The 47,252-nt window shown below is 72.3% G+C and carries 47 protein-coding genes and 1 rRNA gene; 16 read left to right on the forward strand and 32 right to left on the reverse strand.

What is annotated here, in order from left to right; genetic code table 11:
• Positions 1-31: 31 nt before the first annotated feature.
• Both ACFUK0_RS22475 and ACFUK0_RS22480 read right to left on the reverse strand, forming a co-directional pair.
• Positions 32-1,672: an HtaA domain-containing protein gene (locus tag ACFUK0_RS22475; protein WP_380252904.1), complete on the reverse strand. Its 1,641-nt coding sequence runs from the start codon at positions 1,670-1,672 to the stop codon at positions 32-34.
• Between the two features lie 41 nt (positions 1,673-1,713).
• Complete coding sequence (locus ACFUK0_RS22480) at positions 1,714-3,216, reverse strand: HtaA domain-containing protein (protein ID WP_380252906.1); 1,503 nt, start codon at positions 3,214-3,216, stop codon at positions 1,714-1,716.
• 182 nt (positions 3,217-3,398) lie between these two features.
• Between ACFUK0_RS22480 and ACFUK0_RS22485 the strand changes: the two genes are divergently transcribed.
• Genes ACFUK0_RS22485 through ACFUK0_RS22495 form a run of 3 tightly spaced genes read left to right on the forward strand, consistent with a single transcriptional unit; the run spans position 3,399 to position 6,348 of the window.
• The gene (locus ACFUK0_RS22485; RefSeq protein ID WP_380252908.1) at positions 3,399-4,412 is read left to right on the forward strand and encodes a hemin ABC transporter substrate-binding protein; all 1,014 of its coding nucleotides are present in this window, start codon (positions 3,399-3,401) and stop codon (positions 4,410-4,412) included.
• Positions 4,409-5,536, forward strand: a complete 1,128-nt coding sequence (locus ACFUK0_RS22490) for a FecCD family ABC transporter permease (RefSeq protein ID WP_380252910.1) — start codon at positions 4,409-4,411, stop codon at positions 5,534-5,536. The genes ACFUK0_RS22485 and ACFUK0_RS22490 overlap by 4 nt, the downstream gene beginning before the upstream one ends.
• Positions 5,533-6,348, forward strand: a complete 816-nt coding sequence (locus ACFUK0_RS22495; protein WP_380252912.1) for a heme ABC transporter ATP-binding protein — start codon at positions 5,533-5,535, stop codon at positions 6,346-6,348. The genes ACFUK0_RS22490 and ACFUK0_RS22495 overlap by 4 nt, the downstream gene beginning before the upstream one ends.
• 16 nt (positions 6,349-6,364) lie before the next feature.
• Here ACFUK0_RS22495 and ACFUK0_RS22500 read toward each other — a convergent pair whose 3' ends face one another.
• The 3 genes from ACFUK0_RS22500 to ACFUK0_RS22510 form a co-directional block, all read right to left on the reverse strand.
• The gene (locus ACFUK0_RS22500) at positions 6,365-6,580 is read right to left on the reverse strand and encodes a dodecin (RefSeq protein ID WP_380252914.1); all 216 of its coding nucleotides are present in this window, start codon (positions 6,578-6,580) and stop codon (positions 6,365-6,367) included.
• A gap of 112 nt (positions 6,581-6,692) precedes the next feature.
• Positions 6,693-7,652, reverse strand: a complete 960-nt coding sequence (locus ACFUK0_RS22505; protein WP_380252916.1) for an asparaginase — start codon at positions 7,650-7,652, stop codon at positions 6,693-6,695.
• Between the two features lie 62 nt (positions 7,653-7,714).
• On the reverse strand, positions 7,715-8,383 hold the full coding sequence (locus ACFUK0_RS22510) for an ABC transporter substrate-binding protein (protein WP_380252918.1): 669 nt from the start codon (positions 8,381-8,383) through the stop codon (positions 7,715-7,717).
• A gap of 476 nt (positions 8,384-8,859) precedes the next feature.
• On the opposite strand from ACFUK0_RS22510, the gene dtd reads away from it, so the two are divergent.
• Positions 8,860-9,300: a D-aminoacyl-tRNA deacylase gene (dtd, locus tag ACFUK0_RS22515; protein WP_380252920.1), complete on the forward strand. Its 441-nt coding sequence runs from the start codon at positions 8,860-8,862 to the stop codon at positions 9,298-9,300.
• Between the two features lie 25 nt (positions 9,301-9,325).
• Here the strand turns inward: dtd and ACFUK0_RS22520 are convergent, their stop codons facing one another.
• The 3 genes from ACFUK0_RS22520 to ACFUK0_RS22530 all read right to left on the reverse strand — a co-directional run bounded on the left by ACFUK0_RS22520 (position 9,326) and on the right by ACFUK0_RS22530 (position 11,519).
• Entirely contained in the window at positions 9,326-10,288 is a 963-nt protein-coding gene (locus ACFUK0_RS22520; RefSeq protein WP_380252922.1) for a YgfZ/GcvT domain-containing protein, read from the reverse strand.
• Between the two features lie 10 nt (positions 10,289-10,298).
• A complete protein-coding gene (locus ACFUK0_RS22525; protein WP_380252924.1) occupies positions 10,299-10,763 on the reverse strand; it encodes a Fur family transcriptional regulator in 465 nt (154 codons plus the stop codon).
• Positions 10,764-10,934: 171 nt separating this feature from the next.
• Entirely contained in the window at positions 10,935-11,519 is a 585-nt protein-coding gene (locus ACFUK0_RS22530) for an FABP family protein (protein WP_380252926.1), read from the reverse strand.
• Between the two features lie 302 nt (positions 11,520-11,821).
• Between ACFUK0_RS22530 and ACFUK0_RS22535 the strand changes: the two genes are divergently transcribed.
• A complete protein-coding gene (locus ACFUK0_RS22535) occupies positions 11,822-12,184 on the forward strand; it encodes a DsrE family protein (RefSeq protein WP_380252928.1) in 363 nt (120 codons plus the stop codon).
• Positions 12,185-12,212: 28 nt separating this feature from the next.
• Here ACFUK0_RS22535 and ACFUK0_RS22540 read toward each other — a convergent pair whose 3' ends face one another.
• From ACFUK0_RS22540 to ACFUK0_RS22570, 7 genes are all read right to left on the reverse strand, one after another.
• Positions 12,213-12,488, reverse strand: coding sequence for a DUF3099 domain-containing protein (locus ACFUK0_RS22540; RefSeq protein WP_380252930.1), 276 nt, complete (start codon positions 12,486-12,488; stop codon positions 12,213-12,215).
• Between the two features lie 177 nt (positions 12,489-12,665).
• Positions 12,666-12,956: a DUF1416 domain-containing protein gene (locus tag ACFUK0_RS22545; protein WP_380252932.1), complete on the reverse strand. Its 291-nt coding sequence runs from the start codon at positions 12,954-12,956 to the stop codon at positions 12,666-12,668.
• Positions 12,957-13,010: 54 nt separating this feature from the next.
• A complete protein-coding gene (locus ACFUK0_RS22550) occupies positions 13,011-13,844 on the reverse strand; it encodes a sulfurtransferase (RefSeq protein ID WP_380252933.1) in 834 nt (277 codons plus the stop codon).
• A gap of 216 nt (positions 13,845-14,060) precedes the next feature.
• Positions 14,061-14,141, reverse strand: a complete 81-nt coding sequence (locus tag ACFUK0_RS22555; RefSeq protein WP_353652343.1) for an Ms5788A family Cys-rich leader peptide — start codon at positions 14,139-14,141, stop codon at positions 14,061-14,063.
• A gap of 254 nt (positions 14,142-14,395) precedes the next feature.
• Positions 14,396-15,073, reverse strand: coding sequence for a DUF2993 domain-containing protein (locus ACFUK0_RS22560; RefSeq protein ID WP_380252935.1), 678 nt, complete (start codon positions 15,071-15,073; stop codon positions 14,396-14,398).
• 93 nt (positions 15,074-15,166) lie between these two features.
• On the reverse strand, positions 15,167-16,294 hold the full coding sequence (locus ACFUK0_RS22565; protein ID WP_380252937.1) for a hypothetical protein: 1,128 nt from the start codon (positions 16,292-16,294) through the stop codon (positions 15,167-15,169).
• Between the two features lie 5 nt (positions 16,295-16,299).
• Positions 16,300-16,608, reverse strand: a complete 309-nt coding sequence (locus ACFUK0_RS22570) for a MoaD/ThiS family protein (protein WP_380252939.1) — start codon at positions 16,606-16,608, stop codon at positions 16,300-16,302.
• 682 nt (positions 16,609-17,290) lie between these two features.
• Between ACFUK0_RS22570 and ACFUK0_RS22575 the strand changes: the two genes are divergently transcribed.
• From ACFUK0_RS22575 to ACFUK0_RS22595, 5 genes are all read left to right on the forward strand, one after another.
• Positions 17,291-18,022 (forward strand): response regulator transcription factor, encoded by a 732-nt coding sequence (locus ACFUK0_RS22575; RefSeq protein ID WP_266321920.1) that lies wholly within the window; start codon positions 17,291-17,293, stop codon positions 18,020-18,022.
• Positions 18,023-18,160: 138 nt separating this feature from the next.
• Positions 18,161-19,204: a LacI family DNA-binding transcriptional regulator gene (locus ACFUK0_RS22580; RefSeq protein ID WP_380252940.1), complete on the forward strand. Its 1,044-nt coding sequence runs from the start codon at positions 18,161-18,163 to the stop codon at positions 19,202-19,204.
• Between the two features lie 134 nt (positions 19,205-19,338).
• Complete coding sequence (locus ACFUK0_RS22585) at positions 19,339-20,544, forward strand: S1C family serine protease (protein ID WP_380252941.1); 1,206 nt, start codon at positions 19,339-19,341, stop codon at positions 20,542-20,544.
• A 94-nt stretch (positions 20,545-20,638) separates the two neighbouring features.
• Positions 20,639-21,403 (forward strand): response regulator transcription factor, encoded by a 765-nt coding sequence (locus ACFUK0_RS22590; RefSeq protein ID WP_380252943.1) that lies wholly within the window; start codon positions 20,639-20,641, stop codon positions 21,401-21,403.
• Positions 21,400-22,941 (forward strand): ATP-binding protein, encoded by a 1,542-nt coding sequence (locus ACFUK0_RS22595; protein WP_380252945.1) that lies wholly within the window; start codon positions 21,400-21,402, stop codon positions 22,939-22,941. The genes ACFUK0_RS22590 and ACFUK0_RS22595 overlap by 4 nt, the downstream gene beginning before the upstream one ends.
• Before the next feature lie 56 nt (positions 22,942-22,997).
• Here the strand turns inward: ACFUK0_RS22595 and ACFUK0_RS22600 are convergent, their stop codons facing one another.
• The 6 genes from ACFUK0_RS22600 to ACFUK0_RS22625 form a co-directional block, all read right to left on the reverse strand.
• Positions 22,998-24,788: a bifunctional metallophosphatase/5'-nucleotidase gene (locus ACFUK0_RS22600; RefSeq protein WP_380252947.1), complete on the reverse strand. Its 1,791-nt coding sequence runs from the start codon at positions 24,786-24,788 to the stop codon at positions 22,998-23,000.
• Positions 24,789-24,984: 196 nt separating this feature from the next.
• The gene (locus tag ACFUK0_RS22605; RefSeq protein WP_380252949.1) at positions 24,985-26,334 is read right to left on the reverse strand and encodes an ATP-binding protein; all 1,350 of its coding nucleotides are present in this window, start codon (positions 26,332-26,334) and stop codon (positions 24,985-24,987) included.
• A gap of 33 nt (positions 26,335-26,367) precedes the next feature.
• Positions 26,368-27,942 (reverse strand): SCO6880 family protein, encoded by a 1,575-nt coding sequence (locus ACFUK0_RS22610; protein ID WP_380252951.1) that lies wholly within the window; start codon positions 27,940-27,942, stop codon positions 26,368-26,370.
• Between the two features lie 7 nt (positions 27,943-27,949).
• On the reverse strand, positions 27,950-29,224 hold the full coding sequence (locus ACFUK0_RS22615; protein ID WP_380252953.1) for a hypothetical protein: 1,275 nt from the start codon (positions 29,222-29,224) through the stop codon (positions 27,950-27,952).
• Positions 29,214-30,047 carry a hypothetical protein gene (locus ACFUK0_RS22620; protein WP_380252955.1) on the reverse strand — a complete coding sequence of 278 codons (834 nt, stop codon included), beginning with the start codon at positions 30,045-30,047 and terminating at the stop codon, positions 29,214-29,216. Before ACFUK0_RS22620 ends, ACFUK0_RS22615 begins: the two co-directional genes overlap by 11 nt.
• A gap of 239 nt (positions 30,048-30,286) precedes the next feature.
• Positions 30,287-30,637 (reverse strand): hypothetical protein, encoded by a 351-nt coding sequence (locus tag ACFUK0_RS22625; RefSeq protein ID WP_380252957.1) that lies wholly within the window; start codon positions 30,635-30,637, stop codon positions 30,287-30,289.
• Positions 30,638-30,885: 248 nt separating this feature from the next.
• Here ACFUK0_RS22625 and ACFUK0_RS22630 point away from each other — a divergent pair, with 248 nt between their 5' ends.
• Together ACFUK0_RS22630 and ACFUK0_RS22635 are read left to right on the forward strand one after the other, a co-directional pair.
• Positions 30,886-32,016: an NlpC/P60 family protein gene (locus tag ACFUK0_RS22630; protein ID WP_380252959.1), complete on the forward strand. Its 1,131-nt coding sequence runs from the start codon at positions 30,886-30,888 to the stop codon at positions 32,014-32,016.
• A 211-nt stretch (positions 32,017-32,227) separates the two neighbouring features.
• The gene (locus tag ACFUK0_RS22635) at positions 32,228-32,947 is read left to right on the forward strand and encodes a phosphatase PAP2 family protein (RefSeq protein ID WP_380252961.1); all 720 of its coding nucleotides are present in this window, start codon (positions 32,228-32,230) and stop codon (positions 32,945-32,947) included.
• 75 nt (positions 32,948-33,022) lie between these two features.
• Here the strand turns inward: ACFUK0_RS22635 and ACFUK0_RS22640 are convergent, their stop codons facing one another.
• On the reverse strand, positions 33,023-33,217 hold the full coding sequence (locus ACFUK0_RS22640; RefSeq protein ID WP_380252963.1) for a hypothetical protein: 195 nt from the start codon (positions 33,215-33,217) through the stop codon (positions 33,023-33,025).
• Between the two features lie 157 nt (positions 33,218-33,374).
• Here ACFUK0_RS22640 and ACFUK0_RS22645 point away from each other — a divergent pair, with 157 nt between their 5' ends.
• Positions 33,375-34,250: a hypothetical protein gene (locus ACFUK0_RS22645; protein WP_380252965.1), complete on the forward strand. Its 876-nt coding sequence runs from the start codon at positions 33,375-33,377 to the stop codon at positions 34,248-34,250.
• Positions 34,251-34,429: 179 nt separating this feature from the next.
• The gene (locus ACFUK0_RS22650; RefSeq protein ID WP_380252967.1) at positions 34,430-34,648 is read left to right on the forward strand and encodes a hypothetical protein; all 219 of its coding nucleotides are present in this window, start codon (positions 34,430-34,432) and stop codon (positions 34,646-34,648) included.
• Between the two features lie 13 nt (positions 34,649-34,661).
• Here ACFUK0_RS22650 and ACFUK0_RS22655 read toward each other — a convergent pair whose 3' ends face one another.
• A complete protein-coding gene (locus ACFUK0_RS22655; RefSeq protein ID WP_380252969.1) occupies positions 34,662-35,009 on the reverse strand; it encodes a metal-sensitive transcriptional regulator in 348 nt (115 codons plus the stop codon).
• Positions 35,010-35,466: 457 nt separating this feature from the next.
• On the opposite strand from ACFUK0_RS22655, the gene ACFUK0_RS22660 reads away from it, so the two are divergent.
• Positions 35,467-36,087: a DUF47 domain-containing protein gene (locus ACFUK0_RS22660; protein WP_380252971.1), complete on the forward strand. Its 621-nt coding sequence runs from the start codon at positions 35,467-35,469 to the stop codon at positions 36,085-36,087.
• A 5-nt stretch (positions 36,088-36,092) separates the two neighbouring features.
• A complete protein-coding gene (locus ACFUK0_RS22665) occupies positions 36,093-37,088 on the forward strand; it encodes an anion permease (protein ID WP_380252973.1) in 996 nt (331 codons plus the stop codon).
• A gap of 138 nt (positions 37,089-37,226) precedes the next feature.
• Here the strand turns inward: ACFUK0_RS22665 and pstB are convergent, their stop codons facing one another.
• From pstB to rrf, 9 genes are all read right to left on the reverse strand, one after another.
• A complete protein-coding gene (gene pstB, locus ACFUK0_RS22670) occupies positions 37,227-38,003 on the reverse strand; it encodes a phosphate ABC transporter ATP-binding protein PstB (protein ID WP_380252975.1) in 777 nt (258 codons plus the stop codon).
• A 64-nt stretch (positions 38,004-38,067) separates the two neighbouring features.
• A complete protein-coding gene (pstA, locus tag ACFUK0_RS22675) occupies positions 38,068-39,144 on the reverse strand; it encodes a phosphate ABC transporter permease PstA (protein WP_380252977.1) in 1,077 nt (358 codons plus the stop codon).
• Positions 39,141-40,121: a phosphate ABC transporter permease subunit PstC gene (gene pstC, locus ACFUK0_RS22680; RefSeq protein ID WP_380252979.1), complete on the reverse strand. Its 981-nt coding sequence runs from the start codon at positions 40,119-40,121 to the stop codon at positions 39,141-39,143. The genes pstA and pstC overlap by 4 nt, the downstream gene beginning before the upstream one ends.
• A gap of 149 nt (positions 40,122-40,270) precedes the next feature.
• Positions 40,271-41,404, reverse strand: a complete 1,134-nt coding sequence (gene pstS, locus ACFUK0_RS22685; protein ID WP_380252981.1) for a phosphate ABC transporter substrate-binding protein PstS — start codon at positions 41,402-41,404, stop codon at positions 40,271-40,273.
• Between the two features lie 305 nt (positions 41,405-41,709).
• On the reverse strand, positions 41,710-42,132 hold the full coding sequence (locus ACFUK0_RS22690; RefSeq protein WP_380252989.1) for an NUDIX hydrolase: 423 nt from the start codon (positions 42,130-42,132) through the stop codon (positions 41,710-41,712).
• A gap of 258 nt (positions 42,133-42,390) precedes the next feature.
• Positions 42,391-43,437: a CHAD domain-containing protein gene (locus tag ACFUK0_RS22695; RefSeq protein ID WP_380252983.1), complete on the reverse strand. Its 1,047-nt coding sequence runs from the start codon at positions 43,435-43,437 to the stop codon at positions 42,391-42,393.
• Between the two features lie 68 nt (positions 43,438-43,505).
• Complete coding sequence (locus ACFUK0_RS22700) at positions 43,506-45,686, reverse strand: RNA degradosome polyphosphate kinase (protein WP_380252985.1); 2,181 nt, start codon at positions 45,684-45,686, stop codon at positions 43,506-43,508.
• Positions 45,687-45,945: 259 nt separating this feature from the next.
• Complete coding sequence (gene mshD / locus ACFUK0_RS22705) at positions 45,946-46,911, reverse strand: mycothiol synthase (RefSeq protein WP_380252987.1); 966 nt, start codon at positions 46,909-46,911, stop codon at positions 45,946-45,948.
• Between the two features lie 83 nt (positions 46,912-46,994).
• Positions 46,995-47,111, reverse strand: a 5S ribosomal RNA gene (rrf, locus tag ACFUK0_RS22710).
• Positions 47,112-47,252 lie beyond the last annotated feature (141 nt).

Consider the following 47,252-nt stretch of genomic DNA (forward strand, 5'->3'; position numbering starts at 1 on the left):
CGCCGGGGCCGGGGCTTCTCGCGGCTCCGGGTCAGACCTGCGCCGCACCCTTGCGGCGGCGGACCAGCACCGTGGTGCTGCCGCCCAGCAGGACCAGACCGGCCGCCGTGGCGAGCAGCGGCACCACCGGGGTGCCCGCACCGGTCGACGCCAGCGCCGCGCCGCCGCCGGCTCCGGTGGTGGTCAGCGTGGCACCGGTGCCGCCGCCCGTGCTCCCGGCCTGGACGGCCGCGGGGGTGGTGCTGCCGCCCTGCGCGCCCGCCGGGGCCGACGGGAGCGGCGCGTCCGCGTCGAAGGCCAGCGAGAGGGACACCGGGTCGAGCGCCTCGCCCGCCGGGTAGTTGCCGAAGGCCGGCACGCCGTCGGCCGTCAGCTTGGCGGGCACGCCGGTCAGCGTGACCACGCCGCCGACCGGCGCGAAGCTCGCACCGGAGAGGTCCAGTTCGGCGATCCGCACCGCCGGGAGAACGGAGTTCGTGCCGTCCTGCGCCTTGGCGGTGACGTCGGCGACCAGGAACGCGCCGCCCTGGTCGATCCGCACGCCGAGCCCGGACAGGGTGGTGTCGAGCGCGTAGCCGCCGCCCGCGGCCGGGTGGCCGAGGAACCGGACGGAGCCGTTGAAGCCGGCCGTCACCGCGTGGGTCGCGGTGTCGTAGCTGCCGGTGGCGCCGCCGAAGCGGTAGCCGGCCGCGCCGCCGCCGAACTCCACCTTGCCGTCGGCCACCGGGCTGGCCAGGTACTTGCGGAAGCTCTCCTTGACCGTCCAGTCCAGGGTGCCGTTCACGATGGCGAGCGCGCCGCCGGCCGGGGTGGTCGCGGTGGGTGAGGCGGTCGGCGAGGCGGAGCCGGTCGCCGTGGCGGTGGCCGACGGGGACGCGGAGGCGGTGGGCGAGCCGGTCGAGGTCGCCGACGGCGAGGCGCTCGTCGTGGCGGTCTCGGTGGCGGTCGCCGTCGCCGTCGCCGTGGTGGTGGCGGTGGCGGTCGCCGACGGGGAGGCCGGGTCGGAGGGGGACGCGGTCGCCGTGGGGGACGGCGAGGGCGTGACCGGGGTCTGCGCCAGCACGACCGACAGCGGGTCCAGGTCGGAGCCCTCCGCGTAGAAGCCGGCGAAGACCTTGGCGCCCTCCGCCGTCAGCCTGGCCGGGGTGGCGCCCCCCGTGGTGGTGTCGCGGGCCACCGTGAAGGTGGCCAGCGGCACGTCCTGGCGCTCGGTCAGCGCTCCGCCGATCTGCTCCTTGGACGCGGTGTCGGCCGTCAGCGTCCCCACGGTGCCCGCGGTGGTGAGCTTCAGGTCGGCCAGCGCGACGTCCAACTGGCCCGCGTGGGCGGTGAAGCGCACACCACCGGTGAATCCGGCGGACAGCGCGTGGGTGCCGAGGTCGTACCGCGCACCGGACAGGCCGAAGTGGAAGGTGCCGTCGGCGTTGCGGGTGGCCCCGCCGGTCACCTCGACCGTGCCCTGGCCGATCGGGCCGGTCACGTAGGTGCGGAAGCTCTGCTTCACACCCCAGTCGAGCGAGCCGGTGTCGTAGACGACCTCGGTCGGGCCCGCGCCGAAGGCCACCGCGGGTGCGCCGAACGCGGTCAGCCCGAGGCCGATCGTCGCGGCGGCGAGCGCGGCCAGGGAGGTGCGGTTGCGCCGACCGGGGCGCTGGGCGGTGGTACGGGACATGGACTCGAACTCCTTTTGAGGAAAAACGGGATGACGGATCGTCAGGACTGCGGGGAGGCGCTCTCGCCGGTGGCGCGCCGGCGCCGCCGGACGAGCAGTGCGCCGACCGCCACGAGGGCGGCGAGGAGCACCGCGCCGCCCAGCGCCACCATCGGCGCCGCGCTGCCCGAGGAGGCTGCGGAAGCGACGGGAGCGGCGGACGGGGCCGCGGTGGTGGTGGGTGCGGGCGGCGCGGCCGGCGCGCTGCCGATGTCCGGGAGCGGCGGGAGGACGGCGGCCGGGTCCAGGGCGACGGCGAAGCTCAGCGGGTCCATCTGGGTCCCGGCGGGGTAGAGGCCGCCGAAGGCCTTCGCGCCCGACTCGGTGAGCAGCAGGGGCAGTTCGACCGCCTTGAGCAGGCCGTCGGCCGGCTTGAGCGAGCCGGCGTCGAAGGTGGCCAGTCCGACGCGGGCCGGCTGCTGGACGGCGCCGTCCGCCGTCCGGCCGGAGACCTCGGCGGTGAGGGTGCCGCGGCCGTCGGCGATGCTGACGGCGGCGTCGGCGAGCGCCAGGTCGAGGCCGTACCCGGCGCTGCCCTGGGCGTCCGTGCTCTGCATGCCCGTGAAGTGCACCGTCCCGGCGAAGGAGGCGGTCAGGGCTCCGGTGGCGGCGTCGTAGCTGCCGGCGGCCGGCGTCCAGCGGAAGAACGCCCCGCCGTCGGCCGCGCCGTCGGCGAGCTCCCAACGGCCCTTGGCGATCGACCCGGTGACGTAGTCGCGGAAGGTCCGCCGGACACCCCAGTCGAGCGAGCCGGCCGTGAACCCGGCGGGGGCGGCCGCGGTGGCCGTCGGTGCGGGCGCCACCGTCGCCGTGGGTGTCTCGGTGGGCGTCGGCGCGGCCGGGCTCGCCGCAGCGGGCGCCGGGGTCGTCGGCGCCGGGAGGTTGACCGACAGCGTGAGCGGGTCGAGCGCGGTGCCGGCGGTGTAGAAGTTGCCGAAGGCGCTCGCCCCGGCGGCGGTGAGGGTCGCGGGCACGCTGCTCAGCGTCAGGGTGCCCGCCGCGCCCCGCAGGTCGAGACCCGCGAGCGAGAGGTCGGCGAGCCGGGCCTGGCCGGCGGTGGTGACCTTGCCGGTGTCCTTCGCCTTGCTGGTGACGTCCGCGTAGAGCCCGGCGCCGCCGCTGCCGCCGGCCCGGAGGGTGAACCGGCCGATGGTCATGTCGAGCGCGTTGACGCCGTTCTCCTGGTGTCCGGTGAAGTGGACGCCGCCGGAGAAGGCCGCGGTCAGTGCGCCGGTCTCCGGGTCGTAGGTGCCGGTCGCCGAGTGGAAGCGGAAGGTGCTCCCGCCGACGGTGGCGGCTCCGCCGGTCAGGCCCCAGCTGCCCTTGGCGATCGGCCCGGTGACGTACGTGAGGAAGGACTGCTTGATCCCCCAGTCCAGCCGGCCGCCGGCCACCTTCCCCTCGGCCGCGGCCGCCTGGACGGGCAGCAGGGCCACCAGCAGGAGGGCGGCGAGAGCGGCCACCAGGGTGGCGGCGAGGCGGCGGAGCCGTCGCGGCAGGGGCATGGCAGGTCGCTCCTCGGCAGGACTGGGACGTGGCTGGAAGACATGGTTCGACGAGGGGTGGCCGAAAACCGACCCCCTTGCGAAAGCTAGGTAAGGCTAACCTAATATATGAGTCAAGAGCACCGCTGCCCCACCTCCCACCTCGGGAGCGGAGGCGGCAACACCCATCGAAGGGGCGGCAGTTGAGCAGCACCATCCGACACCGGGCAGCCCGGCGGCCCGCCGGGCTGCTGACCGCCGTGGGCCTGCTGTTCGCCGCCGTCGGCTGCGCCGCACCCGCCGGCCCGCAGCCGGCCCCCGCGGCCGCGAGCGCCCCGGACACCGTCGAACCACTGGCCGCGCCCCCGACGCCGGCCCTGCCCGCCACCACCGCCTCGGCCGACGGCCGGCCGGTCACCGTCACCAGCGCGGAGCGGATCATCCCGCTGAGCGGCAGCCTCGCCGAGATCGTCTTCAGCCTCGGCCTCGGCGCGAAGGTCGTCGCCCGGGACGTCTCCACCACCTTCGAGCAGGCCGCCGCACTACCGGTGATCACCCAGGCGCACGACGTCTCGGCCGAGGGCGTGCTCTCCCTGCACCCCACCGTCGTCCTCGCCGACCGCTCCACCGGCCCGGCCGAGGCGGTCGCGCAGATCCGCGCCGCCGGGGTGCCGCTGATCGTCCTCGACGACGCCAAGCAGCTCACCGACATCGACAGCCGGATCGACACCGTCGCCGGGGCCCTCGGAGTGCCCGGCGCCGGTGCGGAGCTGAAGCAGCGCACCGACCAGCAGCTCCAGCAGGCCCGGGCCGCGCTCACCCCCGCCGGCCGCAAGCCGAAGGTCGCCTTCCTCTACCTGCGCGGCAGCGCCTCCGTCTTCCTCCTCGGCGGCGCGGCCTCCGGCGCCGGCTCGCTGATCGAGGCCGTCGGCGGCGAGGACGCGGGCACCGCCGCCGGCCTCACCGCCGACTTCACGCCACTCACCAGCGAGGCACTGGTGAAGGCCGCCCCGGACGCGATCCTGGTGATGACCAAGGGCCTCGAATCGGTCGGCGGCGTCGACGGCCTGCTGAAACTCCCCGGCGTCGCCCAGACCCCGGCGGGCCTCGACCGCCGGATCGTCTCCGTCGAGGACGGCAAGCTGCTCAGCTACGGCCCGCGCACCCCCGAGGTGCTGCGCACCATCGCCGCCCAGCTGTACGGCGCTGCGCAGTGACCACCACCGAGGCGACCAGCAGCGAAGCGACCACCACCGAGGCGGCCGGCACGCCCGGCGGACCGGCCGCCGTGGCCCCACCCGTACCCCGTACGGCCCGCAGCCGCACCGCCCTGGTCACCGCCGCGCTCGCCGCCGCCCTCGTCCTCTGCGCCCTGTTCGCGGCCGGCATCGGCGCGTACCGGATCCCGCTCGGCGACATCCTGGCCTCCTTCGGCCACCGCCTGGGCCTCGGCGGCCACGCCCTGGACCGGGTCCCCGAATCCGTCCTGTGGAACGTCCGGCTGCCACGGGTGGTACTGGCCCTGCTGGTCGGCGGCTCGCTGGGCTGCGCTGGAGCGCTGATGCAGGGCATGTTCGGCAACCCGCTGGCCGAGCCCGGGGTGATCGGCGTGTCCTCCGGCGGCGCGGTCGGCGCGGTGGCCTGCATCGTCCTCGGCCTGGACGGGCTGGGCAGCTGGACGGTGACGGTGTCCGCCTTCGGCACCGGCCTGCTGACGGTCTTCGCCGTCTACGCGATGTCACGCTCGAACGGCCGGACGGAGGTCGTCACACTCGTCCTGACCGGCGTCGCCGTCAACGCCTTCTGCGGCGCGCTGATCGGCATCTTCCTGTTCACCGCCGACAGCGCCGCGATCAGCCAGGTCACCTTCTGGCAGCTCGGCTCGCTCTCCCAGGCTAGCTGGGGCAAGGTACTGGCGATCCTGCCGTTCGCCGCCGTCGGCCTCGCCGTGGCACCGCTGTACGCCCGCAAGCTCGACCTGCTGGCCCTCGGCGAACGCCCGGCCCGCCACCTCGGCGTGGACGTGGAGCGGATGCGGCTCGTCCTGATCACCGTGGTCGCGCTGCTGACGGCGGCGGCCGTCGCGGTCAGCGGCATCATCGGCTTCGTCGGCCTGGTCGTCCCGCACCTGCTGCGGATGGTGGCCGGCCCCGGCCACCGCTTCCTGCTGCCCGGCAGCGCCCTCGGCGGCGCCCTGGTGCTGGTGGCCGGCGACCTGGCGGCCCGTACCGTCGCCCAGCCCGCCGAGCTGCCGCTGGGCGTGCTCACCGCGCTGATCGGCAGCCCCTTCTTCTTCTGGCTGCTGCGCCGGACCCGGACCAAGCAGGGTGGCTGGGCATGAGACTGCGAAGCCGACAGATCCCCGAACGACCCTCCCCCGGAGCCGAGTTGCTGGCCGCCGAGGCCGTCCGGCTGACCCTGGGCGGGCGCGAGCTGCTGGCCGGGGTGGACGTCCGCGTCCGCGCGGGCGAGGTGCTGGCGCTGCTCGGGCCGAACGGGGCGGGCAAGTCCACCCTGCTGTCCGTACTGGCCGGCGACCTGCCGCCGTCCTCGGGCGCCGTCCGGCTGCTCGGGCGCCCGCTCGGCTCCTACCCCGCCGCCGAACTCGCCCTGCACCGGGCGCTGTTGCCGCAGTCCTCCGGACTGTCGTTCCCGTTCACGGCGGGCGAGGTGGTCCGGATGGGACGCGCCCCGTGGGCCGGCACCCCGGCAGCCGCCCAGGACGAACAGGTCGTCGCGCACGCGATGGCCGCGACCGAGTCGGCGCGCTTCGCCGAACGGCCGTACACGGCGCTGTCGGGCGGCGAGCGGGCCCGCGTCTCGCTGGCCCGGGTGCTCGCCCAGCGCGCACCGCTGCTGCTGCTGGACGAGCCGACGGCCGCGCTCGACCTGCGCCACCAGGAACTGGTGCTCAAGGTGGCCCGGGAGCGGGCGGCCGACGGGGACGCCGTGGTCGTCGTGCTGCACGACCTGTCGCTGGCGGCCGCCTACGCGGACCGCGTGCTGCTGCTCGCGGACGGCGCCACCGTGGCGGACGGCCCGGTGGCCGAGGTGCTGCGCGCCCCGCTGCTCAGCCAGGTCTACGGCCACCCGGTGGAGGTGCTGGCGCACCCGCGTACGGGCAGCCCGCTGGTGCTGCCCGTACGCGGCTGAGAGCGGCCGACCCGGCTCAGTCCTCGTCGTCGAGCCGGAACCCGACCTTCAGGCCTACCTGGTAGTGCGCGACGTGCCCGTCCGCGATGTGCCCCCGTACCTGCACCACCTCGAACCAGTCGAGGTTGCGCAGCGTCCGGCCGGCGCGGTCGACGCCGTTGCGGATCGCCGCGTCGATCCCCTCGCTCGACGATCCGACGATCTCGGTGACCCGGTAGATGTGGTCGCTCATGACGGCCTCCGTGAGGTGTGGGACGGGGCGTGCGACAGCCCCGTCCACCACCGTGCACCCTGGACGGACCGCCCGCACGCCCGGACCGCCGGTCAGCGGACGGCGCCGCGGGTCAGAGGGCGGCGCGGACCTCGCCCACCTGCACACCGCCGCCGAACAGCGGGGCCGCGCCGATCCGCTCCACCGTGCCGTCCGGCGTGCTCACACCCAGCCGGCGCAGCGCCGCCGCCAGGACGGGCCCGCGGGCCCGCTCGGCACCGTCCTCGATCTTGAACGCCAGGGCCCGGCCGTCCGCCAGCGCGACCACCTGGACGGCCTCGGCGCCCATCTTCGACAGCGCCCCCGGCACCGCCCGCATCAGCCAGGTGTCGGCGCGCCGGGTGCCCGCGACGTACTCCGGGTGGGCCCGCATCGCGTCCGCCACCCGGCGCTGCGCGCTGCCGGGCCCGGCGAGCAGCAGCGAGCGGTAGCCGCGGGCCAGGCCGGTGAGCGAGACGGCGAGCAGCGGCGCACCGCAGCCGTCCACGCCCTCGGCCGCGGGCCGCTCGCCGGTGGCCTCCTCCAGGGCCTCGTGGGCCAGCCGCTGGATCGGGTGGGCGGGGGCGAGGTAGGAGCCGGTGTCCCAGCCGTTGGCGACGCAGGCGGCCAGCCAGCCCGCGTGCTTGCCGGAGCAGTCCATCAGGATCGGCGCCCGCTCGCCGCCGGCCCGCAGGTGGAGCTCCGCCTCGGTCTCGTCCAGCGGCAGGTCGGCCGGGGTGCGCAGGGCGCTCTCGTCCAGGCCGGCCGAGGCCAGGATCTTCCGGACGCCGTCGCGGTGGAACTCCTCGGCGGAGTGGCTGGAGGCGGCCAGTGCCAGCAGCTCGCCGTCGATCTCCAGACCGGCCCGCAGGGTGGCCACCGCTTGGAAGGGCTTCGCGCAGGAACGCGGGAAGACCGGGGCGTCGGGAGCGCCGAGGGAGTACTCCACCGAGCCGTCGGCGGCGAGCAGCACCAGGGAGCCGTGGTGGCGGCCCTCGGTGAAACCGGAGCGTATGACTTCGGCGAGAACGGTCGGGGCAGCGGACTGCGGCATGGGGGTGGTGCCTTCCGGGGTGAGGGTGGGTGCCCGGGCGCCGCCCCCGCCCCGGGCTCCGGTTACTCCGCCAGGGAACCGCCCGCCAGCAGGTCGTCGACCCGTGCTTCCCCTTCACGGTACCTGCGGGCGATCTCCGCGCTGCAGTCGTCCGTGGTGCGCTGCAGGATCTGCCGCCGGCCGGACACCTCGCGCTCGTGCGCGCGGAGCCGCTCCAGCGCCGCCAGCAGGTCCTCGGCCGGGTGCGCGGCGAGGTCCGCCAGCCGGACGTCGCCCATCAGGGCGTCCGCCTGCACCTGGTACTGCTCGCCGCGCGGCGGGCCGAGCGTGACGTGGCGGGCCGAGCTGCGGACGGTGGAGGGCGCGTCCGTCAGGATGGCCGGCAGCCGGTCGAGCAGGGCGCGGGCGTCACCGCCCGCCGCGCCGGCCGGACCGGTGGCGCCGGCCAGGAGTTCGGCCGCCGGGCGGCGCTCCAGTTCGGCCCGCAGGATGTCCATCCGGCCGTGCAGCAGGCGGCGCAGGTAGGAGAGGTCCGCCTCCTGCTCCTGGGCGTCCCGGCGCAGGGTCCGCAACTGCGCCAGGCCGAGCTGTCCGATGGCCGGCGGCTCCGGGGCCGCGGCCCCGGCCGGGACGGCCCCGGGGACGGCCGGATCGGCGGCCGCCGGGCCCCCGCCCCGCGCGCCGCCCGGAGCCTTGCCGGACCGACCGTGCACCGCGCTGCTCGCGTCCATCAACCAACCACCTGCCGTTGTCCTGATCCCGCCCGCTCGCGCCACTTCTCGTGTGCCACGTGTCCGGTCCCGTCCTTGGCGTGCCGTGTGCAAGCACGTCCGGGCGCCCCCGGGAGTTCCCGCCGGGCGCCGATGCCACTCCCGGGGGCGACACCGGCAGAACGTTCGTCCGGTCGTTCGATCACATGACCGAACCGGCCCGTCGCGGCGGGCCATGGCGCCCCGGACCGTCCTACCGTCCACCAGCGTGCCACCCCGCCCGCCGCCCGCGCACCGCCCGGCCACCCGAACGGCCCCCTGGCGAACGGGGGTGGCTGATACGACCAGCAGGTTCTGCCGAGAGATCGATTGCGCCAGGGGCGTGCGCGCACACCACCCGGCGCGCGCCAGGGCGAAATACGCCCCTCAATGCATCCGTACGCCTCTGGTCGGCCACCGCCGACCGTGCAGCCGGGAGGCTCCGGCAGAATGAGCCCATGCGAGCAGTGGTTCAGCGAGTGACCGAGGCCAGGGTGACGGTGGCCGGCGAGAGCGTCGGCGCGATCGAGGGCCCGGGCCTGTGCGTCCTGGTCGGCGTCACCCACGACGACACCCCCGCCAAGGCGGCCCAGCTGGCCCGCAAGCTCTGGAGCCTGCGGATCTTCGACGGGGGCGAGCCGGGCGGTGAGAAGTCCTGCTCGGACCTCGGGGCGCCGCTGCTGGTGATCAGCCAGTTCACCCTGTACGGCGACGCCCGCAAGGGGCGCCGCCCCACCTGGAACGCGGCCGCGCCCGGCCCGGTCGCCGAACCGCTGGTCGACGAGGTCGTCACCCAGCTGCGCGCCCTCGGCGCCAAGGTCGAGACCGGCCGGTTCGGCGCCGACATGCAGGTCTCCCTGGTCAACGACGGCCCGTTCACCGTCGTCGTGGAGATCTGAGCCCCCGGCCACCGCCGCCGCGGCACTACTGCGGGACGACGACCTCCTGGCCGGCCGCCACCGTGCCCGCCAGCAGCACCGCGTCCACCGGCACGTTGCGCTTGACCACGGCCAGCGCGATCGGCCCCAGCTCGTGGTGACGCGCCGAGGACGTCACGATGCCCAGCGGGCGGCCCTGCGGGTCCGAGGCCAGGTGCACCTCGGCGCCGTGCGGCGGCAGCGACTCCTCGGTCCCGTCCAGGTGCAGGAACACCAGCCGGCGCGGCGGCCGGCCCAGGTTGTGCACCCGGGCGACCGTCTCCTGCCCCCGGTAGCAGCCCTTGTTCAGGTGCACGGCGGTGGCCAGCCAGTCGACCTCGTGCGGGATGGTCCGGTGGTCGGTCTCGAAGCCCAGCCGCGGCCGGTGCTGCTCGATCCGCAGCGCCTCGTACGCCCACATCCCGGCCGCCGGGCCGTACGCCTTCGTCAGCGCGGCCAGCTCGGCGCGCGGCAGGAACAGATCGCGCCCGTAGGCGAGTTCGCGGACGGCGGCGGCGCCCTCGGCGGAGGCGGTGGACCCGGCCGGGACGTGCACCACCGCGTAGTCGGCGGTCGCGTCCGCGACCTCCACCCGGTAGAAGAACTTCATGCTCTCCAGGTAGCCGACCAGCGCCTGCTGGGTGCCCGGCTCGACGTGCGCCCAGGTGGTCGAGCCGTCGTCCACCAGGTACAGCGCGTGCTCGACGTGCCCGTTCGGGGAGAGCACCAGCGCCTCGGTGGCCTGCTGCGGCGCCAGCGCGCTCACGTGCTGGGTCAGCAGCAGGTGCAGCCAGGTCAGCCGGTCGTCACCGGTGACGGTGACGACGCCCCGGTGCGAGAGGTCGACGAAGCCCCGGCCCTCGGCCAGGTGCCGTTGCTCACGGAAGATGTCGCCGTAGTGGGCGGCCACGCCCTCGTCGGCTCCCTCGGACGGGACGGCACCGGGCAGGGCAAGCAGCGGGCTCTTCATACCGGTCAGCTTACGACTCGCGCTGCCCGGCCTTGGCGGTGCAGTCGGCGCAGCGGCCGAAGATGGCGAAGTGCTTCAGGTCGGTGTCGAAGCCGTGCTGCTCGCGCAGGCTGCCGATGAGCGGCTCGGCGATCGCGGTGTCCGTCTCGGTGACCTTCTCGCAGTCCCGGCAGACCAGGTGCAGGTGGTGGTGCCGGCCCGCCAGGTGGTACGTCGGCGCGCCGTGGCCCAGGTGGGCGTGCGAGACCAGCCCGAGCTCCTCCAGCAGCTCCAGCGTCCGGTAGACGGTGGAGATGTTGACGCCGCTGGCCGTCAGCCTGACCTGCGCGAGGATCGCGTCCGGCGTCGCGTGGTCGAGGACGTCGACGGCCTCCAGCACCAACTGGCGCTGCGGGGTGAGGCGGTATCCGCGTTCGCGCAGGTCCGCCTTCCAGTCGCCGGAGAGGTGCCTGTCGGTGGTGCCGGTGTCCGCCACAGTGCTGTCCCTGCCGAGTAGAGGTCGTGGAACAAGTGTAGGGACCGACCACGGGTCGGTCCCTACGTGTGCGCGCGGGCGTGCGCCGAGGCGTGCGGTCGAGCGGTGCGGCCGGGCACGCGGCCGGGCATGCGCCCGGGCGGGCGGTCAGGCGTGCGGTCAGGCGTGCGGTCAGCGGAAGAACGCGATGCCGTCGTCCGGCAGGTCGTTGATGTCCTTGATCAGCTGCGCCGGGCTCAGCACCCGCTTGAGCTGCGCGGACATGTACGGGCGCAGCGGCACCTCGGGGGCGGCCTTCTCGCCGACCCACAGCAGCTCCTCGGCGACGAAGCCGTACAGGCGCTTGCCGCCCGAGTACGGCGCCGAGCCCTCGATGCGGGCGACCGCGTCGGTGCTCACCTCGATCTGCGGCTTCCCGTCGGCCAGCTCGCCGTACCAGATCTCGACGGTGCCGTCGTCGCGGACGGAGGAGATCTCGATCCCGCGGGCGCCCTTGGTGCCGTGCGGGTTGCTGGTGATCCGCCAGAACGAGTGCTCGTTCTCCAGCGGACGGACCTTCTCGCCCTCGTTGTCCAGCACCCAGCTGCGGGAGCGGAATTCGAGGAACGCCCGGCCGTCGTGCCGGATGACGATCTCCTGGCCGAAGTTGCACTTCTCGGCACCGGGGAAGTCGTAGACGCCCGCGCCCTCCCAGGTACCGAGGAGGAAGGCGAGCGGGATGACGTCCTTGTGGAGGTCAGAGGGGATCTCGATCATGTTCCTGGTCACTGTCGGCGGTGTGGGACGCAATCAACCGTACGGCAGCGAGGGTCAGCGCTGGCCCTGGTACAGCTTCATCACGGAGAAGATGGCGAACCAGGTGATCAGCACGGCCATGAGGGCCAGCAGACCGTCGAAGAACCATTCCAGAGCGGACACGGTGACTCCCATTGCGGCGACAGGGGCAATAAGCGGGCGGATACGACCCCGCGAGTCTATCCGCCGCCCATCGGCCGGTCTCGGTGAGGCCCACCACGTCGCGGCCGTGTCTGCCCCGGGGGTGTCCTAGGGTGTCGCCCATGGCGAAGAAGCTGGTCATCAAGGTCACGGCAGGCGCGGACGCACCGGAGCGGTGCTCGCAGGCGTTCACGGTGGCGGCGGTCGCCGTCGCGAGCGGGGTGGAGGTGTCGCTCTGGCTGACCGGGGAGTCGTCCTGGTTCGCGCTGCCCGGCCGCGCGGCGGAGTTCGAGCTGCCGCACGCGGCCCCGCTGCCGGACCTGCTGGACTCGGTCCTGGTGGCCGGCTCCGTCACCCTGTGCACCCAGTGCGCGGCGCGGCGCGGCATCGGGCAGAAGGACACCGTGGACGGCGTGCGGATCGCCGGCGCCCAGGTCTTCGTCGCCGAGATCATGGCCGACGGCGTGCAGGCCCTCGTCTACTGAGCCCCGCCGAGTGGGCCCCGCCGAGCCGCTACCGGGGCTTCTCCTCGTGGTCGGGCCGGTCGCGGTCGTGCCCCGGCTCGTCCCACTTCGGGCTGTCCCAGCGCGGGTCGTTCCACCAGTCGTCCTCGGGGTCGCGCTTGTTCGCGAAGACGGCCGCGAGCGGCGGGATCACCATCGCGACCACGCACATCCCGATCGCCGCCGGCACCGACACGAAGCGCACCACGCCCCAGGCCAGGACGAACAGCCCCAGGCAGACGCCCATCATCACGAAGTAGCGGACATGCCGCTGGTGTGCCTGCACACCTCCACGGTACGACCGGGCGCCCCGGTCGGGCAGCCCCCCCGGCAGTCGCGGCGGCACGGCGGCCCCGAAGGGCCGTCAGGCCGCCCGCTCCGCAGGCTCCCCGAGCCCGGAACCGCCCGAGGGCCCTCCCCCCGACCGGCGTCGGGGGGAGGGCCCTCGGGGTGGATCGATCGATCAGACCGCGATCGCGACCTCGGTGGAGGCACCCTTGGAGGCCACCACCTCGCGGTCGACGGTCGCGCCGGGGATGAGGGCGCGCAGCGTCCACTTGCCCGGGCGGGCGAAGAACCGGAACTGGCCGGTGGCCGAGGTCGGGACCTCGGCGGTGAACTCGCCGCTCTCGTCGAGCAGACGGACGTAGCCGTTGACCGGCTCGCCGTCGCGGGTCACCGAGCCCTGGATGATCGTCTCCTTCTGCACGTCAACTCCTGCCAGGTCCGGACCGCCGGCCTTCGCACCACACATGTCGATCTCTCCTTAACAGCCCCGCGAGGGGCAATGCCTGACTTGGGCCGGTGCTCAGTTACCGAGCGCGATCGGCACGCCGACGAGGCTGCCGTACTCGGTCCAGGAACCGTCGTAGTTCTTGACGTTCTTCTGGCCGAGCAGCTGGTGCAGCACGAACCAGGTGAGCGCGGAGCGCTCGCCGATGCGGCAGTACGCGATGGTGTCCTTCTCCAGGTCGACGCCCTCGGCCTGGTACAGGTCGCGCAGCTCGTCGTCGCTCTTGAAGGTGCCGTCGTCGTTGGCGTTCTTCGCCCACGGGATGTTGGCGGCGGTCGGGACGTGGCCCGGACGCTGCGACTGCTCCTGCGGGAGGTGGGCCGGGGCGAGCAGGCGGCCGGAGAACTCGTCGGGCGAACGGACGTCGACGAGGTTCAGCTTGCCGATGGCGTTGAGGACGTCGTCGCGGTAGGCGCGGATCGACGGGTCCTGCGGCTGGGCCTTGTACTCGGTGGCCTTGCGCTCGGGCACCTCGGCGACGAGCTCGCGGGAGTCGAGCTCCCACTTCTTGCGGCCGCCGTCGAGCAGGCGGGCGTCCTGGTGGCCGTAGAGCTTGAAGTACCAGAAGGCGTACGACGCGAACCAGTTGTTGTTGCCACCGTAGAAGACGACGGTGTCGTCGTTGCCGATGCCCTTGGCCGAGAGGAGCTTCTCGAAGGCCTCCTGGTCGACGAAGTCACGACGGACCGGGTCCTGGAGGTCCTGGGTCCAGTCGATCCGCACGGCGTTGCGGATGTGGTTGGTCTCGTACGCCGTGGTGTCCTCGTCGACCTCGACGATGACGACCTTCGGGTCGTCCAGGTGTGCCTGGACCCAGTCGGCGTCGACCAGGACGTCACTGCGGCTCATGGTGATGTTCTCCATCCGAGGGCGGTTTGCGGAAGGTACTTCGGGAGACCCGGGCCGACCGGTCCGAATTTCTGTCCGAATATTGGGACGGAACGGGGTGCGGGTCGTACCGGATCGTGGACTGCGAGGTACGGGGGCGACGGCCGGCGTCAACTGCCGGGCCAGGTCACCGGAGAAGGGGGCGGCGAGCAGGAACTGCGCGCCAGAGCCACCCGGTTAGCGCATTCGACACAGACAGGCGGACACGCGGCACAGGTCTACCGCCCGCCGCTTCGTGAGGTCCGTCTGTCGCTTCATGCTGACGATGCTAGGGACACCGGGCGCCCCCTGTCATTAGCGTACCGAATAATGAGACGAATTGGTTCGCATCGTGAGATTTGTGCTCTTCATGCCCAGCCAGGGGCGACCGGAGGGGCTTCGGAGGTACGTACAGGCGTGGAACGACGACGCTCCGCGGTCCGCGCTGGACAGCGCGTCTCGCGGAGCGGAACGTCGGAGGAGGCGGGGACGGGACGGGGACGGGACGGGACGGGCGGGAAGGGCGGGACGGCTCAGCCGGTCAGCTTCAACCCGGTGCCCCGGAAGGTCAGCCGCACGCCGTCGGGCTGCGGCTGCGCGTCGGCCAGGTCCAGCCCGGCCGGGAGGTTCTTCAGGGAGAGGGCGAACGGGCCGAGCTTCTGGTTGGCCACCCCGTTGAGCATCGCGGCGACACCCGTGAGCTGGAAGCCGTCCGCGGTCACGGTGTTCCCCTTGGCGTGCACCGTGCCCTCGCCGACCGGCACCGAGCCCAGCGAGGCCTTCACCTTGCCGGGCCCGCCGTACGACAGCGCGAACCGGGCGCCGGACACCTCCGGCAGGATCCGGGAGAGGTCCGCGTAGGTGACCAGGCCCTCGCCGGTGCCGCTCGCCACGGTGGCACTGTTGAAGCTGTCACTCACCGCGACACCCGAGAGCCGGGCCGTGAACGCGTGCAGCGCGACCTGCTGGCGGCCGTCGCCGACCATCAGGCCGTCCGCCGAGAGCCGGACGTCGTCCAGCTTCATCGACAGCGCCTGGGTGAGGAACGGGAACCCCTCGATGGAGACCTGCGGGCGCTGGCTCAGCACGCCGTGCTGCACCAGCTGGTCGGCCACCTCCCCCTCGGCCACGCCCACGGCGATCCGGTCGGCGCCCACCAGCAGCCCCGAGAGCACCGCCAGCCCGACCGTCACCTTCAGCCAACCCCGCATCGTTCCCCCTCACCCGTCACCGCCCCACCCGAACACACGGACGTACGACGCCCGGCCCCGGGCCATGGTTCCGCGCCCGGGGCCGGCCCGCCGTCAGCCCGCGAGCAGCCGGCTGCCGATCCACACCAGCGGCGAGGCCACCGCCAGCGGCAGCGCCACCCCGGCCGTCATGTGCACGAACCGGGACGGGAAGTCGTACGCCGCGACCCGGCGCCCGACCAGCGCGCCGACGCCCGCGAGCGCCCCCAGCGCCGCCGGAGCCCCGACCAGCAGGCCGAAACCGGCCGCCAGCAGCAGCCCCAGCACCGGCGCCAACCCCTTCGGGCCGGGCAGCGGCGCAGCCGCCACCACGGTCGCCAGCGCCACCGCGGCCACCGCGGCCGGCACCCACTGCGCGATCAGCAGCGCGCTGCACAGCACCGTGACCACGCTCGCCGAGCCGAGCACGGTCAGCGCGTAGAAACGCTCCGCCGGGTCGGACGGGCGGAACGTCTGCAGCACCAGCACCAGCAGGAAGAACCCGCCGAGCGTGCCCACCACCGCGGCCGCCCCGCCGTCGGTGCCCGCCAGCAGCACCGCCGCGTCGGCCGTGAACCCCGCCAGCACGGCCAGCGCGATGCCCTGCCGGGCCGGCCACATCCCGTTCAGCCGGAACCAGCCGGCCGCCGTCAGCACCTGGAGCAGCGCCACCGCGAGGGCCAGGCCGAAGCTGCCGAGCGCGGCGCCGCCCGCCAGCAGAGCGGCCGCACCGGCGGTGATCAGCGCGGGCTGCAACCCGGGCTCGATGATCGGCGACCCCGTCCGCGGAGCGGCCGCGGGCGCCTGCGCGGCAGGAGCCGCGACGGGCACCTGCTGCGGCGGCGGCCCCGGCGCGAACGCGGGCTGCGGGGCGTAGGACTGCTGCTGGTACGCCTGCTCGTACGGGAGCTGCGGTGCGTGGGGGAGCTGCTGGCCGTACGGCTGCTGGTGCTCGTACGACTGCTGCTGTGCGTACGGCTGCTGCTGGTACGCCTGGTCCTGGTAGGCCGGGTCCTGGTGGAGCGGCTGCTGGTGGAGCGGCTGCTGGTGATGCGGCTGCTGGTACGCCTGCTGCTGCTGGTCAGGCCCGGCGTACTGCTGCTCCTGCGGCTGCGCGTAGGGCTGCTGCCCGTACGGCCACTCGGGCTGCTGCTGCGGCTGGGCCCAGCCGTCGGCGGGCGGGGGCGGGTATCCGTTGCTCATGCCGCTCACCCTCCCGCGAACGGAGGGAGCACCTCGACGGTGCCGCCCTCGGTGAGGGCGACGGCCGAGTGGTCGCGGCCGCCGACCGGGGAGCTGTCGACCAGGAAGGAGCTGTGGCCGAGCACCTGGAGGAAGCGGGGCCGGTCCGCGTGCCGCTGCCGGGCGCCCGCCAGCGCCTCGGCGAGGGTGGCGGCGAGGTAGGGCTCCTCGGCCAGGCCGGCCTCGGACTTCGCGGCCGCCCAGTAGCGGATCGTCCCCCCGACCGGTGCCCCGGTCGGGACCTCGCCCCTGGTGGGCTCGGTGGTCGCAGCCATGGCAACCCCTCTTCTCGTGGTGCTCGAACGTACGGCCGTTCCGGCTCCCGGTCCCCGTCGGGGCCGGTCGGTCACCCACTCGAAAGAGGTACGCCTGCGGTGCGGCCGATGTGCCCCCCATGATGGCCTGCCGGGCCGCCCCGGCGGCAACCGCCCTGGCCAGTCGCACCCCGTACCGGGGAGCAGGTTGTGGCCGGAGTCACCCGCGGATGGCGCGATCCGGCGGAAGAGTCCCTTCCGGGGCCTCCCCGTGCGGGGCGTGGTCGGCTATTCTCGGCGGGTAAGGGATCCGGGCAGAGTCGCCCCCGGGTCCTTTTGTGCTTTCAGGACGCCAATACGGACGTTCGCACGAGCGCCGGCGGTCCACCCCCGCCGGCGCTCGCGGGAACCGCCCTCGCCACCGCCTCACAACGACGTGCAGGCAGCCGGCCGGGGCGTCGGAACCGGTACCGGGCCGCCGCCCGGTACTCGGAGCAGACCGGAAGGTTCGCGGGATGAGCAGAGCAGCAACGGAGCACCAGGGGTTGCGGGACTCCTGGCGCACGCCCCGTACTGCCGTGCGCGCCGGCGAATCCTCCGGAACTCTGCCGGCGTACACCCCTCCCACCTCAGCACCTGCGCCATCCGGCTGTGGCGGCAGCCGTAACGCGACCGCGACGACCCGGAAAGGGGACTACCGGGTATGAGTTCACTCCTTCTGCTCACCAACGCACTGCAGCCGTCAGCGGAGGTACTGCCCGCGCTCGGCCTGCTCCTGCACACCGTACGAGTGGCACCGGCCGAGGGCTCCGCCCTCGTCGACACACCGAACGCCGACGTCATCCTCGTCGACGGCAGGCGTGACCTGCCGCAGATCCGCAGCCTCTGCCAGCTCCTGCGCTCCACCGGTATCGGCAGCCCGCTGATCCTGGTCGTCACCGAGGGCGGGCTGGCCGCCGTCACCGCCGAATGGGGCATCGACGACGTCCTGCTCGACACGGCCGGCCCGGCCGAGGTCGAGGCCCGCCTGCGGCTCGCCATGGGCCGGCTCCAGGTGGTCTCCGACGACAGCCCGATGGAGATCCGCAACGGCGACCTCTCGGTCGACGAGGCGACCTACTCCGCCAAGCTGAAGGGCCGGGTCCTCGACCTCACCTTCAAGGAGTTCGAGCTGCTCAAGTACCTCGCCCAGCACCCCGGCCGGGTCTTCACCCGGGCGCAGCTGCTGCAGGAGGTCTGGGGCTACGACTACTTCGGCGGCACCCGTACGGTCGACGTCCACGTGCGGCGCCTGCGCGCCAAACTCGGCGTCGAGCACGAGCAGCTGATCGGCACCGTCCGCAACGTCGGCTACCGCTTCGTGGTGCCCGAGAAGCCGGACAAGGGCGAGCGCCCCGGCCTGGAACAGCGCAGCACGGCCGCACTGGAGGCCTGACCGGCCCGAGCCGGGCGGGATCATCCCGCCCGGCTTGTCCGGATACCGCCCGGACCGCCCCGGAAAAGGGCGCGACAGTACCCGCCGGTAGGGGCCCTGCCCCGTGCCCGCACCGCGCGACCCGCGTAGACTCCGCACGTGGCCAAAGTGACGCGCGACGATGTAGCCCGACTGGCTGGGACCTCGACCGCGGTCGTCAGCTACGTCATCAACAACGGGCCGCGACCGGTCGCGCCCGCGACCAAGGAGAAGGTGCTCGCGGCGATCGAGCAGCTCGGCTACCGGCCGAACAGCGTCGCCCAGGCGATGGCCTCCCGTCGCACCAACCTGATCGGCATGGTCGTCCCCGACGCCCGCCAGCCGTTCTTCGCCGAGATGGCGCACGCCGTCGAACGGGCCGCCTCCGACCGCGGCAAGCTCGTGCTGATCGGCAACTCCGACTACGTCGACGACCGCGAGGTCCACTACGTCCGCGCCTTCCTCGGCATGCGGGTCTCCGGCCTGATCCTGGTCAGCCAGGGCCCCTCGCAGCGCGCGGCGGAGGAGTTCGCCGCCATGGAGGGCGCCAAGGTCGTCCTGCTGCACCGCCGCCCCGAGGCGATCGACGACGTCGCGGTGGTCACCGACGACGTCGGCGGCGCCGAACTGGCCGTCCGCCACCTGCTGGAGGTGCACAAGCTCCCCTACGTCGCCTGCTTCGGCGGCCCGGTGGAGTCCCCCGCCCCCGGCGACCCGGTCATCGACCACGTCGAGGGCTGGCAGCGGGCCATGGACGCCGCCGGCCTGCCCACCGCCCCGCACCTGATCGACGCGCCCTTCCACCGCTACGGCGCCTTCCAGGTCGCCGTCGACCTGCTGCGCTCCCCCGGGCGGCCGCCCGCCATCTTCTGCTCCACCGACGACCAGGCGATCGGCGTCCTGCGGGCCGCCCGCGAGGTCGGCCTGCGGGTGCCGGAGGACCTCGCCGTGGTCGGCTTCGACGACGTCCCCGAGGCCGCCCTCGCCGACCCGCCGCTGACCACCGTCGCCTCCGACCGCGACGCGATGGCCCGGGCCGCCGTCGACCTCGTCCTCGACGACTCCCTGATGGTGCCCGGCTCCGACACCGAGCGGGTGCGCAAGTTCCCGTCCCGCCTGGTGGTCCGCCGCTCCTGCGGCTGCGGAGCGGCCGGCCAGGCGTAGCCCCTGGCCACGGTCGCGGGCGCCCCTGCCCACGTTCGTGGGCTGACCAGCCTTTATGAGAAGTCAACGGGCTTCTCTCGCCCTTCTGAGCCGTCTCTCATCAAACCTTCATCCGGCAGGCGGACGTTGGTCACATGAGCGAGCAGCAGCGCAACCCCGAGTCCGGCGACACCCCCTCGTACGGCTACGCGGGCTGGGCCCCGCCGCTGCCGGCCGGACCGCCCGCCGCACCCGTCGTCGAGGGCACCGTGGTCTCCCACGGCGCCGCCCCGCACCGCTACGTCGAGGACCACTCCGGCGGGGCGTTCCAGGACGGTGCGTTCGGCAGTGACCGGGCGGCCGAGGGCGGCGCGTTCACGGGCGGGGCGTTCGACGGACCTCCGCCGCCGCCCGTCCTGCCCGCCGCCGCAGCGGCACCGGCCGGCGGACACGCCCGCCGCGGCTTCCTGCGCGGCCGGCTCGCCCTGGTCACCGCCGTGGCCGCCGTCGCCGCCGTGCTCGGCGGAGTGGCCGGCGGTGCACTCGCCGTCGGCGAGCGCGGCGGCTCCACCACCGCGTCGAGCACCATCGCCAGCCCCGTCTCCGCCCGCTCCGACGGCAGCGCGGACGTCGCCGCGATAGCCTCCGCCGTCTCCCCGAGCGTCGTCCAGATCACCGTCAAGACCAACAGCGGCACCGCCACCGGCACCGGCGTCGTCCTCACCACCGGCGGCCAGATCCTCACCAACTACCACGTCGTCTCCGGCGCGGCCTCCGGCGGCACCGTCACCGTCACCTTCAAGGACGGCTCCACCGCCGGCGCCACCCTCACCGGCACCGACAAGGCCCTCGACGTCGCCGTGATCACCGCCTCCGGCGCCGAGAACCTCACCCCCGCCACCCTCGGCGACTCCGGCCAGGTCCAGGTCGGCGACTCCGTCGTCGCCATCGGCAACCCCGAAGGCCTCACCGGCACCGTCACCTCCGGCATCATCAGCGCCGAGAACCGCCAGGTCACCGTCCAGGTCGACGAAGGCTCCACCAGCGGCAACGGCGGCTTCGGCTTCCCCACCCTGCCCGGCCAGCGCGGCAGCAACGGAAACTCCAACAGCACCGCCGGGGACACCGCCACCTACAAGGCGTTCCAGACCGACGCCGCCCTCAACCCCGGCAACTCCGGCGGCCCGCTGATCAACACCGCCGGCCAGGTGATCGGCGTCAACTCCGCCATGTACTCGGCCGGCGGCTCCAGCTCCACCGCCGACTCCAGCAGCGCCGGCAGCGTCGGACTCGGCTTCGCCATCCCCGTCAACGACATCAAGAAGGTCCTGCCCGAGCTGCAGGCGGGCCACAACGTCTAGACGGACAATTGCAGTACCCCGGCCGGCCCACCTGGCCCGGCTCTCCGGCGCAACCGACGACACCACCACCGACGCAGAGAGGGCGACCAAGCCCATGACTCCCCCCGCCGACGACCGCACCGCCGCCGAGGGCACCACCGCCCGCCTTCTCGTGGTCGACGACGAGCCGGCCCTGCGCGACGCCCTGGAGAGCAGCCTCGCCTTCGAGGGCTACGACGTCACCACCGCCACCGACGGCTACGAAGCCCTCGACGCCGTCGAACGCGACAAGCCCGACCTCGTCCTGCTCGACATCATGATGCCCCGCATGGACGGCCTCACCGCCGTCCGCCGGATGCGCTCGCGCGGCGACACCGCCCCCGTCCTCATGCTCACCGCCCGCGACGCCGTCGGCGACCGCGTCACCGGCCTCGACGTCGGCGCCGACGACTACCTCGCCAAGCCCTTCGAGCTCGACGAACTGCTCGCCCGCGTCCGCGCCCTGCTCCGCCGCAACGCCCTCGCCACCGAAGCCGCCCGCGCCGTCGCCACCGAGGACGACAGCGAGGTGATGGCCTTCGCCGACCTCCGGATGAACACCGCCACCCGCGAGGTCACCCGCGACGGCAAGCCCGTCGAGCTGACCCGCACCGAGTTCATGCTGCTGGAGATGTTCCTCTCCCACCCCCGCCAGGTCCTCACCCGCGAACAGATCCTCAAGGCCGTCTGGGGCTTCGACTTCGAACCCTCCTCCAACTCGCTCGACGTCTACGTGATGTACCTGCGCCGCAAGACCGAGAACGGCGGCATGCCCCGGCTCATCCAGACCGTCCGCGGCGTCGGCTACGCCCTGCGGCCCGCCGCGGGCGCCGCTGCGTGAGCGACGCCCTGGTCCCCGCGACACCGCCGATGCCGCCCGCCCCGCCGTTCGTCCACCCGCCGCGCAGGTCGCTCCGCCGCCGGCTGGCGGAGTGGTACCGGGGGCGCTCGCTGCGCAGCCGGCTGGCGGCGCTGACGGCACTGGCGGTGGCGGTGGCGATCGCGCTGTCGGCGCTGGCCTGCTGGTTCATCGTGGAACAGCGGCTGTACGACCTGGTGCGGCAGAACCTGGCCGCCGGGGGGAAGCTGCAGCCCCGCTTCGACCCCAACAGCATGGCCTGCGAGAGCACACCTCAGGCCGCGCTCGACACCGCCAAGCAGAGCCAGGCCGCCGCCGGCGCCGCCCAGTACAACCTGCCACCGCAACGGGACACCCAGCTGCTCTCCCTCAACGGCGAGGTCGTGTGTCTGCCCCTCAACGCGACGACAGCCATCACCGTCAACGCGGACGACCTCAAGGGGGCTGCCCTGAAGCCGGGAGAGTCCACGGAACGAACCGGAAGCTACACGGACGGCACCTCCGCCATCGTCCGGGTCGCCCCCTGGTACCCGGACCCCCGCCTGCCCGCCAAGGGCATCGTCATGACCGCCGTCTCGACCGAGCCGGTCAAGGAGTCGCTGCAGCAACTCGCCCTGATCCTCGGTGGCGTGGCAGCCCTCGGCGTCGTCGGCGCCGGCCTCACCGGCCGGCTGATCGCCCGCTCCGCGCTCAAGCCCGTCGACCACCTCACGGACGTGGTGGAGCACATCGCCCGTACCGAGGAGGTCGGCACCACCATCCCGGTCAGCGGGAACGACGAGATCGCCCGGCTCTCGACCTCCTTCAACTCGATGAGTACGGCGCTCGCCAACTCCCGTGAGCGGCAGACCCGTCTGATCGCCGATGCCGGGCACGAGCTTCGGACGCCGCTGACCTCGCTGCGGACCAACGTCGACCTGCTCATCCGCAGTGACGACACCGGCCGGCCGCTGCCGCCGGCGACCCGTACCAAGCTGCTCGGCAACATGAAGGCGCAGATGCAGGAACTCACCCTGCTGATCGGCGACCTGCTCCAGCTGTCCCGTCCGGACTCGCCGAAGCCCGGCCAGAACATGACCGTGGTGGCCCTGCACGAGATCGCCGGGCGGGCGGTCGAACGGGCCCGGCTGCGCGGGCCGGGGCTGGTCTTCGAGCTGGGCATCGAGCCCTGGTACGTGCACGGGGACGGCGCTGCGCTGGAGCGGGCCGTGATCAACCTGCTGGACAACGCCGTCAAGTACAGCCCGCCGGGCGGCAAGGTCGAAGTGCGCCTGCACGAGGGCCTGTTGACCGTCCGCGACCACGGACCGGGGATCGAGCCGGACGAACTGCCGTACGTCTTCGACCGGTTCTGGCGTTCGCCGTCGTCCCGGCAGCTGCCGGGCTCGGGGCTCGGGCTGTCGATCGTCGCGCAGTCCGTCCGGGACTCGGGCGGCGAGGTCTCGCTCGGGCCGGCCAGGGACGGCGGGCCGGGGGCGCAGGCCACCGTCCGGCTGCCGGGGTCGCCGGTCGCCGGGTGACGAGGACGGGCGGGGCGCCCGGAGGCACCCCGCCCGTCCCGTACGCCGGTGGCCGGTCAGTCGAGGTCGACGTCCGGGCCGATGACGGTGATGCGGTCCTGGGCCGGGATCGCCAGCGGCGCGGCCGCCGAGCTGTTGGCGCCGAGGTACGCGGCGAAGAGGTCCAGGTCGGACGCGCCGACCAGCTTGTCCGTGCCGGCCGCGAAGGCCGGGAAGCCGTCGCCGCCGCCGGCCAGGAACTCGTTGGCCGCGACGCGGTAGCTCGCCGCCGGGTCGACCGGTGCGCCGTTCAGCTTCACCGAGTCCAGCACGATCCGGGCGGCGCCGGCCTTGCGCAGGTCCAGGGTGTACGTGAGGCCCCTGGAGCTCTGCAGGATCTTCGGCGAGACCTCGTTGAGGCCGCTGACCTGCTGCTGGAGCAGCTGGATCAGCTGGGCCCCGGTCAGCGTCTTGACCTGCATCATGTTGGTGAACGGCTGGACGGTGAACGCCTCGCCGTAGGTGACCACCCCGTCGCCCTCGGCCGCCGACGCCTTGTAGACCAGGTCGGAGCGGATGCCGCCGGGGTTCATGAAGGCAACCTGCGCGCCGCCCTTGTCGGCGGGCGCGAGACCGGCCAGCTGGGCGTCGGCGATCACGTCACCGAGCGGCTTCTCCAGGGCGCTGCTGCCACGGCCGTTGACGTCCGCCGGGATGTAGCCGAGCGGGCGGTTGGCGATCGGGGCCGCCAGCGCCGAGTAGTGCGCGATCAGCGCGGTCATGTCCGGGGCCTTGGCCAGGGTGCGGCGCACCACGTGGTTCTCGGCCTTCACGGACGGACGCACGATGGTGCCCGTGGTCTTGTCGAGCTGCAGGTCGATCTCGGTGTAGAGCCGGCCGAAGGAGGCCGCGCTGGTCACCGAGCGCGGCACACCCTGCGGGTCCGGGATGGTGCAGGCGTACGCGTTGTGGGTGTGGCCGGTGACGATGGCGCCGATCGCCGGGTCGAGCTGCTTGGCGATGTCGACGATCGGGCCGGAGATGCCCTGGCCGGACGCGCCGCAGTCGTAGTTGTACGTGCTGCTCGCCGCGAGACCGCCCTCGTGGATCAGCGCGACGATCGAGTTGACGCCCTGCTTCTTCAGCTCGGCGGCGTACTTGTTGATCGTCTCGACCTCGTCGCCGAACTTCAGGCCCTTGACGCCCTCGGCGGTGACGATGTTCGGCGTGCCCTCCAGCGTCGCACCGATGAAGCCGACCTTGACACCCTGCGACTTGGTCACCCAGTACGGGGCCAGGACCGGCTTGCCGGACTTCTCGTCGGTGACGTTGGCGGCCAGGTAGTTGAAGTTGGCCCCCTTGAACTTGCGGCCGTCCTCGTAGCAGCCGTCCACCGGGTGGCAGCCGCCGTTCTGGAGGCGCAGCAGCTCCTTCGCACCCTCGTCGAACTCGTGGTTGCCGACCGCGGTGACGTCCAGGCCGAGCTTGTCCATCGCCTCGATGGTCGGCTCGTCGTGGAACAGGGCGGAGGTCAGCGGGCTGGCCCCGACGATGTCGCCGGCCGCGACGGTGATCGAGTCGTCGGCGGGGATCCGGGCCTGACGGAGCGCCGTGGCCAGGTACTCGATGCCGCCGGCGGGGGTGGCGACCACCTTGCCGGTGGCCGGGTCGATCTCGTTGATGTTCCCGGAGGAGCCCGCCGGGGGCTCCAGGTTCCCGTGGAAGTCGTTGATCGCCAGCAGCTGGAGGTTGGCGATCTTGTGCTTCGCATCGGCGGCCTGGGCAGCGACCGGCGCGGCGACCGAACCGATGAGGCCGGCGACGGCGACGGCGACGAGCGCCGACCGTCGGGATCTGGCGGTGAGCATGAGGGTCCCCTGAACCTGGAGCGCCCGGCCGTGGTCGGATCCGAGCGGGGTGGCAACGTCGTGTGTGACCAGTGCAGCCTAGGGTCAACGCGCGTAGCTGTCAGGACCCGCGACGTAACGAGAGGGTTACCGGTAGCTGACCGGACGTCGAGCTGCCGGGGGCTCAGAACCGCTCCCCGGCAACCCCGGCCGCCGCCTAGACCTGCGGCTCGGCCGCCAGATGCCGCTCGGCACGGTCCCGCTCGGCGACCGCGTCCTCGGTCATCGCCCGGTCGGTGTACACCAGCGGGCGCTCGGCCTCGGTGATGATGTGCTTCACCACCTGCACGTTGCCGTTCACGTCCCAGACGGCGATACCCGGCGACAGCGTCGGGATGATCTCCACCGCCCAGCGCGGCAGCCCGAGCACCCGGCCGGTGGCTCTCGCCTCGTCGGCCTTCTGCATGTAGATCGTCCGGGTCGAGGCCATCTTGAGGATCGCCGAGGCCTCCTTGGCCGCCGCGCCGTCCACCACGTCCGACAGGTGGTGGACCACCGCCACGAACGACAGGCCGAGCCGGCGCCCGAACTTCAGCAGCCGCTGGAACAGCTGCGCCACGAACGGGCTGTTGATGATGTGCCAGGCCTCCTCGACCAGGAAGATCCGCTTCTTCCGGTCGGGACGGATCCAGGTGTGCTCCAGCCACACCCCGACGATCGCCATCAGGATCGGCATCGCGATCGAGTTCCGGTCGATGTGCGAGAGGTCGAAGACGATCAGCGGCGCGTCCAGGTCGATGCCGTCCGTGGTCGACCCGTCGAACATGCCGCGCAGGTCACCGTCCACCAGCCGGTCCAGCACCAGCGCCACGTCCAGGCCCCAGGCCTGCACCTCGTGGACGGCCACCCCCAGCGACTCCACCGAGGACAGGTCGGGGCTGCGCAGCGTGGTGATGATGTCGTCGAGGACGGGCTGGCGGTCCGTCACCGTCGCGATCACGTGCGCGTGCGCCGCCTTCAGCGCGAAGCCCGCCCGCTCCTCCAGGCCGCGCCCCATCGCCACCTCGATGATGGTGCGCAGCAGCGACAGCTGCCCGGTGGTGGTGATCGCCGGATCCAGCGGGTTCAGCTTCACACCGCCGTCCCGGGCCGCCATCGGGTCCAGCCGGATGGACTTTATGCCCAGCGCGTTGGCGATCAGGTTCCACTCGCCGACGCCGTCCTCGCCCTGCGCGTCCAGCACCACGACCTGCCGGTCGCGGAACCTCAACTGGCGCAGCACGTACGTCTTCTCCAGCGCGGACTTGCCGTTGCCGGACTCGCCGAGCACCAGCCAGTGCGGCGCCGGGAGCTGCTGCCCGTACAGCTGGAACGGGTCGTAGACGTACCCCTTCCCGCTGTAGACCTCCCGGCCGATGATCACGCCCGAGTCGCCCAACCCCGGTGCGGCGGTGGGCAGGTAGACGGCCTGCGCCTGGCCCGTGGAGGTACGCACGGGCAGCCGGGCGGTCTCCACCTTGCCGAACATCAGACTGGTGAACGCGTCGGTGAGGTTGCCGATTGCCATGGCGGGCCTGCCTCCGGAGAGTCGGTACGTGGGTCAGCGGCGGATGCCCGTGGCGAACGGGAGGGTGTTGACGAACGCCCGGTGGTGCTCGCGGTCGCACCACTCCAGCTTGAGGTAACTCTTGCCCGCCGACGCCCGGATGGTCCGCTTGTCGCGGGCCAGCGCCTCGGGGCTCCGCGAGGACACCGTGATGTAGCCGACCAGGTTCACCCCGGCCGCGCCCGACGCCAGGTCGTCACCGCGCTGGTCGACCCGGCCCGTGTGGGCGAGGTCGCGCGGGTCGACCGTACGGTTCATCTTGGCCGCCCGGCTGGCCTCGGCGTCGTCGTTGGTCTTCTCGGTGAGCATCCGCTCGATCGCCACGTCGGTGGGCTCAAGGTCCATCGTGACGGCGACCGTACGGATCACGTCCGGCGTGTGGACCAGCAGCGGCGCGAGGAAGTTGACACCCACCGGCGTCAACGGCCACTCCTTGATCCAGGCCGTGGCGTGGCACCACGGCTGCCTGGTCGCCGACTCGCGGGTCTTCGCCTGCAGGAACTGCGGGTGGGTCGCGTCCAGTTCGGCCGGCCACGCGTTGCGGCGCGACATCGCCTGGATGTGGTCGATCGGGTGGTCCGGGTCGTACATCGAGTGCAGCAGCGAGGACAGCCGGGCCTGCCCCAGCGGCTGGCGCACCCGGATGTCGGCCTCGGCCAGCCGCGCGCAGATGTCGGTCAGCTCGCGCGCCATCACCGCCGCCAGCCCGTCGTCGTCCCGGGCCCGCTTGCCGTTCGCCGTCCGCCCCATCGCGTGCGCCTCGGCCGCGAGGTCCCGGGTGTAGTGCATGCAGGCGACCAGGTAGGCGCGGTGCTGCTCGGAGGAGGTCGAGACCATCGACTGCAGCTGGTCGTACGAGTCCTGGAGCCAGCGCGGCGCGTCGTGGTCACCACGCCGCTCGACGTCCTTGGCGTGTGCGTCGGGGTCGGCCGGCAGGGTGCGGGCCAGGATCTGCAGTCGGGTCACGAAGCCGTCGCCGTTCGCCACGTGCTTGAGCAGGGTGCCGAACCGGTCGACCAGCGCCTCCTGGTCCTCCGAGTCGCGCAGCCCGACTCCCGGACCCTCGATCTCGATCGCCGCCGTCACCGTCCGCCGCTCCAGGTGCATCAGCACCCCGACCTCGTCCGGCCCGAACGGCGCCGACAGCCAGCGCAGCCGCCCCACGCCGGGCGGCGGCCCGACCTCGACCTCCCGGCCGTCCAGCCGCACGCCCGCGTCGACCACGTCCGACCGCCACAGGCCGCGCCCGGGGCGGGCCGTCCGGCGGTAGGTGCGGTTGATCTCCACCCACTTGTAGAACGTCCGGCGCCGGTAGGGCACGTACACCGCCATGATGGCCAGCAGCGGCAGGCCGACCAGACCCGCGATCCGCAGCGGCAGGATCGGCATCAGCAGACCCCAGAGCATGCCGAGGAAGGCCCCGAAGATGATCAGCACGATCTCGCCGGACTCCCGGTTGCGGCCGATCGGCGCGTTCGGGCGGGCCTTGCCGATCAGATAGGTGCGGCGCTGGTGCACATACGGCTGCGCGTACTGGCCGCCGTACTGGCCGAGCTGGTCGCTGCTCACTTACCCGTCACCCTCCCTTCGCTGGATTGCTGTCGCGGCTCGGAGCCGGCGGCCCCGCCTGCTGCGGCGGAGCCGCGTTGCGAGAACCATGGGCGGCGATACCGGGCGCGATGCCCCCGCCGCCGGCCCCGGAGGCGTTGGCCGCCTGCGGGCCGCCCCGGGAGCCGTGGGCGCTGATGCCCTGCTTCACCAGGTTGGCCGGGCCGTTGATCATCGCCGAACCGGCCGAGACGGCGCTCGCGCGGGCACCGCGCATGTTCACCATCTCGTCGCCGAAGCCGGGCACGAACCGGTACACGGCCGCACTCGCGAAGATCGACAGGAAGAGGATCGCCAGGCCCGACAGCACCCGGGCGAAGTCGTCCGTCGCACCGGCCCCGCTCGCCACCGCGCCGGCCAGGCCCAGAATGATCACGATGATCGGCTTCGCCAGGTCCACCGCGACCATCATCCCGGCCCAGCGGCGCACGTGCTTCCACAGCTGCTTGTCGACCAGGCCCGCGTACACCGCCGTACCGAGCAGCGCCCCGACGTACAGCATCGCGGCGCGGATCAGCAGCTCGACCCAGAGCACCGCCGCCGCCAGCACCGCCACCAGCGACACGATGATCAGGATCAGCGGACCGCCGCCCATGTCGCCCTTCTCCAGCGTGTCCGCGAACCCGCCCAGGTACGTGCCGGTGTCCGACTTCGTGCCGACCGCGATCGCCTTCGTCAGCCCGTCCGTCGCACTGACCACCGTGAACAGGATCAGCGGCGTGAACGCGGAGGCCACCACCGTCAGCCACAGGAACCCGATCGCCTCGGTGATCGCCGTCCCCAGCGGCGCACCCCGGACGGCGCGCTTGGTGACCGCGAGCAGCCACAGGATCAGCGTGATGATCGTCGAACCGGCGAAGACCACGGCGTACTGCTGCAGGAACGACGCGTTGGTGAAGTCCACCTGCGTCGTGCCGTCGATCGCACCCGACAGCTTGCGCACCACCCACGCGGCGGCCTGGGCGCAGCCCTTGGCGAGCGAGCCGAGCGGGTCGGTGACGCTGCCGACGGTGCCGCTGCCGGGAAGGGAGCTGCCTCCCCCCTGCGAGGCGCAGTACACATCGCTTCCGGGCAGGGGCAGCACGTCGCAGCTGTTCGCGCTCGGTGACGCACTCGGCGTGGGGGACGGCTCCGCGAAGACGGCAGGGGCGAGGACGGCCGCCGTCCCCTGGAGGGCCACGAGCAGTCCGACCAGTAGCCCGAACGTGCCACGCCTCGGTCGGCGCCTCCCGTCAACGGGCATAGCGGAAGCCCCCGAACTGCTGGACGGCACCAGTGATCTCCTCGGCTGTAGCGGCCTGCTGGTCAGCGGGTACAGGAGCAGGGCCTTGTGCGCGCGCAAAGTCGGTGAGCTTCCAGTCCCCGCCCGTCCAGCGCAGGCTGAGCGTGAGGGTGAACCAGTTCTCGGTGACCGGCTGGGTGGAGCGTTCCCCGGCGATGCCGGTCAGGCCGGTGCACCAGACCTCGACCTTGGCGTCGCTCTCGGTGTAGCCCACCGGCTTGGCGCCGACGGGGACGGTGCGGCTGACGAAGGTGAGGCCCTTGGGCGCCTTGCCCTGGGCGTCGAGCCCGTAGCGGGCGGCGGTGTCGCCGCCGAAGCCCTGGTCGAGGCGGGCCTGGAGGGCGGCGACGACGGCCGGGTCGGCGACGGTGGCCACGATGGCGTGCCGGGCGTCGGTGCGGAACATGTCGGCGGAGCCGATCGCCACGGCGTAGTTGGTGGCGGCGGACTGGGCGCCCTGGTCGGTGTGCGGGAACCCGTTGGCGATGCCGTTGCCGGTGGTGGTGACGGGTTGCTGGCCGCTGGGTGCGGTTCCACCCGTGCTGCTGCCGCCGGTGCCGCCGGCGGCCGGCGCGGAGGCGCTGTCGCCGGAGGAGGTCGCGGCGCCGTTCGGGTCGGCCTTGCCGCGGTTCGCGAAGGAGATCGCGAGGACGAGCAGGGTGACGACGACGAGGACGGTCATCAGGGTCCGCACCGGGCGGCTCTGACGTGCGCTCGGGTAGGAGGACTGTTCGGCGACCGGTAGCCGCGTACGGGTGTGCGGCTGGTCGTCGGACAACGGCACGGCGGCCCCTCCTGGTGCGGGGAGCCGGGTGTCGGCTCCGTTGGGCCTCTCCGGCGCGGGCGGCCCGCGGCCCGTTGGCGGGGCGGTGGGCGTGGGCGGGGAGAGCGGGATGGATTCCTGGCGGAGCTCCTGGCGGGGCTCCGTCCCGGGCTACTGGTTGTCTGCTGCCGGCCTGCGGGTGCGGCCGGACGGCATGCCCCGTGGCCGGCGGGCCGGCCGCCGGGGTGCCTGTCCGATCGTCAGATCGCCATGCCGTAGACAATGGTGAACAGGGTGCCCAGTGATCCAATGATGAACACGCCGGTCAGCCCGGCGATGATCAGCCCCTTGCCCTGTTCGGCGCTGAAGGTGTCGCGCATCGCCGTGGCGCCGATCCGCTGTTTGGCCGCGCCCCAGACGGCGATGGCGAGGCAGCCGAGGATGGCCACGGCCATGACGACCTCCACCATCACCCGGGCTTCGGACCCGAGGGTGGCGAACGGCCCCCAGTCCGGGGCGATCCCTCCGATGATGGTGTCGATATTGGCCTTTTTGGGTGGGTCCTCGGCCAGGTGGCCGATCGCGATACTGTCCACGCTGCTCAGGTTCATTTCCATCTCACCGCCCGATCAGGCAAATTCAAGGCCCTCGGGCCCACCCGCGCGAAGGGCCCGGACCTATTCTTGGCCAGATCTGATGTCGACTTGGCTTCTTCTCGCGGATTGGTCGTGAGGCATGGGACACGTACGCCAGGATGTCCACCGTACGAAGGATAGCGCTCACTCTTTGTATCTCTGATGATTGCGCTGAGCAACGCCTTCCGGGACACTTCGACTGACGACTCGTCGGGATGGTGCTGATGGTACTCCGGAAGGCCGGTACGGCCGCCGCTGCTACGGGAGTTGTCGTGGCCGGCTTCCTCGGGCTGATCACTGTCGGCACATACGCCGCCAGTGGCACCACGCAGCATCAGGCGTCCCGCGCGGAGCTCTCGCCGGGCACGGTCCCGGCCGCCTACCAGGGGCTGATCCAGCAGTGGGGCACGCTGTGCCCGGAGATCTCGCCGCCGATGCTGGCGGCGCAGCTCTATCAGGAGAGCGGTTTCGATCCGTCAGCCCGTAGTCCGGCCAAGGCCTATGGCATGGCGCAATTCCTGGAGAGCACCTGGGCGACGTACGGGGTGGATGCGAACAAGGACGGCAAGAAGGACATCTGGGACCCTGCGGACGCAATCGCCTCCGCCGCGACCTACGACTGCGCGCTGGCGGGCGACGTCTCCCGGGTTCCCGGGGACAAGCAGTCCAATCTGCTCGCGGCCTACAACGCGGGCCCGTACGCCGTGGTGAAGGCCGGCGGGATCCCCCCGTACAAGGAGACCCAGGGGTACGTCCGCAACATCAAGGCGCTGGCCCGCAGCTTCTCCGCGCCGGTCGGGGCGGTGGAGGTCTCCGCCCAGGCCGCCGGGGCGATCTACTTCGCGCAGAACGTGCTCGGCACGCCGTACCTGTGGGGCGGCGAGGGGCTGCCCTCGCAGAACGGGCGCTTCGACTGCTCGGGGCTCACCCGGGCCGCGTACGAGACGGTGGGCATCACGCTGCCCCGGGTCGCCAACGACCAGTGGTACGCCGGGCCGCACCCCTCCCGGGACGAGTTGCGGCCGGGTGACCTGGTGTTCTTCGCCAACGACCTGACCGACCCGCGCAGCATCCACCACGTCGGGATCTACGTCGGCGGCGGGTACATGATCAACGCTCCGCACACCGGCGCGGTGATCCGCTACGACAAGATCGACACCAGCGAGTACATCGGCGCGACCCGGGTCACCGCGGACGGCGCCGAGGCGCTCCCGGTGCGCGGCGCGGACGGCAGCATCACCGGCACCGGCGGCCCCGGGGCCGATCCGGCCGCCGCGACGGCCTCCCCCGCGCCCGCGGCCCCGCCCGCAGCGGCGGCCGCGCCGGCCCCGGGTCAAACGCCCGCAAAGGCCTGACCTCGCCGACGGTCCGGCTGTGAGTACGAGGTGGACGGCGAGTCAAGTTTCCATAACTGTGCGTTCCCGTGGAACCCTGTGCCCCGGCGGTGACGTTGTGTCCGGTGGTTCTGTGTCAGCTCCCTGACCGACCTGCCGCCGGCTGTCCGCAGCCATCGAACCACCGGCCCGGGCACTGGCGCAGGTGCAGCAGACCAGAAGGAGGTGCGGCGTGGCGACGCCACTCGCCGACACCGGCAATCCCGACCTCGGGCTGCTCTACGCGGTCAACGGCCTCGCGAAGTCGTCGCCCCCCTGGCTGGACTCCCTGGTCTCCTGGATCGGCGAGTACGGCATCCTGCTCGGCCTGGCCGCCCTCGGCCTCACCGGCTGGCTGCAGGCCCGCCGCCGCCCGGACGCCCCGGTGGCCGTCGCCGGGCTGCTCTGGGCCCCGCTGGCAGTCGCGCTCGCCGAACTGGCCAACCTCCCGATCTCCTCGATCGTGGACCGGCCGCGGCCCTTCGTGGACCACACCGGGCTGGATGTCCTGGTGGCCGGCAAGGAGGGCACCCACTCGTTCGTCAGCGACCACTCGACGATGTCGATGGGGATCGCGGTCGCGCTGTTCCTGGTGAACCGGCGGCTCGGCTGGATCGCCGGGGGCCTGGCCCTGCTGCAGGGCTTCTGCCGGATGTTCATGGGCGTGCACTACCCGACGGACGTGGTCGGCGGCTTCGCGCTGGCCACCGCGGTCGTCCTGCTGCTGGCGCCGATCGCGATGGCGGTGCTGGTGCCGCTCTGCCACGCACTGACCCGAACGGCGGTGGCCCCGCTGATCGTGGCCACCGGACGGGCGGCGCGCCCGTCGAGGAGCGGCGGCCGGCGACGCCGGGGCGCGGCCGGGCCGGTACGGGCCGAGGAGTCCTCCCGCGAGCCGGACCTCGCGGCCTGATCCGCCGCCCCCGCCCGGGCCCCGCGCAGCGCCCGGGCGGGGCGCCCGGCCGGGGGCACCGCACCAGGACGCGCCCTAGGGTTCTGCGGTGATCCCGTTCTCCTCCAGGTGTTCCGCCGCCTCGCGGCGCGCCAGCTCGCGGGAGCGCCGGGCCGGTCGGTACCAGCCGCAACTGCAGCTGGCGTGGCAGAAGGAACCGCGCTCGGTGATCTCCACGCGGTGGACGGGCATCTGGGCCGTGCCGGGGGTGGCCGGCAGCTCACTGTGCACGTGCCTCACCGTAACGCGCCTCGCACCCGGCGCGCGACGTCCCGAGTGCGCCGGGTGCCGCGTAACCGTCTGCGGTTCAACTCGTTTGGCTGGAAAGAGCTCTGCCCATCGGGGGCGGGGCTTGCCGGGCAGTCGGGCCCGAGGGGGTTGTCGCGAGATGAAGATTCCGGACCAGAACCGGCTGCTGCCGGCCGTACGGTCGGCGGCCGGTGCCGCCGTGCTCCTCGCGGCCCTCACCGGCGTCGCGGCCTGCTCGGGCGGATCGGGCGGCCAGGGCGGCCCGCAGGGCAGCTCCGACCAGCTCGCGGCCGACCCGCTGACGGCCGTCCGCGGCGCCGCGGACATCACCGGCCGGACGGGCTCCGCGCACGTGGTGACGGAGCTGGCCACCGAGTCCGCCGAGAAGAAGGCCGTGTTCACCGGCGCGGGCGGCTACGACTACGTCCGCCGGATCGGGCGGCTGGAGGTGGCGGTGCCGCCGGGGGCCGCGACCACCGGCAAGATCGTCGAGGTGGTGCTGCCCGGCCTCGTGTACCTGCAGAACAGCGGGGCGAAGGTGCCGGCCGGCAAGTGGGTCAAGCTGGACGTCCGTCAGCTGCCCGACGGGAACCTGGTCAGCAGCGGCGCCACCGACCCGGCCGGCGCCGCGGGCGCGCTGCGCGGGGCTCAGAAGGCCGAGCTGGTGGGCACCGAGACGGTCGACGGGGTGGCCCTGAAGCACTTCCGGGGCACGCTGGATCTGGCCAAGGCCGCCGAGGCCACCGGCGGCCGCGGGGCGGACGGCCTGCGGATGGCCGCGCAGACCTTCACGGTCAAGGACGTCCCGTACGACGCCTGGCTGGACGGCCAGGGCCGGCTGCACAAGGTCGTCGAGGTGTTCACCTTCGCCGGGGTCGCCGGGTCCAAGGAGGCGAAGGACCAGGTCAAGGTCACCTCCACGACCGCGCTGAGCGATTTCGGCAAGCCGGTGGACGCGGCGGAGCCCGCCGCCGGGGACATCTACTCGATGAACGCCACCGAACCCCCGCAGTGAGCCCGGAGTGATCCCGCCGTCACCGGCACGGGCCCGCCGGCGCCGCCGGGCCGTCGGCCCACCCGTTTCGGCCGCTCGGAGATGGCCCGTCCGTGCCATGTGGCCGGGCGCCGGAGTGCCTAGGCTGGACAGCGGGTGGCTGCCGCCCGAGCCGGCAAAGCGCTGAAGGGGTGGTGCAGGTGGTGTCGTCCTCAGGCGGGCGCGACGGCGGCCACGACGACGCGGCCCTCGACGAGATCGATCTGGCCGGCGAGTTGATGATCGCCGCGAACACGTCCTCCGGCGAGCGCCTGCCGACCGAGCGCATCGACGAAGTCCTGCTGGACCGGCCCGCCCGCGGTGCCGCCGGGCCGGCCGGGGCACCGCCCGGGTCGGTCCCGCCTGCGGACGAGCCCTGAGGCCGGGCCCGGCTCAGCTGCGCAGCAGCCGGCCGATCGCGGCCGTGGCCTCGGCGACCTTGGCGTCCAGCTCCGCGCCGCCCTCCTCGGCGGCCGCGGCGACGCAGTGCCGCAGGTGCTCCTCCAGCAGGGACAGCGCGAAGGACTGCAGTGCCTTGGTGCTCGCCGACACCTGCGTGAGCACGTCGATGCAGTAGGTGTCCTCGTCGACCATCCGCTGCAGGCCCCGGATCTGGCCCTCGATCCGGCGCAGCCGCTTGAGGTGGGCGTCCTTCTGGGCGCTGTAGCCGTGCACGCCCGCGTGCGGGTGCGGCTCGCCCGGCCGGGCAGCGCCGGTCTCATGCGTGTCGATCGTGGTCATCCGGCCCGCCTTCGTCTGGATTGGCTCTGGGTGGCGCTCGGTGCTGGATGGATACCCGGCTCTCCGTACGTGTCATGCTCCGGCGCCCCGCGCGCTCCTCCACCCGTGGTGGATCGCGGCACCCGGAGTGCCCTCCCCGGTGGTGCCGACGGGCGGCGGCCGGGGCGCGTCGGCCTCCAGTGTCCAACAGATGCCGGTGGACCGGTGTTCCTCCGTCCGGGCGGCGCCCCGGATCTCCGGGTGCACGGTGGGGGCATTACGCCGGAGGTTCCGTCAGACTGGGGCTCGCTCCCGCACACAGGCGTTCGGGGCCGGATCGTCGGACGGATGGACGGAACGTGCTCGGACAGGTCCGGAAGAGGAGCATCCGGTTCCCGGTCCGTCACCCCGTTTGCACGGTTCCGGCTGCCAACGCCTAGCATCGTTCAGTCCCTACCCCGCACATCGGAGATTTCCCGTGCGTTTTAGCCTGACCCCGAAGGAGACGAGCTTCTACGACATGTTCACCGCAGCAGCGGAGAACCTCGTCGTCGGATCAAAGCTCCTGCTGGAACTGCTGGGTTCAGACGTGTCGGCCCGCGCGGAGATCGTCGAGCGCATGCGCGCCGCCGAGCACGCGGGCGACGACACCACCCACGCCGTGTTCCACCAGCTGAACTCCTCCTTCATCACGCCCTTCGACCGCGAGGACATCTACAACCTCGCCTCGTCGCTGGACGACATCATGGACTTCATGGAGGAGGCCGTCGACCTGGTCGTGCTCTATGACATCCAGACCCTCCCCAAGGGCATCGAGCAGCAGATCGAGGTGCTCGCCCGCGCCGCCGAACTGACCGCCGAGGCGATGCCGAACCTGCGCAGCATGTCCAACCTCACCGAGTACTGGATCGAGGTCAACCGGCTGGAGAACCAGGCGGACCAGATCCACCGCAAGCTGCTCGCACACCTGTTCAGCGGTCAGTACGAGGCCATCGAGGTCCTCAAGCTGAAGCAGGTCGTGGACGTCCTCGAGGAGGCGGCCGACGCCTTCGAGCACGTCGCCAACACGGTGGAGACCATCGCCGTCAAGGAGTCCTGACCAGCGTGGACATGGCAGCACTCATCGCCGTCATCGGCGTGGCGTTCTTCTTCACGTACACCAACGGCTTCCACGACTCGGCGAACGCCATCGCCACCTCGGTCTCCACCCGGGCGCTCACCCCCCGGGCGGCGCTGGCGATGGCGGCGGTGATGAACCTCGCCGGTGCCTTCCTCGGCAGCGGGGTCGCGCACACGGTGTCGAAGGGGATCATCGAGACCCCGACCGGCAGCCAGGGCATGATGATCCTGTTCGGCGCGCTGGTCGGTGCCATCGTGTGGAACCTGACCACCTGGTACTTCGGCCTGCCGTCCTCCTCCTCGCACGCCCTGTTCGGCGGCATGGTGGGCGCGGCGCTGGCCGGCGGCACCGGAGTGATCTGGAGCGGGGTGATCGACAAGATCATCATCCCGATGATCGTCTCGCCGGTGATCGGCCTGGTCGCCGGCTACCTGGTGATGCTGGCCATCCTGTGGATCTTCCGCAAGGCGAATCCGCACAAGGCGAAGCGCAACTTCCGGGTCGCCCAGACCGCGTCGGCCGCCGCCATGGCCCTCGCCCACGGCCTCCAGGACGCCCAGAAGACGATGGGAATCGTCGTCCTCGCGCTCACCATCGGCGGTCACCAGACCACCCAGGACATCCCGGTCTGGGTGAAGATCTCCTGCGCCACCATGCTCTCGCTGGGCACCTACGCGGGCGGCTGGCGGATCATGCGGACCCTCGGCCGCAAGATCATCGAGCTCGACCCGCCGCAGGGCTTCGCCGCCGAGAGCACCGCGGCGACGATCATGTACATCACCTCGTACGTCTTCAAGGCCCCGATCTCCACCACGCACGTGATCACCTCGGCGATCATGGGCGTCGGGGCCACCAAGCGGATCCGCGCGGTCCGCTGGGGGGTCGCCAAGAACATCGTGCTCGGCTGGTTCGTCACCATGCCGGCCGCCGCGCTGGTGGCCGCACTGGTCTACTGGATCACCAACCTGATCTTCGGCTAGCACCGCTCGACAGCGCTCCGCGCACGCGGCACGGAAACGGCAGGGCCCGCCCCCACATATCGGGGGCGGGCCCTTTCGTACTTCGCGGCGGCACCGCCATGCAGCACCGCGAAGCAGCTGTTCAGCCGGTGGTGTCGATCACCCGAAGCGGCCGGAGATGTAGTCCTCGGTCGCCTGCACCGAGGGGTTGGAGAAGATCCGCTGGGTGTCGTCCAGCTCGACCAGCTTGCCGGGCTGGCCGACACCGGCGAGGTTGAAGAAGGCGGTCCGGTCGCTGACGCGGGCGGCCTGCTGCATGTTGTGCGTCACGATGACGATCGTGAACTGCGACTTCAGCTCGCCGATCAGGTCCTCGACGGCGAGGGTGGAGATCGGGTCGAGGGCCGAGCAGGGCTCGTCCATCAGCAGGACCTGGGGCTCGACCGCGATGGCGCGGGCGATGCAGAGGCGCTGCTGCTGGCCGCCGGAGAGGCCCGCGCCGGGCTTGTTCAGCCGGTTGTGGACCTCCTTCCAGAGGTTCGCGCCCTTGAGCGACTTCTCCACCACGCCGTCCAGCACGGACTTCTTCTTGACGCCCGCGAGCTTCAGCCCGGCCGCGACGTTGTCGTAGATCGACATGGTCGGGAAGGGGTTCGGGCGCTGGAAGACCATGCCGACCGTCCGGCGGACGGCGACCGGGTCGATGTGCTGGCCGTAGAGGTTCTCGTCGTCCAGCATCACCTTGCCCTCGACCCGGGCGCCGGGGATCACCTCGTGCATCCGGTTGAGGGTGCGGAGGAAGGTGGACTTGCCGCAGCCGGAGGGGCCGATGAAGGCCGTCACCGAGCGGGGCTCGACGGTCATCGAGATGTCCTCGATGGCCTTGGTGGTTCCGTAGTACGCGGACAGTCCGCTGACGTCGATGCGCTTCGCCATGATCTTTCGTCTTCTCTCGCCCGCGGCAGCGCCGCTAGTGATTACTGCGTCGACAGTCGGTCTGTCAGTGCCCGGCCTTGGGCGAGCGCCAGCGTGCGATGCCCCGGGCGATGAGGTTGAGCCCCATCACGAAGGCGATCAGCACGAGCGCGGCACCCCAGGCACGGGCGTACCCGAAGTCGTTGTTGACCAGGGCGTACTGCTGCCAGATGTACATCGGGAGCGACTGCTGCGGACCCACGAACGGGTTGTTGTTGATGATGTCGGCACCGAAAACCAGCAGCAGCACCGGCGCGGTCTCACCCGTGATGCGGGCGACCGCGAGCATCACACCGGTGGTGATGCCGCCGACCGCGGTCGGGAGCACGATCCGCAGGATGGTCTTCCAGCGGGGCACACCCAGCGCGTACGAGGCCTCGCGCAGCTCGTTCGGGACGAGCTTGAGCATCTCCTCGGTGGAGCGGACCACGATCGGCATCATCAGGATGGCCAGCGCGAGGCTGCCGGCGAAGCCGGAGTACGAGAAGCCGAAGCCGAGGATCCAGACGGAGAGGACGAACAGGCCGGCGACGATCGACGGGACACCCGTCATGACGTCGACGAAGAAGGTGACGGTCTTGGCGAGCCGGCCGCGGCCGTACTCCACCAGGTAGACCGCGGTCAGCAGGCCGACCGGCGCGGCGATCAGGGTGGCCAGCGCGACCTGCTCCAGGGTGCCGATCAGCGCGTGGTAGATGCCGCCGCCGGGGCCGGAGGAGAGCACGCCCTTCATCGAGTGGCTCAGGAAGTTGCCGTCGACCACACCGATGCCCTGCTGGACGGTGTAGAAGATCAGCGCGGCCAGCGGCGTCACGGCGAGCACGAAGGCGACCCAGACCACCGAGGTGGCCAGGCGGTCCTTCGCCTGCCGGCGGCCCTCGACCCGGGCCGACGCCGTGTAGCTGATGACGACGAAGAGCAGAGCCGCGATCAGACCCCACTGGAGGTGGCTGGCGAGGTCGAAGACGATGCCGATCGCACTGCCGAGGGCGATGGACGCCGCGGCGACGACGGCCGGCGCCCAGCGGGGCAGCCGCGCGGTGGTCAGGTCGCGGTGCAGCTGCGGGATGGTCGCCGGGACGGCGGCGGTGACGGCGCTCATGAGTTGGCCCCCGAGTACTCCTTGCGGCGCGCGACGATGATCCGGGCAGCGCCGTTCACCAGCAAGGTGATGATGAACAGGACGAGGCCGGAGGCCATCAGGGCGTCGCGGCCGAAGGGCCCCGCCTCGTTGAACTTCAGCGCGATGTTCTGGGCGAAGGTGCCGCCGCCCGGGTCGAGCAGGCGCAGCGAGAGCACGCTGTTCGAGGAGAGCACGACGGCGACCGCGATGGTCTCGCCGAGTGCGCGGCCGAGGCCGAGCATCGAGGCCGAGATGATGCCGGGCCGGCCGAACGGCAGCACCGACGTGCGGATCATCTCCCAGCGGGTCGCGCCGAGCGCGAGCGCCGCCTCCTCGTGCATCCGCGGGACCTGGCGGAAGACCTCGCGGCTGACCGCGGTGATGATCGGGAGGATCATGATGGCCAGCAGGATGCCGACGGTGAACAGGGTGCGCGGCGTGGTGCCCGTGCGGGTCTGGTCGAAGATGTACGTCCAGCCGAGGTACTCGTCCATCCAGCTGGTCAGGCCGTCCAGGTGCGGGACGAGGAACAGCGCGCCCCACAGGCCGTAGACGATGCTCGGCACGGCGGCCAGCAGGTCGACCATGTAGGCGAACGGCTGGGCGATCCGGCGCGGCGCGTAGTGCGAGATGAAGAGCGCGATGCCGATCGCGACCGGCACGGCGATCGCCATCGCGATCACGGCGCTGACGATGGTGCCGAACACCAGGACGGCGATGCCGAAGACCGGCACGGGAGCGTCCGGCGTCCACTCGAAGGTGGTGAGGAAGTTGCCCTCGTTCTTGCTGAGCGCCAGCGTCGAACGGTAGGTCAGGAACCCCGCGATGGCGGCCATGATGACCAGCAGCAGGATGCCGGAGCCCCGGGCGGCGTTGAAGAAGATCTTGTCGCCGAGCTGGCTGGTCTTGCGCCTGCGAGCCCTGCCTGGCGCATCGGCAGGGACGGATGAAGTCATTGGTCTACTCCGGTCTGGTGGTGCTGCCCCGAGGGGGCGGCTCCATGGCGGCGGTGCCCCGGACGTGCATTCGGTGGTGGTACTGCCCGGTGAGGCGGCCCCGGCCCCCCCTGGTCGTTCGGGGCCGCCTCACCGGTGGTCCGCAGGTGTCAGGCCAGGGTCGGGATGATCGCCTGGACCTTGGAGGACAGCTCCTTCGGCAGCGGGACGTAGCCCTTGTCGCCACCGATGGCCTGCTGGCCGGCGTCGCTGATCGCGTAGGTGAGGAAGGACTTCAGGGTGTCGAGGGTGTCGGCCTTGTTGCCCTTGTCGCAGACGATCTCGTACGTGACCAGGACGAGCGGGTAGGAACCCTCCTCCTTGGTCGCGTAGTCGAGGGTCAGCGCGAGGTCGCTGCCGGTGCCGGCGATCTTCGCCTTGGCGAAGGTGGTGGCGGCGTTGGCGGCGGTGGCCTCGACCGGCTTGCTGGCGCCGGTGTTGATGGCGGCGCTCTTCAGGCTGTTGGTCTGGGCGAACGAGAGCTCGACGTAGCTGATCGAGTTCTTGACCTGCTTCACCTGGGCCGCCAGGCCCGCGCTGCCCGCGGCGGACTGGCCGCCCTTGCCGGCCCAGGTCTTGCCGGGCGCGGCGGTCCAGGCGCCGGCCGAGGCCTTGGCGAAGTACTTGGTCAGGTTGTCGGTGGTGCCCGAGTCGTCCGAGCGGTGGAAGGCCTGGATGTCGGCGTCCGGCAGGGTGACACCCGGGTTGAGGGCGACGATCGCCGGGTCGTTCCACTTGGTGATCTGCGAGTCGAAGATCTTGGCGGTGGTGGAGCCGTCCAGCGTGAGCTTGTCGACGCCGTCCACGTTGAAGACGATCGAGATCAGGCCCGCGACGAGCGGCAGGTCGATGCCCTGGCCGCCGGTGCAGACGGCCTTGGTGGCCTCGACCTCGGCCGGCTTGAGCGCCGAGTCCGAGCCGGCGAACTGGACCTTGCCCTGGGTGAACTGCTGCACACCCGCACCCGAGCCGCCACCGGCGTAGTTGACCGAGGAGCCGCTGCACGCGTTGCCGAAGTTCGTCTTCCACACGTCGATCGCGTTGGACTGCGCGGTCGAGCCGGCTGCCATCAGGGCGCCCGCCTTGCCACAGGCGATCGCGGCGGCCGAGGCGCTCGACGTACCGGCGGCGTTGGCGCTGCCCGAGTTGTCGTCCGAACCGCACGCGGCGAGCGACAGCGAGCTGACGAGCGCCATGGCACCGACGACGAGGGCCTTGGAGCGGCCGTTTCGCTGGAGCTTCACAGGGTGTCCCTTTCTGTGGCATCACCGACGCCGTTCGCGGCCGGGCAACGGGTGCTCGGGCAACGCGAGGAGACGCGGGTTCTGCTCTGGTCCGGGGCCCGATCGGCCCTCCGGTAATCCCGAAGTTAGGTGGGGTAGGTGACGCGTCAGCCGGTCGTAAGTGAACGGAGAGTGAACCTCGAACGGATGGCAGGAAACACCGTCAGGTAGTAACGGTTGCGTCACGGGGAGGCCGCGAGGAGATCACTCGAACGGGTCCCACGTCAGCGCCGGTCGGCCCCCTCCGGGGCGGCCGACGGCCCGGCTCAGAGCGGGCGGGCCCCCAGTGCCTCCAGCAGAGCGTCCACCAGCAGCCGGTCACGGTCGTGGGTCAGCCGGGCCCGGGCCTTGCGGGCGGGCAGCCACTCCAACCGGTCGACCTCACGGTTGGGGGTGAAGGAGCCGCCGGACGGCACCGCCGCCCAGTACCGGACCTCCTTGGGCCGCCCCTGGGCCAGGTAGTGCTGGCTGGGCAGTTCGACGCCGAGCACGCAGCGCAGGCCGGTCTCCTCCTCGACCTCGCGCAGGGCCGCCTGCGTCATGCTCTCGCCCGGGTCCAGCTTGCCCTTGGGCAGGCTCCAGTCGTCGTACTTGGGGCGGTGGATCAGCGCGATCCGCGGCCGGCGCAGGCCCTTGCCGTTCTTCTTCTCCCGGCCGGGCAGCCAGAGCACCGCTCCCGCCGCCAGGATCGTCCGCCCGCGCCCGGTCTTGCGGCCGCCGGAGCGCCGCCGGGCCCGCGTCGCGTCGGCGGACTGCACCAGCACCTGCGGCCGCCCGGGACCGCCCTGCTTCCCGCCCTGGGTCTTGGCCTCGCGCAGCCGCCGCCGCTGTTCACCGTCCGCGGGTGGGGACGGCCGCCCGGTCGCGCTCATCCGGGCGGCGCCCTTGGAACCCGACGGGTCGGTCCTGCTGTCCTCGCCGCGCTTGCCGCTCAGGCGGTCGCCCATTCATGCCATCCGTGGTGCTGGGGGGCCCTCCCGACCGGCCAGGCCGGGGGAGAGATCAGGCCACTGGCGTCCGAAGGCGTACCGTGCCGCCTCCACCTCCAGTCGCTGATCAGCATGCACCACACCGAGGACGTAGGCCGTCGCCGGGGTGATCCTCGGAGTACGGGCCGCGGTGGCCGCGGTGACCGCCGCGTCGGACGCCTCCTGGTGCCGGCCGAGCGTACGGTCCAGGGCGTCCAGCTCCGGAACGGGCCGGGCGCACACCTCCAGGGCGTACCGGGCCCGCTTCAGCAGGATCCGTACCCGGTTCCAGGGCGCGTCGTCCGCGGCCAGCGCGGCGTCGGCGTCCAGCACCCCCCGGGCGGCCGGGACCGAGCCGAGCCGGCGCAGGCCGTCACCGCCGTACGGGGTCGCCGCGCGCAGCAGCGGGAGCTGCTGGGCACCCGTGGTGAGGGCGGCGAGCGCGGCGTCGGCCTGCGGGTGCAGCGGGCCCCCGTCCGGCGTCCGCAGGGGTACCTCGCCGACCAGCAGCGTCATCCGGTCCGCCAGCGCGTGCAGGCGGGCGGAGCGCAGCTCCTGCAGGACGGTCGAGTGCGCGCGGGTGCGGGCCAGGGTGAGCTGGCGGTCCAGCAGGGCGCGGGCCTTCGGCGCGCCGGCGTGGCCCGCCAGCATGCCGGGCCCGTCCGGTTCACTGCCGCTGAGCGAGTCCAGTGCGCCGAGCAGCCGGGTGGAGCGCCGCAGGTAGCCGGGCTCCTGGGCGAGCAGGTTGAGCAGCCAGCGCAGCTCCGTCCGGGACTCCTGGGCCCAGACGGGGTCGAAGCTCGCCGCGAAGGTGTGCAGGGCTCCGCCGATCCGCCGTACGGAGCGGAGCAGGTCCGCGGTGCCGGCCGGGGCGTGGACGACGGCACCCGGTCTGGAGCCCACCTCGCCGACCGCCTGCGGCAGGGCGCGCAGGAACGCGCCGGCCTGGGCCGTGAGATGGCGGGAAAGGATCTCCCCGGTGGTCGCGGTGGAGGGCCCGGAGGCCGTCATCGGCGCATCGGTCATGGCTGTGGTGAATCCCCGTCCCCCCGGGGGTCCCTCCCCCGGGGCTGGTGGCCGACTGCTCGGCGGCCTCAGCGGGCCGAGGAGGAGGCCCTGCGGCGCTGGCGCGAGTCGATGAGCAGGTCCTGCACGTGGCGGAGCCTCCTTCCGTCGGCGTCGTTCGAGTGGCGGGTCCAGGCCCCGTCGGGGCCGAGGTGCCAGGACTCGGTCTCGTCGGAGACACCGAGGTCGATCAGGCCGGACAGTTCGGCACGGTGCGACGGGTCGGCGACCCGTACCAGCGCCTCGATCCTGCGGTCCAGGTTGCGGTGCATCATGTCGGCGCTGCCGAACCACACCTCCGGGTCGCCGCCGTTGCCGAAGACGAAGATCCGCGAGTGCTCCAGGAACCGCCCGAGCACGGACCGGACCCGGATGTTCTCGCTCAGACCCGCCACCCCGGGCCGGATCGCGCAGATCCCGCGCACCCAGACGTCCACCGGCACACCGGCCCGGGAGGCCCGGTAGAGGGCGTCGATCACGGCCTCGTCCACGATCGAGTTGACCTTGATCTTCACGTGCGCCGGACGGCCCGCCCGGTGGTGCGCGATCTCCCCGTGGATCCGCGCGATCAGCCCGTCGCGCAGGCCGCGCGGCGCCGTCAGCAGCCGGCGGTACGACTCGCGGCGGGAGTAGCCCGAGAGCCGGTTGAACAGGTCGGAGAGGTCGGCGCCCACCTGCGGGTCCGAGGTGAGCAGGCCGATGTCCTCGTACAGCCGGGCGGTCTTCGGGTGGTAGTTGCCGGTGCCGACGTGCGCGTACCGGCGCAGGGTGTCACCCTCCTGCCGGACGACCAGGGACAGCTTGCAGTGCGTCTTCAGGCCGACCAGCCCGTAGACCACGTGGCAGCCGGCCTCCTCCAGCTTGCGGGCCCACTTGATGTTGGCCTGCTCGTCGAAGCGCGCCTTGATCTCGACCAGGACGAGCACCTGCTTGCCGGACTCGGCCGCGTCGATCAGCGCGTCCACGATGGGCGAGTCGCCGGACGTCCGGTACAGCGTCTGCTTGATCGCCAGCACGTCCGGGTCGCCGGCGGCCTGCTCCAGGAAGGCCTGCACGGACGTCGAGAAGCTGTCGTACGGGTGGTGCAGCAGGACGTCGCGCTCGCGCATCGCGGCGAAGATGTCCGGCTGGGAGGCCGACTCGACGTCGGTCAGACCGCGGGCCGTGCCGGCCACGAACTTGGTGTACTTCAGCTCCGGCCGGTCGAGGCCGGCGATGCCGAACAGCCCGGTGAGGTCCAGCGGCCCGGCGAGCGGGAAGACCTCGGCCTCGGTGATGTTCAGCTCGCGCACCAGCAGGTCGAGGATGTACGGGTCGATCGACTCCTCGACCTCCAGCCGCACCGGCGGGCCGAAACGCCGCCGCATCAGCTCCTTCTCCAGAGCCTTGAGGATGTTCTCGGTGTCGTCCTCCTCCACCTCCAGGTCCTCGTTGCGAGTGACCCGGAACGCGTGGTGGGCGAGCACCTCCATCCCCGGGAACAGCTCCTCCAGGTGCGCCCCCATCACGTCCTCCAGCGGGACGTAGCGCTCCGGGGACGCCTCCAGGAAGCGGGAGAGGGACTGCGGCACCTTCACCCTGGCGAAGTGCTTGTGCCCGGACACCGGGTTGCGCACCACCACGGCCAGGTTGAGGCTCAGGCCCGATATGTACGGGAAGGGGTGGGCCGGGTCCACCGCCAGCGGGGTGAGGACCGGGAAGATCTTCTGCCGGAACAGCGTGTGCAGCCGGGCCTGCTCCTTGTCGGCCAGCTCCGCCCAGCGGACCAGCTCGATGCCCTCGGCCGCGAGGTCCTGCAGCACCTCGTGCTGGAACGCGGCGGCGTGCCGCGCCATGAGCTCGCGCGAGCGCTTCCAGATCAGGTCCAGCACCTCGCGGGGCTGGAGCCCCGCCGCGGAGCGGGTCGCGACGCCCGTCGCGATCCGGCGCTTCAGGCCCGCCACCCGGACCATGAAGAACTCGTCCAGGTTGCTCGCGAAGATCGCCAGGAACTTGGTCCGCTCCAGCAGCGGGATGTCCGGGTCCTCGGCGAGCTCCAGGACTCGTTCGTTGAACGCCAGCCAGCTGCGCTCACGGTCGAGGAACCGGCCCTCGGGGAGTTCCTCGAAGTCCTCCTCCTCGGCGGCGAACGGCTCCGGGGGCATCCCCAGCGCGCCGGACATCAGCGCCGGCGACGGTAGCGGGACAGAGACGGGGCGGGGAATGCTCATGGGCTCCAGCTCCTCCAGCAGGACGCAGTCCGAGTGTCTCGGCAGACCGTCGTGCTCGCAGAACGACAGTGCCCACCCGCCCGGAGCGGCCGGAAGACGGCCACCCTTCGGGTGCGGGATGACGCTGCGCGAACGAGACACTACGGACTTCATCCTGTGATCTTCGCGGCGGCAATTGAATCCACGGTAAACACCGCATGGCCAGGAGGAAAGCTGAGTCGGTCGGAGCCGGGGCCCGCCACGCCGCCGGCCGGCCGCCCTACTCCTCCTGGAACCGGGCGCGGTACATCAGATCCACCTCGTGGACGGCGAACCCCAACCGTTCATATACCCGCACAGCCGCCGGATTGTCGGCATCCACGTAGAGAAGTACGGTCTCCAGCCCCCGCTCCCCCGGCCCGTCCCCGGTCAGGTGCCGCAGGCCCGCCGCCGTCAGCGCGCGTCCGAGCCCACTGCCCTGCTCCGCGGGGTCCACGCCCACCACGTAGACCTCGCCGAGCGCCGGCTCCGTCGCCGTCGCCGGGTGGACCTTCGTCCAGTGGAAACCGACCACGCGGTCGCCACGGGTGGCCAGGAAGAACCCGGCCGGGTCGAACCACGGCTCGGCGATCCGCTCGGCGAGGTCCTGCTCCGTCCAGGCGCCCTGCTCCGGGTGGTGCGCGAACGCGAGCGCGTTCAGCCGCAGCCACTGTCCGTCGTCCTCACCCGGGCGGAAGGTCCGGAGGCCGATGCCCTCGGGCAGGGGCACCTCGTCGACCGCCTTGCCCGTCCGCCGCATCTGGCGGAGCTCACGGACCAGCTCCGCGCCGTACACCCCGGCCAGGTGCCGGGCCGCCGGGTGACCGCCGTGGGCCCAGAAGTCGACCGGGCCGGCCGCCTCGGCCAGGACGGCGTCCACCAGACGGCGCCCGAGGCCCTGGCCCCGCCGGTCCGGGTGCACCACGAGTTCGGCGGTGCCGGGCGAGCCGCCGGGCTCGCCGGCCTCCAGTTGGGCGTACCCGACTCCTGCGGCTCCGGCGTCGGACGTCACGAGCTGCACGAGATGGGTGACGCCCGGCCGGGCCGTCCCCGAGCGCAGCCGGAGCCGCCCCTGCTCCGAAACCGCCTCCCGCCCGTCCGCCCGCGCGGCGGCGGCCAGGATCTCCCGTACCTCGTCCGGCCCCGTCGGCACCGGTCCGGCCTGGACCTCGCCCTCGGCCCATGCGTAACTCCGATTAGCACCCATGGGACCTGACCCTACGTCAACGGGCTCGGGCACAACGCAGAGAAGCCCCGCCGGTTACCCGGCGGGGCTTCTCTAGAAAAATTGTTCGGCGGCGTCCTACTCTCCCACAGGGTCCCCCCTGCAGTACCATCGGCGCTTTGAGGCTTAGCTTCCGGGTTCGGAATGTAACCGGGCGTTTCCCTCACGCTATGACCACCGAAACACTATGAAACTGTCAACCGCACCACGATCCCGTGACCTGGGACATGGGGTCGTTGTTTCAGAACAACACAGTGGACGCGAGCAACTGAGGACAAGCCCTCGGCCTATTAGTACCGGTCAGCTCCACCCCTTACAGGGCT

Origin of the sequence: Kitasatospora sp. NPDC057223, from assembly GCF_042669755.1 — a bacterium.
Classification (GTDB): domain Bacteria; phylum Actinomycetota; class Actinomycetes; order Streptomycetales; family Streptomycetaceae; genus Kitasatospora.

What these genes read in the sequence shown, in the direction of transcription:
- ACFUK0_RS22475 (WP_380252904.1), bottom strand. Translation starts at nt 1,672, where the DNA reads ATGTCCCGTACCACCGCCCAGCGCCCCGGTCGGCGCAACCGCACCTCC.
- ACFUK0_RS22480 (WP_380252906.1), bottom strand. Translation starts at nt 3,216, where the DNA reads ATGCCCCTGCCGCGACGGCTCCGCCGCCTCGCCGCCACCCTGGTGGCC.
- ACFUK0_RS22495 (WP_380252912.1), top strand. Translation starts at nt 5,533, where the DNA reads ATGAGACTGCGAAGCCGACAGATCCCCGAACGACCCTCCCCCGGAGCC.
- ACFUK0_RS22500 (WP_380252914.1), bottom strand. Translation starts at nt 6,580, where the DNA reads ATGAGCGACCACATCTACCGGGTCACCGAGATCGTCGGATCGTCGAGC.
- ACFUK0_RS22505 (WP_380252916.1), bottom strand. Translation starts at nt 7,652, where the DNA reads ATGCCGCAGTCCGCTGCCCCGACCGTTCTCGCCGAAGTCATACGCTCC.
- ACFUK0_RS22510 (WP_380252918.1), bottom strand. Translation starts at nt 8,383, where the DNA reads ATGGACGCGAGCAGCGCGGTGCACGGTCGGTCCGGCAAGGCTCCGGGC.
- dtd (WP_380252920.1), top strand. Translation starts at nt 8,860, where the DNA reads ATGCGAGCAGTGGTTCAGCGAGTGACCGAGGCCAGGGTGACGGTGGCC.
- ACFUK0_RS22520 (WP_380252922.1), bottom strand. Translation starts at nt 10,288, where the DNA reads ATGAAGAGCCCGCTGCTTGCCCTGCCCGGTGCCGTCCCGTCCGAGGGA.
- ACFUK0_RS22530 (WP_380252926.1), bottom strand. Translation starts at nt 11,519, where the DNA reads ATGATCGAGATCCCCTCTGACCTCCACAAGGACGTCATCCCGCTCGCC.
- ACFUK0_RS22535 (WP_380252928.1), top strand. Translation starts at nt 11,822, where the DNA reads ATGGCGAAGAAGCTGGTCATCAAGGTCACGGCAGGCGCGGACGCACCG.
- ACFUK0_RS22545 (WP_380252932.1), bottom strand. Translation starts at nt 12,956, where the DNA reads ATGTGTGGTGCGAAGGCCGGCGGTCCGGACCTGGCAGGAGTTGACGTG.
- ACFUK0_RS22550 (WP_380252933.1), bottom strand. Translation starts at nt 13,844, where the DNA reads ATGAGCCGCAGTGACGTCCTGGTCGACGCCGACTGGGTCCAGGCACAC.
- ACFUK0_RS22555 (WP_353652343.1), bottom strand. Translation starts at nt 14,141, where the DNA reads ATGAAGCGACAGACGGACCTCACGAAGCGGCGGGCGGTAGACCTGTGC.
- ACFUK0_RS22560 (WP_380252935.1), bottom strand. Translation starts at nt 15,073, where the DNA reads ATGCGGGGTTGGCTGAAGGTGACGGTCGGGCTGGCGGTGCTCTCGGGG.
- ACFUK0_RS22565 (WP_380252937.1), bottom strand. Translation starts at nt 16,294, where the DNA reads ATGAGCAACGGATACCCGCCCCCGCCCGCCGACGGCTGGGCCCAGCCG.
- ACFUK0_RS22570 (WP_380252939.1), bottom strand. Translation starts at nt 16,608, where the DNA reads ATGGCTGCGACCACCGAGCCCACCAGGGGCGAGGTCCCGACCGGGGCA.
- ACFUK0_RS22575 (WP_266321920.1), top strand. Translation starts at nt 17,291, where the DNA reads ATGAGTTCACTCCTTCTGCTCACCAACGCACTGCAGCCGTCAGCGGAG.
- ACFUK0_RS22585 (WP_380252941.1), top strand. Translation starts at nt 19,339, where the DNA reads ATGAGCGAGCAGCAGCGCAACCCCGAGTCCGGCGACACCCCCTCGTAC.
- ACFUK0_RS22590 (WP_380252943.1), top strand. Translation starts at nt 20,639, where the DNA reads ATGACTCCCCCCGCCGACGACCGCACCGCCGCCGAGGGCACCACCGCC.
- ACFUK0_RS22600 (WP_380252947.1), bottom strand. Translation starts at nt 24,788, where the DNA reads ATGCTCACCGCCAGATCCCGACGGTCGGCGCTCGTCGCCGTCGCCGTC.
- ACFUK0_RS22605 (WP_380252949.1), bottom strand. Translation starts at nt 26,334, where the DNA reads ATGGCAATCGGCAACCTCACCGACGCGTTCACCAGTCTGATGTTCGGC.
- ACFUK0_RS22615 (WP_380252953.1), bottom strand. Translation starts at nt 29,224, where the DNA reads ATGCCCGTTGACGGGAGGCGCCGACCGAGGCGTGGCACGTTCGGGCTA.
- ACFUK0_RS22625 (WP_380252957.1), bottom strand. Translation starts at nt 30,637, where the DNA reads ATGAACCTGAGCAGCGTGGACAGTATCGCGATCGGCCACCTGGCCGAG.
- ACFUK0_RS22630 (WP_380252959.1), top strand. Translation starts at nt 30,886, where the DNA reads ATGGTACTCCGGAAGGCCGGTACGGCCGCCGCTGCTACGGGAGTTGTC.
- ACFUK0_RS22645 (WP_380252965.1), top strand. Translation starts at nt 33,375, where the DNA reads ATGAAGATTCCGGACCAGAACCGGCTGCTGCCGGCCGTACGGTCGGCG.
- ACFUK0_RS22655 (WP_380252969.1), bottom strand. Translation starts at nt 35,009, where the DNA reads ATGACCACGATCGACACGCATGAGACCGGCGCTGCCCGGCCGGGCGAG.
- pstB (WP_380252975.1), bottom strand. Translation starts at nt 38,003, where the DNA reads ATGGCGAAGCGCATCGACGTCAGCGGACTGTCCGCGTACTACGGAACC.
- pstA (WP_380252977.1), bottom strand. Translation starts at nt 39,144, where the DNA reads ATGAGCGCCGTCACCGCCGCCGTCCCGGCGACCATCCCGCAGCTGCAC.
- pstC (WP_380252979.1), bottom strand. Translation starts at nt 40,121, where the DNA reads ATGACTTCATCCGTCCCTGCCGATGCGCCAGGCAGGGCTCGCAGGCGC.
- ACFUK0_RS22695 (WP_380252983.1), bottom strand. Translation starts at nt 43,437, where the DNA reads ATGACCGATGCGCCGATGACGGCCTCCGGGCCCTCCACCGCGACCACC.
- ACFUK0_RS22700 (WP_380252985.1), bottom strand. Translation starts at nt 45,686, where the DNA reads ATGAGCATTCCCCGCCCCGTCTCTGTCCCGCTACCGTCGCCGGCGCTG.
- mshD (WP_380252987.1), bottom strand. Translation starts at nt 46,911, where the DNA reads ATGGGTGCTAATCGGAGTTACGCATGGGCCGAGGGCGAGGTCCAGGCC.